This window comes from Pseudarthrobacter cremeus (assembly GCF_051857465.1).
In the GTDB taxonomy this organism is placed as follows: Bacteria; Actinomycetota; Actinomycetes; order Actinomycetales; family Micrococcaceae; genus Arthrobacter.
Genome location: NZ_JBPZHC010000009.1, coordinates 1 through 57,671 on the forward strand (window position 1 = coordinate 1; position 57,671 = coordinate 57,671).

Consider the following 57,671-nt stretch of genomic DNA (forward strand, 5'->3'; position numbering starts at 1 on the left):
TGAGCCGGATGACCTTCGACGCGGCCACCATCGCCTACGTCCAGAAACGCCAAGCCGAAGGACGCACAAAAAAGGAGATCCGCCGGTGCGTGAAACGCTACCTCGCCCGACGGATCTACCGAACACTCAACGACGCAAACCCAGGCCCCTGCCACGCTTGACAACCATAGAAGGATCCCCGCGTTGTCCTAGAGTTTGGCGATGATTCCGGCCAGCAGTTTCGAGATCCGCGGTCCGGCGGCATGGCCGGACTCGATGACTTCCTGATGGCTGAGCGGCATGGGGCTGATGCCGGCCGCCAGATTGGTCACCAGCGAAATGCCGAACACCTCCATGCCTGCGTGCCGGCCCGCGATAGCCTCCAGGGCGGTGGACATGCCCACCAGGTCAGCGCCGATCCGCTTGGCGTACTGGACTTCAGCCGGGGTTTCGTAATGCGGTCCGCTGAACTGGGCGTAGACGCCCTCGTCCAGTGAAGCGTCGACTTCCCGGGCCAGGGCACGGATGCGTGAGCTGTAGAGATCTGTCAGGTCAACAAAGGTTGCGCCTTCCAGCGGGGACGTGGCGGTGAGGTTGATGTGATCTTTGATGAGGACCGGCGTCCCCGGTGCCCAGCTCTCGTTCAGGCCACCGCAGCCGTTGGTGAGGACAAGGGTCCTGCACCCGGCGGCCGCCGCGGTCCTGATGCCGTGCACCACGGCGCGGACCCCTTTGCCTTCGTAGTAATGCGTCCGTGCGCCCAGAACCAGGGCGCGTTTGCCCTCCTTGGTCAGGACCGAGCGGATGGTGCCGACGTGTCCTTCCACAGCCGGTGCATGGAAGCCCGGGACTTCATCGGCGGCCAGGGTGGCGGTGGTGTCACCGATAAGGTCCGCTGCTTCGGCCCAGCCCGAGCCCAGGACCAGGGCGACGTCGTGGGCCGCCACGCCGGTCGCCTCGGCGATGTAGTCAGCCGCAGAGCGCGCGGCGAGGAAAGGGTCAGTGTCGGGGAGGTCTGTATTACTCACTGGTACAAGCTATCTTGCCGCCGCCGCTGTGCCCAGCCTCAGGTGGTGGTCCCGGTGCGGATGGGAGAGAATGGTTGATTGTGACTACGCATCCTGATTTCAGCTCACCCCGGATCGCAATCCTGGGAGGTGGCCCCGGCGGATACGAAGCCGCCATGGTGGCAGCCTCCCTGGGAGCGCAGGTCACCATCATCGAACGCGCCGGCCTCGGCGGCTCCGCGGTGCTCACCGACGTCGTACCTTCCAAAACCCTGATTGCGACGGCGGATCTGATGACCCGCGTCGGCGAGGCGGGGGAGCTGGGAGTGAAGTTCGACGTCGACGGCGGCGATTTCGTGCCGGTGATGCGCGCAGACCTGAAGCACATCAACGACAGGCTGCTGGGCCTGGCCCGCCAGCAGTCACGGGACATCTCCACCGGGCTGGAGCAGCACAACGTCCGCATCGTGATCGGTTCCGGCCGGCTGGTGGACACGCACACCATCGAAGTGATTACCGCGGACGGTACGGAAACGGTCGAAGCAGACACGATCCTGCTGGCCGTAGGCGCCCATCCGCGCGAACTCCCCACTGCCCGCCCGGACGGCGAACGCATCCTGAACTGGGCCCAGATCTACGATCTGGACGAACTCCCTGAGGAACTCATTGTGGTGGGCTCCGGTGTCACCGGCGCAGAATTCGCCTCCGCCTACAACGGCCTGGGCTCCAAGGTCACGCTGATCTCCAGCCGTGACAGGGTGCTGCCCGGCTCGGACACCGACGCCGCCGAGGTGCTGGAAGAAGTCTTCGAACGCCGCGGCGTCCGGGTTCTGTCCCGCGCCCGCGCGGAAACGGTCGAAAGGACGGACGACGGCGTGGTGGTCACGCTCGGCGACGGGTCCAAGGTCACCGGCAGCCACTGCCTGGTCTGCGTGGGCTCCATCCCCAACACCGCCGGCATCGGCCTGGAAGAGGCAGGGGTGGCGCTGACCGAGGCCGGCCACATCAAGGTCGACGGGGTTTCGCGCACCACCGCGCCGAACATCTACGCCGCCGGCGACTGCACCGGTGTGCTGGCGCTCGCGTCCGTGTCCGCAATGCAGGGCAGGATCGCCATTGCGCATTTCCTGGGCGACAGCGTCATGCCCATCAAGCTGCACCAGGTGGCCTCCAACATCTTCACCTCCCCGGAGATCGCCTCGGTGGGTGTATCCGAGGATGAAATCCACTCCGGCAAGTACCAGGGCGACGTGATCAAGCTGTCGCTCAAGAGCAACGCCCGCGCCAAGATGCGCAACCACAAGGACGGCTTCGTCAAGATCTTTGCACGCAAAGGCTCAGGCACCGTGATCGGCGGGGTGGTTGTGGGGCCGAACGCGTCAGAACTGATCTTCGCCATTTCGATCGCCGTGAAGCAGAAACTCCATGTTGACGACGTCGCCAGCACCTTCACCGTGTACCCGTCGCTCAGCGGCTCCATCTCAGAAGCTGCCCGGCGCCTGCACGTCCACATGTAGCACCGAAGGGCCGCATCGGCCCACTGCTACACTCTGCTCATGATCGGGCTTCCCTTCGCGGGAGATGGGCTGGTGCATGGCGGCCTTGTAGGGCTGGGAATCTTCGCAGCCCTGTTGTTTTATGCCTACGAGAAACGCCGCCGTGGCCTCACCGATCCCCGGCTTTGGCCCATTGCCGGGTTCGCAGTCGCCTTCGGTGCCATTGGTTCACGGTTGCTCACCTGGGACGTTTCCCGGCAGGTCTCGCTCGCGGACTGGTGGGGGAACGGGGACCGCAGCATCCTCGCGGGGCTGGTCGGCGCATGGTTCGGCGTCCATCTGGGTAAGCGGCTCACTGGTTACCGTCAGCCGACGGGCGATCTGCTGGCACCCGCCGTCGCCCTGGCGCTGGTCATCGGGCGGATCGGTTGCCTCCTGACGGAATTGCCGGGCACCCCGACCGGCGGAGCGTGGGGGATCGAACTCACCCCGGCGCAAGCCGCATTGCTCGGCGCACAGCCCGGAGTGGGCCTCCATCCGTCCTTTGCCTATGAGATCGTGTTCCACCTTGCGGCATTCGCCGTGATGTGGCGCTTTCGTGACCGGCTGCCCCATCCCGGCGATCTCTTCATCTGTTACGTGAGCTCCTACGCCCTGTTCCGGTTCGGAGTCGAGTTCGTCCGGGGCAATGAGGTGATCCTGCTGGGGATGAGCCGCCCCCAGTGGTTCCTTCTGGTGATTCTCCCCTTGCTGCTCTGGCGGATGCAGCGGGTATTCGGGAAACCTCTCCGCCCGCAGTTGGAAGGAACAGCGGCATGAGCGAGGACAAGCCCGACACCCCCTGGGAGCCCTTCAAACAGCCCCGGCAGGGTGAGCCGCCGACTGAACCCAGGGGCGGCTCCATGGCCGCCGGAATCCTCTTCGGCGCGCTGGCCCTCTACATTTTCTACGTGGGGGGAACAATGCTCGCCGGGGGGCCGTATGGATGGTCCCGCGGCATTCTGGGCGGGTTAGCCACATTCCTTCCGATCGTCGTCTATGTGGTGCTGGCCACCGTGCTTGCCGTCAGGCCCCCCACTTCCCGACTGGGTGCAGGCCTGCTGATTGGCCTGGGTATTTTCGCTCTGCTCGGCGGGGGACTTTGTGTAGGGTCCCTCGCCCAGCCCGGATTCTGAGAAGGGCCCGCTCCCATGACACGTACAGAGCAACCCGGCCCCGGCCAGCCGCTCCGCGGGGACCGGATCCACCGCTACGTCACAGCCTTCTGTCCCCGCTGCCACGAAGGGAACCCCCCGCTCGCGCAGGTTCGGCGGCTCTCCGGTGCGCTGCTGATCCGTGATGACCGGGTATGGCTCGAGCGCGGCTGCCCCGACCACGGCCTCGTCAGCACACTGTACGACGAGTCGCCCGAAATCCTGCGTTACCTGGAGAGGTGGCAGGCGCCCACCAAGCAGCACATCCCGGACCAGGCGGACAACTTCCGCCAGGTGCCGGAGGCTTACGCATACGGGCTGCCCGCCATGCAGACGCAGCACACGTGCATCCTCCTGCAGGACATCATCGAGCACTGCAACCTGCGCTGCCCCACGTGCTTCACGGCCTCCGGCCCCCAGCTGCAGGGGGTGGCCCCCCTGACCGAGGTTCTCGCAAACATCGACACCCGGCTTGCGCGCGAAAACGGCCGGCTGGACGTGCTGATGCTTTCCGGCGGTGAGCCGACACTTTACCCGCACCTCGCCGAACTACTGGATGAGCTCGTTGCCCGCCCGATCGTCCGGATCATGGTGAACACCAACGGCATGCTCCTGGCGACCGACGACGGGCTGCTGGCACTGCTGGCCAAGCACCGGGACCGGGTGGAGGTGTACCTCCAATACGACGGCGCGTCGAAGGAGGCATCCATCCATCACCGCGGCGGAGACCTCACCCGCTTCAAGGATGCGGCGATCTCGCGCCTGTCGGAGGCGGGTGTTTTCACCACCCTGACGATGACGGCGACACTGGGCGTCAACGACGGTGAGGTGGGCGCCGTCGTGATGAGGGCCTTGGAAACCCCGTTCGTGGGTGGTGTCGCGCTTCAACCGGTGTTCGGTTCCGGCCGGGGACACGGCATCGACCCCTTGGCCAGGCTCACGCACACCGGCGTCCTCGAACGGCTCGCGGAGCAGACCGGCGGGGTGGTCTCGTGGCACGACCTGACAGCACTCCCGTGCTCGCATCCGCACTGCGCTTCCGTGGGCTACATGCTGAAGGACGACTCGGGGGTCTGGCGTTCGCTGACCGCCCTCATCGGGCATGATCAGCTGCTGGCCTGGCTGGATCTCAATCCTGACAGCATCGCCAACCGCATCGCAGACAGCGCGATCCCGCTCGAACTGCGCAACCTCATGAAGTCCTCCCTGCTGGACCTGCTGAGCGAGCAGTCCTCGCTGTCCCACCCGCGCACCATGGATCTCTGGAAGAACATCTGCACCCAGTGCGACCTTGGGATCGGCACACTCACCACACTGGCGGCCGGCAAGCTCCCGGGCCAGCAACAACGGCTGCGCAGGCTCCTTGCTGAACGGGTCACCCGGATCATGGTCAAGCCATTCATGGACATTTCAACCATGATCGAGGAACGGCTCACGCAGTGCTGCGTCCACGTGGGGACAAAGAGCGACGACGGCGGGCACCAGTGCGCTCCGTTCTGCGCCGTCCAGGCATGGCCTGCCCTGGCCAGGCAACGGATGAGCACGGCCACGGGCACCCGGCTTCTCCCCGTCCGCCAGGTATGAGCCAGCCAGGTATGAGCCAGCCACAACGAGGAGGACTGATGAGTTCCGCTTCTGATGCCCGCCGTATCGCCGCAGGGCCATTGCCGTCGCAGCTGGTGCGCTCCAGGCACGCGGCCCGGCACGGGCACGTTCACGGGCACGGGCCGGACCCGGCAACGGATCCGCAGTCCGCACCGCCCTTCGACCCGCTGCGCCTTTGTATCTTCGCAACAGTCGCCCTGCTGGGCTGGATAGCCGGTCCGGTGGCACTCGCCGTGTTTGCTGCCATCGGGTTCGTTGGTTACTGGAAGGCGCGCCGGAGGGGCCTCACGAAGTCGAAATGCTACCTCCGCGACACGAGGCTGGTGCTGGCCTATCTGGGAATCCTGCTCGCGGCGGGGATGTGGGGGATCTACACCGTGGCAGCGCGCTGGGTGGGGTGATCCAACCGGCGGTGTCCGTCGAACCGGCCGCCGGGCCTTTCGACCTGCCGGTCATCAGCAGCTTTCCGGTAGCGTGGCGGCATGAGTACAGCACTGGAGCGGCCGCGCAACGGAAAAATCATCGGCGGCGTGTGCGCCGCGCTCTCCGCCCGCTTCGGGATTCCGAAGTTCCTGGTCAGGCTGGGATTTGTGATCTTCGGAGTGGTGGGGATCGGTGAGCTGGTCTACATCGCCCTATGGATCATGATTCCCAAAGCCCCGGCCTAGCGTCCGGCGGGCACCCCCGCTGTGACCAGCGCTGCTCCGGCAGCACCAGGACGGGGACGTTCGGCCCTACTTCAGCTGCCCCCTGCGCGCACACAGTGGAACATGGCCAACATCTACATCCCCTATGGCAGCGTTGAAGGGCAGACAGCCCGGATCGTGGAGTACATCGCCGACCTGGTCCGCGCCCACGGACACGAGGCGGAAACGGTGGACCTCAAGCACTCCGCCGCCGGCAGCATCCCCAGCGGCCAGGACGGGGTGATTGTCGCGGCCTCGATCCACATGGGCAAACACGAGGGCTTTGTGGCTGACTTTGTCCGGCAGAACCGCGCCGAGCTGGAGCGGCTCCCGTCCGCACTGATCTCGGTCAGCCTCGCCGCCCACGGCGACGAACAGAATGCTGAGGGCTACGTTGAGGAGTTCCAGGAACAGACCGGCTGGCACCCCGCGCATGTCGGAATCTTCGCCGGGGCCCTGCTTTACACCCAGTACAACTTCCTCAAACGCCAGATGATGAAGAAAATCGTGCGGGACAAGGGGTCCACGGACCTGGACACGTCCCGCGATTATGTCTACACCGAGTGGGACGGCGTGAAGCGCTTCACGGAGGATTTCCTGGCGGGAGTGCCTGCCGCATCAGGTCAGGAGCGGGCGTAGGCCGGAACCACATCCCCTGGCCCGAACGGTGTGAACCAGCGCTCGAAGCCAAGGCTGACGACGTCGTCATCCGGTCCGTCAGAATCATCTGAGTACAGCGCCAGGCTTTCCGCATCCTCCAACAGGACTTCCTCCACCAGTGCCCGCCAGTCTTCGGGCAGGTCCACTTCATAGATGTCCTCGGTAATTTCCGCCTGATCGAGCAGGCACCGGACCGCCAGCTCTGCTGCGATGCAGCCGGGGGCGGTCCAGCCGCGTCCCAGGGATGCTGCCACGTCCGAGGTGACCACAATGAACTTTTGGGTGAACTGCGCGTCATAGCTGGATGCAAACCGCGGCGGCAGCGAGGACAGCACCGAGGACCCGGCTATGTCGGACGGGGTGACGGCGTCCAGGCCGCTGAGGGTGCCGAGGTCGCGGAAGAGCTGGTCGAGAAGAACGCCGGACGAGTTCCACAGCAGTCCCGCCAGCAGGAGCGTCCGGCTCACAGCTTTTTGCCGGGCTTCTGGCGGAACGGCCGCCATTTCAGCCAGGTCTTCCGGATCGAACTGAAGCCGCTGCTCCGGAGTCATATCATCCGGGTGGGGATCAAGGCCCAGCAGCTCCAGGCTCAGCCCGGTCAGCTTCCCGGCGTCAGCCAGCAGTTCATCGGTGATGTCGTCGTCGTCGGCGCTCATGGCCCCGATGCCACCTGTCCGACGCTCCGGGCCCGATTCGCGTTACGCCGGCCCTGGCCGCCTGCTCCGGCCGTCCGCTCAGGCCGAAGCTGCCCGGAACTACACGGTTGCCGGGTGTGGCCGCGCAATCCGGACAGACGCGAGATAGATGATCCCGGCGATGAGGGGGACCACGCTCGCTGCTGCGAGTGAGAGGACCGGCCCGGATCGTCCGACGATCGTGATCAGGAGGGGGAGCACGCCCAGGGCGATGAGCAACCAGCCTGCCAGGGCGGTCCGCTTCAGTCCGAGTACGGCTGCGGGGAACGCCAGGGCGATGACACTGACAGCTACGACTGGTCCGAGCCCCCTGGTGAAACTCCGCACGTACTCCGGATCAACGGCGAACCATACGCATGCGGCCACCAAAGCAGACGTCAGTGAGATGAGCAGGGGAGCGGCAAAGGCCGGCCAAAACCAGGCAGCGGCCGCGAGGGCGAGCATGGGCACCACCCAGGCGAGGGTGACTGTGAGCCCGGCATTTCCCCCTGGATCCTCCATCGCGTAGCCCCCGATGAAGATTCCGCCGAACCCGGTGAACACCACCATGATGGCGACGCCGATCCGTGTCAGTGCCTCGGCACGACGTAGTGGATCCTTCTGCCGTACCAAAACAACAGCCATCGCGACCGCGACCACAACGATCGCGCCCAGGGCCAGGACGATGCCGACGATCATGAGTGCCTCCCATGGATGACAGGTTTCAGCATCTCATCCTGGCGGCCGGGCACAAGGGCAGGAAGACCCGGCAGGCAGGAAGGCCCGGCAGGCAGGAAGGCCAGCGGCTACTGGGCAACCCGGTACTTTTGCCTCTGTGCCCCAACCCCGGGGCGGCGCCAGACTGATGCCACAGACCGGGTGGGCTTCGTTCGCGCGGACAGGAAACACGCGGACAGGAAAAAGGAGTCCCATGCCCAGTCGCCAGTCCCCTCCGGTTCGGCCGGCTGTCACGCTCATGGCCATGCTCGTCCTGCTCCTCACCTCGTGCGCTGCGCCCGCGGGCCAAGGCGGACCGGCGCCGTCCGGTGCCTCCATCGGCACCACCAGCCCGGCCTGTGACCTCATTACCCCGGAGATCGCGGCCAAGACCGTACCCGGGGTCATACCTGTAGGCCAGAACACGCCTGACAGGCCGATGGGCAGCAAGGCGTACTCGTGCGGCTACATGAGCAAGTCCGATCAAGGCATGACGGACCTGTCGGTGGCCCTCACATCCCCTGCTTCGGACGCCGACATCGCCAAGGCGAAGTCGACGTCGGACTGCTCACCTGTCACGGGCATCGGCGACTTTGCCTGCCTGCAATGGACCGGCTACTTCCGGGGTGAGACAAGCGGCGCGTCCGCCAACACCGTGCTGACTGCGGTCCGGGGCAACGAGACCCTCGAGTTGATCTACCTGGCTTCACCACCCTCGGCGGGCGCCGGGATCCCGGACGGCGACGCGATGGCCCGCGCGCTTGCCCAGGCGGCGGTGGACGCCGGCTGGGGCACTGGCACGGCATTGAATATCCCCGCTGCCCCGACCGTGGGTGCACCGACAACAACGAACAATCCGGTCTGCGCCCTGTTTACTCCCGAGAAGGTGCGCCAGGCGTTCGGGGCGAAGGCTCCACCCCAGGTCCTCCCGCGCGAGGTCAGTTGCCGTTACACGTTCGGTGAGCTGGGCACACCGGGTCCGGATTCCATGATCTTCTCGATTGAACTCTTGAAGGGCGCAGCGTCAGCGCTGCCGGGCCCTGGGGTGCGGGGTGAGGCAGTGGATGGCATCGGGGACAGTGCGTCCTTCTCCATGACAACTGAACCCGCCGGACCGAAATCCCTCCGTCCGGCCGGCGACGTGCCAATCACCATCCTGTCCATTTCTGCTGTCAGGGGCCAGAACATCGCAACCTTCGTGGCTCAGGTCCTGATCTCCCCGGCCGGGCCCACAGCCGCGCAGACGAAGGATCAGCTCATCGCACTGCTGCGCGGCGTCGAGTTCTGACGCTCAACGGATGGGGGCCTGCCGGCGTCAGGACGGCTCAGGCGACCGCCCCCTGGAAGTGTTTTTCGATGAGCCCTCTGATGTCATCATGGCAGCCGCCGCACCCGGTCCCGGCGCGGGTGGCGCCCGAGACTTCGGCCACCGTCCCGCAACCGTCGGTCACCGCAGCGGCAATCTTCGTTCCGCTGACCCCCGCGCACCGGCACACTGTCCGTTCCGGGTCCACGGCCCCGGCCGAAACGGGCTGGTCCGGGCCATCCAGGCGCAGCAGCAGGGACCGGTCCGCCGGCAGCTCGGCGCTGCGTTCGAACAGTCCCACCAGCTCGGCGGCGGTTCGGGGCATGCCTACCGCCACCAGGCCTTCGAGCACCCCGCCCCGGGTGGTCATCTTGACGTAGCGGCCGTGTTCGGGATCAGCCCACTGTGCGATCTGGAGGCGGGGGCGGCCGTCCACAGCTCCGGCGGTCAGGGCTTCCTCATCCCAGGGTTCGGCAGCGTTGTCGCCGGCCACGGCCATGTTCAGGCCCCGGGCCTTGAGGACAATGACTCCGGCCTGTTCCTGCGGCAGCACGGCCAGGGCATCCGCGTTCTCCTGGGTGCCGGCAGCAAGCAGGGTGAGGTACTCGGCCAGCCATTCCGCCTGCCGCCAGCCGGGGCCTACCAGGCCGGACGGTCCCTTGGCGGAGCGGCACTCGGCGCAGGCGGGGTCCGGGCAGCGGACTTCCGCGCAGTCGCCGATGGCGAAGATGTGCGGCTCGTGGTGGGCACGGAGCCGGTGGTCCACGAGTATCCCGGTCCCGGTCGAGAGGCCGCAGCCTTCGGCGAGTTCGGTCCGCGGGCGGACGCCGCAGGAGAGGACCAGGAGGTCACCGTCGATCGCCGAACCGTCATCGAGCAGCAGGGCCGAGAATCCGCCGTCGGGGGCGTTGTGTTCCACACCGGTGGACCGGGCGTTCCCGGCCATCCGGACGCCGCACCGGCGCAGCCCGGCGGCAAGGACTGCTCCGCCGCCGCGGTCGATGTTGCGCCCCAGCGGGTGGGGGCCGTTGTGCACCACCGTGACAGTGGCGCCTTCCTCGGCCGCCGCCAAGGCTGTTTCCAGGCCGAGGACACCGCCGCCGAGCACCACCACGCGCTTGCCGCCGTCCACTGCCTGCCGGAGTACGGCGGCGTCGGCGAGGTCCCGCAGAGCCGTGACGCCGGCCGGGAGCACGGGGGAGGCGGGGTCCGGGTTGATGCCTGTGAGGTTGGGAATGACGGGCCGGGACCCGGTGGCAAAGACCAGCCGCTCATAGTGGGCGGAGCTGCCGTCCGTGAGGAGGACCTGCTGCCGGGCCCGGTCCACGCGGCGCACCCGCACCCCAAGCCGGACATCGACGCCTTCGGCTGCCAGTGCCGCCGCATCGGAAAGGGCCAATGCTTCCGCGGAGGTGCGTCCCACGCCGAGATCGGCCACGAGGACGCGGTTGTAGGCAGCCTCGGTCTCCTCGCCAACCACGGTCAGCTGTACGTGGCCATCGCGGACCGCGGGCAACAGCTCGTCGATCAGGCGGGCGGCCACCGGGCCGAAACCGACAATGACAACTTGCTCGCTCATGAGGCCTCCGTCAGGTGGGGAACGTTGTTCTGGAGCTGGGGCTGGAGCCTGGGCGATGCGGCCGCCCGGACCCACACCTTGTTGAACTTGAATTCGGGCATCCCGGAGATCGGGTCCGTAGCGGCTTCCGTCAGGCGGTTGGCGCTTTCAAGCTCCGCAAAATGGAAGGGCAGGAAGACTGTTTCCGGGCGGATGGCGGTGCTCAGCTCTGCGCGGCACACCACCTCCCCGCGTTCATTGGCCACCGAGACAAACGAACCCTCGGTGATGCCCATGCCGGCCGCGGCCGCCGGATGGATCTGCATTTTCGCCTCGGGCTGGGACGCGAGCAGTTCGGACACCCGCCGGGTCTGCGCGCCGGACTGGTAGTGCTCCAGCAGGCGCCCGGTGATGAGGGTCATGGTTTTGGCGGCGGGGTCAGGATTTGCGGCAGGCGTACGACGGCGGCGCGGCGTCACCGGGGTCATGACGGCTTTGCCGCCAGGGTGCGCGAACGCGTCCAGGAAGAGCCGCGGCGTCCCGGTACTGCCGGCGGGGTAGGGCCAGTAGGCTGCCTCTCCGCGGTCCAGCATGGCGTAATCGATGCCGGAGTAATCAGCATGTCCGCCGGCGGAAGCGAGACGCAGCTCCTCGAAGACCGTTTCCGGATCCTCGCTGTAGGTGGACGGCGCCTCGAGGGCTTCCGCCAGCCGCGCCATGATCCACAGCTCGCTGCGTGCACCGGCGGGCGGCTGCAGCGCACGGCGGCGGCGCAGGACCCGTCCTTCCAGGTTGGTCAGCGTGCCTTCCTCTTCGGCCCACTGGAGGACCGGCAGGATGAGATCGGCTTCGGCTGCAGTCTCGGACATAAAGAAGTCGCAGACCACCAGGAAGTCCAGGCTGCGCAGGCCCGCGATGACAGCGTTGGCATCGGGGGAGGCCACCGCGATATTGGAGGCGTGCACAAAAAGGCACCGGACGCCGTCGGGCTGTCCGAGAGACCTGAGCAGCTGGACGGCGGGGAGGCCGGGACCGGGGATGGTTTCCTCCGGGACGCCCCAGACACCGGCCATGTGGGCGCGGGCGGCGGGGTCGGTGATTTTGCGGTAGCCGGGCAGCTGATCGGCCTTCTGGCCGTGTTCGCGCCCGCCCTGGCCGTTGCCCTGGCCGGTGAGGGTGCCGTAGCCGCTGCGGAGTGAACCGGGCAGGCCCAGCAGCAGGCTCAGGTTGATGGCGGCTGTGGCTGTGTCGGTACCGTCCACGTGCTGCTCCACGCCGCGGCCGGTCAGGATGTAGCTGCCGCCCTTGCGTGCGCCGTCGGCCAGCCTGCGCGCGGTTTCCCGGATCAGTTCGGCCGGAACACCGGTGAGCGACTGGACGCGTTCGGGCCAGAAGGAGTTCACACTGCGGGCCACGGCGTCGTAGCCGGCTGTCCGCTCTGCAATGAAGGCCTGATCGGTGAGGCCCTCGTGGATTACCACGTGGGAGATGCCCAGCAGGAGCGTGAGGTCGGTGCCCGGCAGGGGCTGGAGGTGGAGGCCGCCGCCGTCGGACGTAAAGGCGGCTGTTGCGGAACGGCGGGGATCAACCACGATCAGGCCGCCGGCGTCGCGGGCGCCCTTGAGGTGCTGGACAAATGGGGGCATGGTTTCGGCGACGTTGGAGCCGAGCATCAAGATGGTGCCCGCGTTGTCCAGGTCCGCCAGCGGGAACGGGAGGCCGCGGTCCAGGCCGAATGCCCGCATCCCGGCGGCCGCGGCGGAGGACATGCAGAAACGGCCGTTGTAGTCGATCCGGGACGTGCCCAGGGCCAGGCGGGCGAACTTGCCCAGCATGTAGGCCTTTTCGTTGGTGAGGCCGCCGCCGCCGAAAACGCCGACGGCGTCCTTCCCGTAGCGGGACTGCGTGTCCCTGACGGCCGTGGTGACCACGGCCAGGGCCTGGTCCCAGCCGATGGGGCGGTGCACGCCGTCGGCTCCCTTCAGGAGCGGTTCGGTGACACGCCCGGGGTGGTTCAGCAGCGTGGCTGAGGTCCAGCCTTTCCGGCAGAGTCCGCCGCGGTTGGTGGGGAAGTCCCGGCCGCTGACCTCCAGGAGGGGAGCCGCCGGGGAGGCAAAGCCACCGGCCAGGGCAGCTGTTTCAGCTGTTTCAGCCGGCACGGGGACTGACCCCGGCTCGGAAGCCGGGGCCAGTCCCTTGGGAGACTTGAGCGTCATGGCGCACTGCAGGGCGCAGTAAGGGCAGTGCGTGTCGGCGCTTTTGGTCATGTTAGACGTGTCCCATCGCGTTTCGGTTGGCGTTGCGGATGTAGCAGAACCAGCAGACCGCCAGCATGAGGACGTAGGCCCCGACGAAACCGTAGAAGGCCGGTGTGTAGGACCCGCTGGCCGTGTTGGAGGCGTTCAGTACCTGCGGGATGACGAATCCGCCGTAGGCGCCGATGGCTGAGATGAGGCCCAGGGCCGAGGAGGCCAGCCGCTGGGTTGCCACGGTGCTGGCACCGGCCTTCGCTGCCCTGCTGGACGTAGCGAAGATGATGGGGATCATCCGGTAGGTTGCGCCGTTGCCGAAGCCGCTGGCGGTGAAAAGCATCAGGAAGAGGACCAGGAACAGCCAGAAGTTCTTCAGCGGCAGGGTCCAGATCATGGTGAGGGTGATGACGGCCATGGAGGCAAAGGCGGCCACGGTCATGCGGGCGCCGCCCATGCGGTCAGCCATGCGTCCGCCGTAGGGGCGGGCCAGTGAGCCGACCAGTGGACCAAGGAAGGCGAGGGACAGGGCCACCGTGCCGACCCCGATGGAGGAGAAGGCGGGGAAGTAGTCCTTGATGAGCTTGGGGAACACGCCGGCGAAGCCGATGAAGGAGCCGAAGGTGCCGATGTAGAGCAGTGCCATGATCCACAGGTGCGGTTCCTTGAGGGCTGCGACCGAGCCGGCCACGTCACCCTTGGCGCTGGTGAGGTTGTCCATGTACTTCCAGGCGCCGAACGCGGCGATCAGGATGAACGGGACCCACATCCAGCCGGCCAACGGCAGGTTGACGCTGCCCACGGCGAGCAGGGTGATCGCAATCGGGACGGCGAGCTGTGCGACGGCGGCACCCATGTTGCCGCCGGCGGCGTTCAGGCCCAGGGCCCAGCCCTTTTCGCGGGCCGGGTAGAAGAAGGTGATGTTGGCCATCGAGCTGGCGAAGTTGCCGCCGCCGAAGCCTGCAAGGGCTGCCACCAGGAGCATGACGCCGAACGGGGTTTCGGGGTTGGAGACGCAGAGTCCCAGGCCGATGGCGGGAATCAGGAGGAGGAGTGCGGACACGATGGTCCAGTTCCGGCCGCCGAAGCGGGGAACCATAAAGGTGTACGGGATGCGGAGCGTGGCGCCTACCAGGCTGGGCATCGAGATCAGCCAGAAGATTTCCGACGTGGTGAAGGTGAAGCCGGCCGCGGGGAGCTGGACCACCACGATGGACCAGAGCTGCCAGACCACGAAGCCGAGGAATTCGGCGAAGATGGACCAGTTCAGGTTGCGGCGGGCAATGGTGCGGCCGCCGGATTCCCACTGCTCTTTGTTCTCGGCGTTCCAGTTGGCGATCCAGCGGCCCGGGCGGAATTCCAGGGCGGGGGCGTCGGTTGTACGGGTGGAGCCGGGCTGTGCGCTGGCGGATGGGGACACGCCTTCGTGCAACGGGTCGGTGTCTATATCTACGGAATTGCCGGTGCCGGCATCTGCGCTGCGGTCAACAGTCACGGTGTACCTCCTCTTGGGGGATGTTGTTCTTCCAAGGTAGAGAAGGTGCGTTTCGCGGACAGTCGCGGTTTGTTAACGGGCTGTGACATTTGCCTATCGGCAGCAAAAAAGCGGCGTGAGGCGATGTGAGACCATCAAGTGAGACAAATCACCCAGGTCCAGATGGTGGACTATTTGTCCATTGACTGGACGCCGGGAACTAATATTGAACTCTAACTACTGCACGCCGGGGTCTCACGTTGCCCGGCCGGTCCTCAGGAAGTGTTTCTATGTCATCCATCAAAACCACCGCGGAGCCAGGATCCCCCAAGGCGGTGAACTCGCGCGGCCGCGTGATTGTCGCCAGCCTGATCGGCACCACCGTGGAGTTCTACGACTTCTACGTCTACGCCACCGCTGCTGTGCTGGTCTTCCCCTCGCTGTTCTTTCCCAACCAGAACGAGACCACCCAGCTGCTCAGCTCGTTCGCCGTGTTCGGTGTGGCATTCGTCGCCCGCCCGCTCGGATCAATCGTCTTTGGCCACTTCGGTGACAAGTTCGGCCGCAAGGGCACGCTGGTGGCCTCGCTGCTGACCATGGGTATTGCCACCTTCCTGATCGGCTGCCTGCCCACCGCACTGGTGCCGGGCTGGCAGTTCTGGGCCCCGGCAATGCTCGTGGTGATGCGGTTCGCCCAGGGCCTGGCCCTCGGCGGCGAATGGAGCGGTGCCGCCCTGCTCGCCACGGAGAACGCCCCCGCCAACAAGCGCGCAATCTATGGCACGTTCCCGCAGCTGGGCGCCCCCATTGGCTTCATCATCGCCAACGTGATCTTCCTGGTTGCCAGCTATGCCCTGACACCTGCCGACTTCCTTGCCTGGGGCTGGCGCGTGCCGTTCCTGCTTAGCGCCGTCATGGTGATCATCGGCCTGTACGTGCGCCTGAAGCTGATCGAAACCCCCGCCTTCACCAAGGTGCTCGAATCCAACGAAGTGGCCAAACTGCCGCTGGCCCGGGTCTTCAAGACCAGCTGGCGCCCGCTGATCCTGGGCACGTTCATCATGCTCGCCACCTACGTGCTCTTCTACCTGATGACCACGTTCACGCTGACCTACGGCACCCGGGCTTCCAGCCTGGACGCTGCCCGGGCCGCGGCCGAGAAGGCCGGCAAGCCGATGACCGAAGCCGCCGCGGCGGCGTTCGTCCCGGGGCTCGGCTTCACCCGCAACGACTTCCTCTGGATGCTGATTGCCGGCGTCGTGTTCTTCGGCATCTTCACCCTGGTCTCCGGACCGCTCGCCGAGAAGTTTGGCCGCCGCAAGATGCTGCTGGCCGTCACCGGAGGCATCTTCGTCTTCGGCCTGCTGTTCGTGCCGCTGTTCAGCGGCGGCTTTGTGGGCACCATGGCCCTGCTCATCATCGGCTTCTCGCTGATGGGACTCACGTTCGGTCCCATGGGTGCGCTGCTGCCGGAACTCTTCCCCACCAACGTGCGGTACACGGGCTCCGCCGTGAGCTACAACGTGTCCAGCATCCTGGGCGCTGCAGTGGCCCCGTTCATCGCCGTGGCGCTGTGGGAACTGGCTGACGGCAGCCCCGTGCTGGTAGGTGTCTACCTCACCGCCATGTCGGTGCTGACGCTCATCGCACTCTTTGTGAGCAAGGAAACCCGCGACCTGGATTACGAGAACAACGTAGCCTGACGCGCCGTCGTCGTATGCTCCACCCCGGTTGCTGACCTCAAAGCCCGGCCCGTTCCCTGATTTCCCGGGGAACGGGCCGGGCTTTGCTGTGTCCGGCCCCCACCAACCGGGCGGGAACGCACGACGTCGGGACTCCAGTCTGCCGGGCAGGCGTCAGCCGGCGTAGCGGGCCACGAAGTTGCGGAGGATCTTCATCGGCTCCGTGGCGGTGTACCGCCGCGCGTCAGCCATGAGCTCCTCGGCGGACTCCGGGGGGAAGTAGCCGGCATGACGGTAGATGTCGATCCTGGTGACCAGCCCTTCCGCGTCCAGTTCCGGGTGGAACTGTGTGGCGTACAGGTTTTGCTTGATGCGGAACATGTGGACGGGGCAGGCCCGGGAGGAAGCCAGCAGCACCGCGTGGGAGGGCAGCGTGGTGCAAGCCTCCTTGTGCCCGGTAAAGGCCGTGAAACGCCGCGGCATCCCGTGCAGGAGCGGATCCGAGAGGCCGTCCTCCGTCAGCTCGATCTCCACCCCGCCCAGCTGTTCGCCAAACGTCCGGTCGATCACGGCGCCCTGGTGCCTGCCCAGGGTCCCCACGCCGTAGCAGGCGCCGAGGAAGGGGAAGTCGAGGTCCACTATCCGGTCGAGCAGCCCGGCCAGTTCCCGCTCCACCCTGTGCTGGGTGTCGCTCTTCCGGTCCGGCGGGTCGCTGGAGGTGAAGGGGCTGCCGCCCACGATGACGCCCGAGTATTCGTCCAGGTCAAGCTCCGGAAGGGGAGCTGCCTCAAGCCGGATGCGGCGCAGCTGTTCCGGAGCCAGCTGCCCGTACCTCAGGTAGGCGGCGTACTCGTCCTCGGCGGCGGCATCTTCGGCCCGGGAGGCCAGGAGCAGGAAAGGCTTCACACGCTAAGTGTGCCCCGGGCCGGTTTCCCAATGCCAGCGCAGCGCAGATTAGCGTGCGGCGGCGCAGCGCGGACAGCTGAGCCACGGCGCGGACAGCTGAGCCGCGGCGCCCGCGCTCAGTTGCCGGCGGTGTGTGACAGTGAATGCCGGGACTGCGGCTGAGCGGCGGGGTCCGCATGCCGGTGGACCAGCTTCCAGAAGCCCTCTTCACGCCGGAAGATGCTCGTGACCCGGAGCGCGAATTCCTCAGGGGCCGGGGCGCCCTCAACCCGGGCCTTGAAATGCTCAGTCTCCACCAGGTACGCGGTGTTCAGGGCTTTGTATGAGGTGACGGTGTCGAAGCCGAGCATCTCGCCGTCGTGGAAATAGCGCGCAGCCTGGTCCAGCCGGGCCTCCACCTGCGCCCAGCCGCGCGCGATGCCGCCGAACGGGTTGGCAAGCGTGACGTCGTCGAGCCTGGAATACAGGTCCTTCACCGGCCCCGGGTTTCCGCGCGTGATCTCCGGGACGGCAAGGTGGTAACGGTCTACTTCTTCTTCAAAACTTGGTGCGAGCATGGTGTGCCTCCGGCAGGGTCTAGTCTTCGATCGTGGCGATGATGGCGCCGGCCGAAACCGTCTCACCGGCGCCGGCAACCAGGCCAACGATGATCCCGGAGCGGTGCGCGGTAAGGGGCTGTTCCATCTTCATCGCTTCGAGCACCACCACGAGGTCACCCTCGGCCACGGCATCGCCGTTGGAAACGGCCACCTTGACGATGGTGCCCTGCATCGGAGAGGTGAGGGCGTTGCCGGTTGCGGCCGCAGCCTGCCCGCCGGAACGGAGACGCTTCTTGGACTTGCCAGGCTTCCCGCCGGCGCCCGGGCCGGTCCCGATCGAGCCCAGCGACGCCGGCAGGACAACCTCCAGCCGTTTGCCGCCGACTTCAACCACCACGCGCTGCCGTCCGCCGGCGTCGTCAGCGGCCTCCGTGGTTCCGTCCGGCGTCCAGGCAGGCAGGTTATTGACGAATTCAGTTTCGATCCACCGGGTGTGGATGCTGAACGGCCCTTCCGCGGGCGCGAAGGCGGGGTTGCTGACAACGGCCAGGTCGAAGGGAATGACGGTGGGAATGCCTTCCACCACCATTTCCTCCAGGGCCCGGCGGGAACGCTGCAGCGCCTGGGCGCGGGTGGCTCCGGTGACGATCAGTTTGGAGAGCATCGAGTCGAAGTTGCCGCTGATGACATCGCCCTGCTCCACGCCGGAGTCAATCCGGATGCCGGGACCCGTGGGGTTCTTCAGGGTGGTGATGGTGCCGGGCGCAGGCATGAAGTTCCGGCCCGGGTCCTCACCGGTGATGCGGAACTCGATGGAGTGGCCGCGGACCTCGGGGTCCCCGTAGCCGAGCGCTTCGCCGCGGGCCAGCCGGAACTGCTCGCGGACCAGGTCAATGCCGGTGACCTCTTCGGAGACGCAGTGCTCCACCTGGAGGCGGGTGTTGACCTCGAGGAACGAAATGGTGCCGTCCTGGCCCACCAGGAATTCGCACGTCCCCGCGCCGAGGTAGCCGGCTTCCTTCAGGATCGCCTTGGAGGATTCGTAGAGGCGCCGGTTCTGCTCTTCAGTGAGGAACGGTGCCGGGGCTTCCTCCACCAGCTTCTGGTTGCGGCGCTGCAGGGAGCAGTCACGGGTGGAGACCACCACCACGTTGCCGTGGGCATCGGCGAGGCACTGGGTTTCGACGTGGCGTGGCGCGTCGAGGAACCGCTCGATGAAGCATTCGCCGCGGCCGAAAGCGGCAGTGGCTTCGCGCACGGCGGATTCGAACAGTTCGGGGATTTCCTCACGGGTGCGGGCCACCTTGATGCCACGGCCGCCGCCGCCAAAAGCGGCTTTGATGGCTACCGGCAGGCCGAACTTGTCCACGAAGTCGAGGATTTCCTCGGCGGATTCGACTGGGTCAGCCGTGCCCGGGACCTGGGGTGCGCCCACTTTTTCGGCGATGTGACGGGCCTGGACCTTGTCGCCAAGGGCGGAGATCGCGGCAGGTGAGGGGCCGATCCAGGTGATGCCGGCATCGATCACTTTCGATGCGAACTCGGCGTTTTCGGCCAGGAACCCGTACCCGGGGTGGATGGCGTCGGCGCCGGATTTCCGGGCGGCGTCGATGATCTTGTCCATTACCAGATAGGACTCGGCTGCGGTGTTTCCGCCCAGGGAGTAGGCCTCGTCGGCGAGCCGGGCATGCAGCGCATCGCGGTCAGGATCCGCGTAGACAGCCACGGAGGCAATGCCTTCGTCGCGGGCCGCCCGGATGATCCGGACTGCGATTTCACCACGGTTGGCTATCAGCACCTTGGTGAGGTTCGACTGCACGGGCTTTGCGGACTGCTCCAAATTTGCTGACAAGGCGTCTCCTTCTTTCCTTCAGGGAGCCTAGCGCGATTTTGTGGGTTCCGCCGATATTACTTGCTGATTCCGCGGGTAAACGGGCAGGGCTTTGTAGGGAACCTACAAAGCCCTGCCTAATTGCTTCCCTTTAGTGCGCCATCCACAGCTCGGTGATGCGCACGTTCGCCTGTCCGAGGAGGTTCCGGAGCGTGGAAATGGACAGTCCGACGACGGCGTGCGGGTCGCCGTCGACCTTCCGGATGAAGGCGCCGCCGAGGCCGTCGATGGTGAATGAACCGGCACAATTCAGCGGCTCGCCGGTGGCGATATACGCCTCGATTTCCTCCGGTTCCATCTCCATGAAGTGGACCTCCGCCGAGGCGACCGCCCCGAGGGTGGCACCGGACCCCGGAGCCGACCCGGCGTCGTCGGACGTTTCATCCTCAGCCTCACCGCCGGACGCGTAGCTCCCGGCGGCCGTGGCGCGGCAGTCCACCAGCCAGTGGCCGGTGTGGAGGACGCCGCTGCGCCCGCTCATCCGGAGCATCCGTTCACGGGCGACGGCGGCAGTGTACGGCTTGCCGTGCGACTCGCCGTCGAACTCGAAGACGGAGTCACAGCCGATGACCAGCGCTCCCTCGGCCTCCGGCAATGCGGCAACCGCCTCCGCTTTGGCCCGGGCAAGCAGCAGCGCGGTATCGTACGGGTCCGTGACGCCGTAGCGGGCCTGGACCGCGTCCTCGTCCACATCGGACACCAGCACCGTGTGCCGGATGCCCGCCTCGGCGAGGAGTTTGGTGCGGGCGGGGGACTGGGAGGCGAGGATCAGGCGGGTCACAGTTTCAGCCTAATGGACCCGCTCGCTGACTGTGTTCCGGCCGCTCGCCAGGCGCTCAAGCTTGGCGCCTTCCACGTCCACGTCCGGCAGGATCCGGTCCAGCCACTTCGGCAGCCACCAGGTCCTCTCGCCGAGCAGGTACATGAGCGCCGGGACGATGGTCATGCGCACCACGAAGGCATCGAGCAGCACGCCGAACGCCATGGCGAAGCCCAGCGGCCGGACCATGGTCAGGTGGCTGAAGATGAAGCCGGCGAAGACGCTGACCATGATGATCGCGGCGGCAGTGACCACGGCCGCTGCGTGGCTGAATCCGATCCGGACGGCCTTCCTGGCCGGGGCGCCATGCATGTAGGACTCGCGCATTCCGGAGGCGATGAACACCTGGTAGTCCATGGCCAGGCCGAACAGCACCCCAATCAGGATGATCGGCAGGAAGCTCAGCACCGCGCCGGGATTGGCCACATCGAACACGCCGCCCAGCCAGCCCCACTGGTAGACAGCCACCACGAGGCCGAAGGCCGCTGCCAAGGACAACAGGAACCCGCCGGTGGCCAGGAGGGGAACCACAATGGACCGGAACACCAGCAGCAACAGGAGAAGGGAAAGCCCGACGACGATCGCCAGGTACGGCGGGAGGGCGTCACCGAGTTTCGTGGAGACATCGATGTTGCCGGCGGTCTGGCCGGTCAGGCCGATGGTCACCCCGGTCTCAGCCTGGATCTGCGCGCCCCGTTCGCGGAGCTCGCGCACCACCTGGACAGTGCCTGCCTTGGCCGGTCCCTCTTCGGGGATGACCTGGAAGACCGCGGTGCGGCGGTCTTCGCTCAGGGCAACCGGGACGGCGGCCACCACGTGGTCCACACCCCGGATCAGGTCCGCGACGTCGTACTGCTTCTCCTGGGCCTGGGCAGCATTGAGCCCGGCGGGGAACTCGCCCACGACAACGATCGGGCCCGTGACGCCTTCGCCGAAGCTGCGGGCAGTCACCTCGTAGGCCTGGTAGGCCTCGGAGTCGACCGGTTCCGAACCGCCGTCGGGCAGGGCCAGCTGAAGCTGCGCGGCCGGAAGTGCCAGCGTGCCGAGCAGGAGCACACCTGCCACGAGCGCCACGACCGGGTGGCGTGTCACCAGGCCGCCCCAGCCGCGGGTGCTTCTCTCCTCGTCCCGGGCCTCATCGGCCACTTCGTGGCCGGTCTCGGCGTTGTGGGCCTTGGCCTTCGCCCAGGCGCGCCTGGAGATGATCCGGCGCCCGATCAGGGAAAGCATGGCCGGGGTCAGGGAAAGCGCCACCAGGACGGCCACGGCCACGGTGCCCGCTGCTGCGAGCCCCATCACGCTCAGGAACGGCAGCCCCGGAACCACCAGGGCGGCCAGGGCAATAATGACAGTCAGGCCGGCGAAGAGCACCGCGTTGCCGGAGGTTCCCGTGGCGCGCGCCACGGACTCTTCCGGATCCATCCCGGCCAGCAGCTGGGTCCGGTGCCGGTTGACGATGAACAGCGAATAGTCGATGCCGACCGCCAGGCCGAGCATCAGGGCGAGCATGGGGGAGATCGAGCTCATGTCGAACGCACCGGACAAGGCGAAGGTGATGCCCACTCCGACCCCGACGCCGATAATGGCCATGAGCAGAGGCAGCCCGGCGGCGACCAGGGTGCCGAGCATCAGGATCAGGACCAGGGCGGCCACGGCAACGCCGATGATTTCCGCTGCACCGAAGAGCTCTGAGATATCCTCGGTGATTTCCTTGCTGGCCAGTGCCGTTACGCCGGCAGCAGAGGTCTCATGGGCTATCTCCTGCACCTGGTCGCGGACGGCCGGGGTGAGGCCATTGATGGAGGTGTTGAACTGCACCTGCGCCACGGCGGCCTGTCCGTCCTCGGAGACGAAGCGGACGCCTTCTGACGCCTCGGCCTGGCGTATGCCCAGCTCCAGCTTGGCTTTGGCGGCCTCGAGTTCCTGGGTTCCCGCCTCGAGCTGGGCCTGGCCCTGCGCCATGGCGGCCTTCTGCTGTCCCAGCTGGGCTTCGATCAGGGCGGCCGGGGCGCCGGCGGACGCAAGCTGCTGCTCCGCGGCGGAAAGCTGGGCCTTGCCGGCGTCGAGCTGCGCGCGCGCAGCGTCCAGCCGGGCCTGGCCCGAAGAGAGTTGCTGCTCGCCCTCGGTGATGGCCGTCGATGCCTTGTCCAGTTGGGCCTGGGTGGCGAACGGATCCACAGTGCCCTTGACCTCGGGCAGGTCTCCGAGCTTGTTCAGCGCACCTGTGACGGCTGCCCGGCCCGCATCCGTGAACCCGCCCGGGGGCGCTTCGAAGACGATGGTGGCAGAGCCGCCGGAGGCCGACGGAAGTTCCTGCCGCAGCTTGTCCGCGATCCGCTGGGTCTCGGTGCCCGGAATCTGGAAGTTGTTGGACAGCGTGCCATGGAAGGCTGCGGCGGATCCGCCGACAGCCACCAGGACCGCGAGCCACAGGGAGATGACAAGCCAGCGGTGGCGGTAGGAGAACTTGCCGAGCCGGTAGAGCAACAGGGCCATGTCAGAGCCGTTCTTTGAGGAGGGAGGTGGAGGTTGCGTTGCCCGGAGCGGGGCTGCTGAAGCCGGCGCCGAGGTGGCCCATGGCGTCGATGAGCAGTTGGCGAAGGATGGACAGGGATCCGGGGGAGAGGTCGGCGCCGCAGCGCGCGAACCACACGTCCATGGCCGCCTTGCCGCAGGAGATGACGGATCCGGCGAGGGAACGGAGGTAAAGCTCATCCACTGCCGCGCCTGGCGTCGCCGCGAAGCGTTCCCGTGCTGCGTTGATGATTTGTTCGGTGCAGTGATCCCACGCCTCAAGTTCAGAGCGGGACAGCAGCGCGTTCTCGTGCGTGAGGCTGAACAGTTCGGCGAGGGGTGCCACTGTCATCGGATCCGCGAGCTGCATCAGGGCGGCCCGCGCGGATTCGAGGATGGGCTCGTTCGCCGGACGCTGGCGGAACTGCTGCAGTGCGGTGTCCAGGAAGCCGTGGGTCATCGAGGCCAAGGCGGCTTCGGTGCTGCTGAAGTAGTTGAAGAAGGTGCGGCGCGAAATCCCCGCTGTGTCGGCAATGTCCTCGACGGTGAAGTTTCCCGGGCCTTTTCCCCGCAAGAGTGTCAGGGCCGCGTCGGTGATGGCCTGCCGGGTGGCAGCTTTGTTGAGTTCGCGGCGCGAGAGCAGTTCAGACATGAAATTACACTACGTGCAAGTTTGCACGACGCGCAACTTGATTCACAGGAAGATGAAAGGTTCCGAACAGCTGCCACAGATCCTGGGGCCGGAGACTGAAAGAGTCCCGAAAGGTACACCATGACCAGCCGTCACCGGACGGCAGATCCAGGAGACACGAATGGTACGCACAAAGAGAATTACGCTCGGCCTCACGGCCACAGCCCTGGCCCTTGGCGCCGGTATCGGGGTGGCCGGGATGGCATCGGCAACCACCACCCCGACCCCCACCCCCAGCGCCAGCTCGAGCACCAAGGCGGACGGCAGCACCGCTGCTCCGACTGAGGGCAAGGGCGGGCGCGGTGGCCACGGCCATGGTGGTTTCCGGGGCATGGACGCCGCCGAACTTGCCACCAAGCTGGGCGTCGACGAGGCCAAGGTCACCGAGGCCCTGCAGGCATTCCGTGAAGCCAACAAGCCCACCACCCCGCCCGCAGAAGGTGAAAAGCCGGATGCGGCAACCCGGGACGCGGCCCTCGCCAAGTCCTTGGCGGCGTCACTCGGCATCGACGAGGCCAAGGTCACCGCGGCCCTGGACGAACTCCGCGCCGCTGAGCAGGCCGAACATGCCGCGGCACTGAAGACCCGGCTGGACAAGGCCGTTACCGACGGCAAGCTGACCCAGGCCGAGGCGGACGCGGTCACCAAGGCCGTCCAAGCCGGAGTGATCGGCGGCGGCGGGCGCTAGCGGAAGGTCCAACGCAGAAAAGCAGTCCCCGGGAGAACTCCCGGGGACTGCTTTTTCGCTGACGAAACAGGCGTCAGGCCTTGGCTTCAGCCAGCTCCCGGCCTGCATCGGCTGAACCGGGACCTCCGGCGGTGGCGACGGAACCCGGAGCGGTGGTGTCGGCGTCGTCGTCCACGAACGGCGTGCCGTTGCGCGGGGCGTTGTACAGCGTCTCGTCCAGGATGCCTTGGCGCTTGGACACGATGGTGGGGACCAGGGCCTGGCCGGCTACGTTGACCGCGGTGCGGCCCATGTCCAGGATCGGGTCAATCGCGAGCAGGAGGCCGACGCCGGCCAGCGGCAGTCCCAGCGTGGAGAGCGTCAGGGTGAGCATCACCACGGCGCCGGTAGTGCCGGCCGTTGCGGCTGAGCCGAGGACGGAGACCAGGGCGATGAGCAGGTACTGGGTGAAGTCGAGCTGGATGCCGAAGAACTGGGCGACGAAGATGGCCGAGATGGCCGGGTAGATCGCTGCGCAGCCGTCCATCTTGGTGGTGGCGCCCAGGGGCACGGCAAAGGAGGCGTAGCTGCGCGGAACGCCCAGGCTGCGTTCGGTGACCCGCTGCGTCAGCGGCAGGGTACCGATCGACGAGCGGGAGACAAAGGCCAGCTGCACAGCGGGCCACACGCCGGAGAAGTACTGCTTCACGGACAGGCCGTGGGTGCGGATCAGGACCGGGTAGACCACAAACAGGACCAAGGCCAGGCCAACGTAGATGGCGAAGGTGAACTTACCGAGCGAGCCGATGGTGTCCCAGCCGTAGACGGCCACGGCGTTGCCGATCAGGCCCACAGTGCCGAGCGGGGCGATCCGGATGATCCACCACAGGACCTTCTGGATCACTGCGAGGGCGGAAGCATTGAGGTTCAGGAAAAGCTCGGCTGCTTTGCCAACCTTGAGCGCGGCCACGCCGACCGCGATGGCGATGACCAGGATCTGGAGCACGTTGAAGCTGACGGAGGTGCTGACGCTGGTGGCCGCGTTGGCGCTTTCGGTCACAGTGGAGCTTGCACCGAGTCCCAGGAAGTTCTTGGGGAACAGGCCGATCAGGAAGGACCACCAGTCGCCGGACTTCCCGGAGTACTTGGCCTCCTGAGTGATGCCGGTGTTGGCGCCGGGCTGCAGGAGCACCCCGAGCCCGATGCCGATCAGTACGGCGATGAGCGAGGTGATGGCGAACCAGAGCAGCGTGTTCCAGGCCAGCTTGGCGGCGTTGGAGACCTGGCGCAGGTTCGAGATGGAGCTGACCACAGCCGTGAAGATCAGCGGCACCACGGCCGTCTGGAGCAGCGAAACATAGCTGGAGCCAATGGTCTGCAGCGTGGCGCCCAGGCCGTTGGGCTCTGCCTTGGTGCTGCCGGTGTACTTGGCCAGCAGGCCGAGGCCCAGCCCCACTATGAGGGCGGCGATGATCTGGAAGCCGAACGAGCCAGCCCATTTGGGCAGCTGGAAGCCGGTCTTTCCTGCGGATTCGGGGGTGCGGGTTTGAGTGCTCACCCGAACACGCTAGGGCGGGTCTGCTTAGCACAGCGAACGAACGTTGAGAAATGTTACGCGGACTCCGCGCGTAACGGGACCGGAAACACCCGGAATTCCGCCGTCATACCGGACATTTGTGAAGTTATTCCCGCTCCCGCTGTGGCGAACCTCTCCTGCAACGCGGGGTCACTTGATGCCCAATACCGCCGCCGGATTGGGCATCAAGTGACCCCGCGTTGCTTTATGAGGGGCATGTCGGACCCGTCACCCGAGCAGCGCGCGCCTGAGCGTATCGAGGCCAACGGAGCCGATGTTGAGGGCGCGGGTGTGGAACTCCTTCAGGTCGAAGCCGGGCCGGGCCTCGAGTTCGGCGCGGATCTGTTCCCAGAGCCGCTGGCCCACTTTGTAGGAGGGCGCCTGGCCCGGCCAGCCAAGGTAGCGGGTGAATTCGAATTTGAGCTGGCCCTCGCTGATGGGCAGGTTCTCTTTCAGGAAGGCGTAGCCTTTGTCCGGCGTCCAGGCTCCGGTGCCCCAGCGTTCGGGGACGGGCATTTCCAGGTGGACGCCGATGTCGAACACCACGCGGGCGGCCCGCATCCGCTGCATGTCCAGCATGCCCATATGGTCGCCGGGGTCGGTGAGGTACCCGAGCTCCTGCATCAGGTTCTCCGCATACAGAGCCCAGCCTTCACCATGGCCCGAGGTCCAGCAGACGTTCCGCCGCCACTTGTTGAGCAGTTCCCGGCGGTAAACGGCGGTGGCTACCTGCAGGTGGTGGCCGGGAACGCCCTCGTGGAACACAGTGGTGGTCTCGGCCCAGGTGGTGAAGGTGTCCTCGCCTGCCGGAACGGACCACCACATCCGGCCGGGACGGCTGAAGTCATCGGAGGGGCCGGTGTAGTAAATGCCGCCCTCGTCGGTGGGGGCGATCAGGCATTCAAGCTTTTTCATCACCTCGGGGATCTCGAAGTGCACTCCGGCGAGGTCTGCAACGGCCTTGTCCGAGAGTTCCTGCATCCACGACTTAAGGGCTTCAGTGCCCTTGAGTTGGCGCGCAGGGTCATTGTTGAGGATGTCTTTTGCCTCGGCGATTCCGGCCCCGGGCTTGATGGTGGCCGCCACCTTCTCCTGCGCGGCGATCAGGCGGTCCAGCTCCTGGACACCCCACGCGTAGGTCTCCTCGAGGTCGACGGCGGCGCCCAGGAAGGAGCGTGAGGCGAGGGAGTAGCGTTCCCGGCCGACCGCGTCCTTCGGCGGGGCGGCGGGAAGCAGTTCCGTGCGCAGGAATCGGGCCAGTTCCGTATAGGCGCCGCGCGCGGCGGCAGCACCGGCGTCGAGCCTTTCCTGGATAGTCCCCGGCAGGGGACCTGAAGCGGAACGGGCACCAGCTGCGAGCTTGGCGAAGAAGCCGTCCTCCGCAGCGTATTTGTTGGCCTGTTCGACGACGACGGAGACCTGCCGTGCGGCCGCCACTCTCCCAGCGTCCCTGGCCGCGCGCAGGGCATCGATGTAGCCAAGGACGGCGCCGGGAACGTTCAGGGCACGGCCGGCAATATGCGCCCACTGCTCCGCGGTCTCCGTGGGCATGAGGTCAAAGACCGCCCGGATGTCCTGGGCCGGCGACGCGATGTTGTTAAGGTTCGCTTCGTCCCAGCCTGACTCGTGGATTTCCAGCTGGAGGCCCAGCCGCTCACGCATCGCATCCAGCGTGACGGCGTCAACGTCGTCCTGCGGTACGAGGCCTGCCAGGGCAGCGAGCGCCTTCCGGGCTTCCGCCGCGAAGGCGGCGATGCCGGCGGGGGAGTAGTCGGGGTACTCGGTCTCGTGGCCTGGGATGCCCAGCGTGGTGGCAAACGAAGGATCCATCCGGATCAGCGTGTCCGTGTAGTCATCCGCCACGGCATCAATGGGGGTGTGGGGACGGGTGGCGGGGGCGGTTTCGGTAGTCACCCCACGAGCCTAACCCCGGCTGCGCTTCCAGGCGCCGGGTCCCGGCGTGGGGGCGAGCCGCAGCTGCTGGCGGCGAACCCAGTGCCGGACTGTGGGCTTGCCCGCATCAGAGGCTTCGGTGCCGCTGAGGGAAAGGACGACGGCGGTCAGCGCCGCCAGCTCCTCGGCGGACGGGTGCCCCTTGACAACGGAGAAAAGGGCCGCGGCGGGCTCTTCCGCGGGAATGTCTGCGGGGATCACAGCGGGATGTTTCCGTGCTTCTTGGCAGGCAGGCTGGCCCGTTTCTCACGCAGTGCCCGCAGGCCCCGGATGATCTGGGACCTGGTTTCGGAAGGTGCGATAACGGCGTCGACGTAACCAAGCTGGGCGGCCTGGTAAGGATTCAGCAGTTCCTCTTCATACTGCCGGATGACCTCGGCACGCCGGGCCTCAACGTCCCCGCCGGCGTCGGCAACCGACGCCAGCTCGCGGCGGTAAAGAATATTGACTGCGCCCTGGGCGCCCATGACACCGATCTGCGCTGTTGGCCACGCCAGGTTGAGGTCCGCGCCGAGCTTTTTGGAGCCCATGACGATGTACGCGCCGCCATAGGCCTTGCGGGTGATGACTGTCAGCTTGGGGACGGTCGCCTCGGCGTAGGCGTAGAGCAGTTTGGCGCCGCGGCGGATGATTCCCTGGAACTCCTGGTCCTTGCCGGGCAGGAAGCCGGGAACATCCACCAGGGTGATGATGGGGATGTTGAAGGCGTCGCAGTGGCGGACAAACCGGGCGGCCTTTTCCGACGCGGCAATGTCCAGCGTGCCGGCGAACTGCAACGGCTGGTTGGCCACGATCCCTACGGTGTGGCCTTCGACGCGGCCGTAGCCGATGATCACGTTGGGGGCGTAGAGGGACTGCATCTCCAGGAAGTGGGCGTCGTCGACGATCTGGCCGATGACAGTGCGCATGTCGTACGGCTGGTTCGCCGAGTCCGGGATGAGCGCATCCAGGGCGAGGTCGTCGTCGTCGACTTCCAGATCCTGCTGATGCTCCAGCACGGGTGCCTCGGCGAGGTTGTTGGACGGCAGGAAGTCCAGCAGTTCCCGGACGAACTCGATGGCATCGGCCTCGTCGGAGGCCAGGTAGGTTGAGGTGCCGGTCGTGGCGTTGTGCTGCCGCGCCCCGCCAAGGGTTTCCATGTCCACATCTTCGCCGGTGACGGTCTTGATGACGTCCGGTCCGGTGATGAACATGTGCGAGGTTTTGTCCACCATCACCACGTAGTCCGTCAGGGCGGGGGAGTAGGCCGCTCCGCCGGCGGACGGGCCCATGATGAGCGAAATCTGCGGGACCACACCCGAAGCATGCACGTTGTTGCGGAAGATGTCCGCGAACATGGCCAGCGAGGCGACGCCTTCCTGGATGCGGGCTCCGCCGCCGTCGAGGATGCCCACCACGGGGCAGCCGTTGCGCAGGGCAAACTCCTGGACCTTGACGATCTTCTCGCCATTGACCTGGCTGAGCGATCCGCCGAACACCGAAAAGTCCTGGCTGTAGACCGCCACCGGCCGCCCGTCCACGGTGCCGTAGCCGGAGACGAGGCCATCGCCGGGCACCTTCTTTTTTTCCATGCCGAAGGCGGTGGAGCGGTGCACGGCAAGGGCGTCAAACTCCACAAACGAGCCTTCGTCCAACAGGAGGGCTACGCGCTCGCGGGCGGTGTTCTTGCCGCGGGCGTGCTGCTTTTCGATCGCTTCGGGGCCGGAGGGCTGTTCTGCACGGGCCTGGCGGTCGCGGAAATCGGCGATCTTTCCCGCTGTCGTTGTCAGATCGTGGCTCATTCAGTGTCTCCGGCTCTGTAGCAGATTGGTGCTGTCACAATGTAGTGCGTCGTGCGGTGGTGAAGGGCCCGGCTGGCTGCGCGTTTTAGGTAGATTCCACACAAAAAATCGGCCCTGCTCGCTAGTCTAATGACGCTCTTGGCCGCAGCGGCTGTAGAAAACCTACAATTTTCGCGCCACTTCTGGCGCGCGTCACTTATGTTACTGGCCAGTAACATAAGTCGGCTACAGTGGATCCATGACTTCGAGCAACGACGCACGGGCCGCCGCGTCGCCTTACCAGGCCTCCCGTTCCCTCCAGGGCCGCACCATCCTGATGTCCGGTGGAAGCCGCGGCATCGGGCTTGCCATCGCCCTCCGGGCCGCGCAGGACGGTGCCAATATTGTCCTGCTGGCCAAGACCGGCCAGCCCCATGCCAGGCTTGCCGGAACGGTCCACACCGCCGCCGGGGAAATCGAACGCGCCGGCGGACAGGCGTTGCCCCTGGTGGGTGATGTCCGCAGCGATGAGGATGTCGCAAACGCGGTGGCAGCCGCCGTCGAGCGCTTCGGCGGGATAGACATCGTGCTCAACAATGCGTCCGCGATCGATCTGTCCACCACCGACCACATCGACATGAAGCGCTATGACCTGATGCAGGACATCAACGTCCGCGGAACGTTCCTGCTGTCCAAGCTGGCCCTGCCTGCCCTGCGCAAATCGACGCAGGGCCACATCCTGACGCTCTCGCCGCCCCTGAACCTTGACCCCAAGTGGGCAGGCAGGCATCTCGCCTACACCATGGCCAAGTACGGTATGAGCCTGACCACCCTGGGCCTCGCCGAGGAGCTCAAGGCCGACGGCATCCACGTGAACTCCCTCTGGCCATGCACCCTGATCGATACCGCCGCCATCCGGAACATGCCGGGCGGCGAGGCGATGGTGCACGCTGCCCGCGGCCCGCAGATCATGGCCGATGCGGCCCACGCGGTCCTGTCCGGCAGCAACCTGGACGCCGGCGGAACGGCCAGCGGCAACTTTTACACCGACGAACAGGTGCTCACGGCGGCAGGTGTTACCGACTTCCGCCCCTATAGCCTGGGAGCCGCGGAAGAACAGTTGGTTCCGGACATCTTCCTCTGAGTCGCCGTCCGGTCATGTTGGACCGGCCCGGCAGCCGACGGGGGCGCGTGAGTCGATAGGATTCAACCATGGATGACTCACACGCCCCAGGCAGTCCGTTGAACCGCGGAGCCCTGGCAGACCAGGATTTTCTGGCGGCCACCGGCATCGCCAAGGTGGTGGTGGTGGACTCCACCGGCTCCACCAATGCGGACCTCCTGCGCTCTGTGACGGTGGAGCCCGCAGAATGGCCAGATCTCTCCGTGCTGACTGCCGAATACCAGAGCGCCGCCCGCGGCCGCCTGGACCGCCGCTGGGAGTCGCCCCCGCTGAGCTCGCTGTCCGTTTCCCTGGTTCTGCGGCCCGCCAACGCCCAGGGGCGGCCGCTTCCCACCCACACGTACTCGTGGCTGTCACTGCTGGGCGCACTGGCGCTCCGGGAGACACTGCTGGAGACGGCAGGCATACCGGCTGAGCTCAAATGGCCCAACGACATCCTTGTCCGGGGCCGCAAGATCGCCGGGATCCTCGCCCAGCTGGGGCCCATGGGTGACGGATCAGTTCCGCCGGTCATTCTGGGAACCGGCCTGAATGTCACTCTGACAGAGAAGGAACTGCCGGTGCCGACGGCCACTTCGGTTGCACTGGAACAGCCCCTCACGGTTGACCGGACCCTTCTCCTGAAGAGCTACCTTTCGCACTTTGCCAATCTCTACCGGGGATTCTGCAATGCCGACGGCGATCCTGCCGCCGGCATTGCAGGTGGCCCGTCACTGCACAAGCGGGTTGAGTCCGTGATGGTGACCCTCGGCAAGCAGGTACGGGCGCAACTGCCCGGTGACCACGAGATCATCGGGCACGCTACCAGGCTTGATGACTACGGTTCGCTGCTCGTGGTGGACAAGGATGCACGGGAGCATGTGGTGACGGCCGGCGACGTGGTTCATCTGCGCCCGTGGACCCCGCCGGGCCAGGGCACCGAAGGCGGATATGCGTAGAGACCTCGTTCCGGGCGAGCAGGTCATCACGACCACCCGCCCGCAGCCGAGGAAACTGGCAGGTCCGGCCGCAGCGTTTATTGCATCCCCTGCCGCAGGGGCCTTTGTCAGTGCGTGGGCAACGCGTGGAGAAGCCACGCGTCTGATGCCGGCGGTTTCTGCCGGCTGGACCCCTTGGATTCTGCTTGGCTGCATCCTTGCTGTGGCGTGGATATGGTTGGCATATTGCCTGCCGCCGCTGATGCGGTGGCAGGGAACCCGGTTTACGCTGACAAACCGGCGCATTGTTGCCCGCTATGGCATGATGCGGCGCCGGGATGTGCAGGTGAATCTGGCGTCGATCCGGAACGTGACGGTCCATCAGACGGTGCTGCAGCGCATATTGCGCTCAGGGAATATATCCTTGGAAACCGGGTATCAGGGCGTGGTGACAATTCAGGACGTCCCGGAAGCCGCCAGATTCCGGGATTTTGTCCTGGATGCCATGGACGAGCTCCCCGAGGGGACCGATCCGGGGGCTGACGGGACGGTGGGCCATACCGGAATGTCGGACCACACAGAGCCGGCGATGCCGTGGGAGTTGAGAGAAGGTGGACACGATGAACGATGAGGACCAGCAGGACCTGCAGGCTCCCACAGCGCCTGGAGGCACCCACCCGGCTACAGGCACTCTCTCCGCCGAACGGATCGCGGCCAAAGCACTCGAAACCAGGCTGCTGGGCGGCGAGCGGAAACTCCGCCGCCGTGAGGTCGCCGCCGGTGCGGGGCTCTCCCTCCTTTCGGCCCGGAAGCTGTGGCGTGCTTTGGGCTTCCCGAATTTCGGCGACGAAGACGTGGCCTTCACAGAACGCGACCAGGCAGCGCTCTCCACCGTGGTGGACCTGGTCCGTTCCGGGGTACTCACCGAAGAGGCGGCCATTTCGGTGACCCGGGCAATCGGGCAGATGACGGACAGGATGGTGGTCTGGCAGATCGAGGCCCTGGTGGAGGACATGGTCCACGAGCAGGGTGTCACGGACGCAGTGGCCCGCAAGCGGCTGGTCAACGAACTGCCGATGCTGGTGGATGCACTCGAAGAGATGCTGGTCTACTCCTGGCGGCGGCAGCTCAACGCCGGAGTCCAGAGGCTGGGCGTGCGCGCAGAAGCCGGCCTGCAGGCCAGCGAAGAGGGCCGCGAGGGCGACGAAGACGACGCACCGCTGCCACTGGCGCGAGCGGTCGGCTTTGCCGACCTGGTTTCCTACACCAGCCTGTCCCGGCGGATGAACGAAAAGACCCTTGCCCGCCTGGTCCAGCGCTTTGAGAACAAATGCGCCGAGATTATTTCTGTCGGCGGCGGCCGGCTGGTCAAGACGGTTGGTGATGAAGTGCTCTACGTCGCCGAGACCCCTGCCGCGGGAGCGGAAATATCGCTCGCCCTCGCCCAGGCGTTTACCGAGGACGAAATCCTTCCCGAAGCACGGGTGGCAATGGTCTGGGGCCGGATCCTGTCCCGGCTCGGAGACATCTACGGCCCCACGGTGAACCTCGCCGCGCGCCTGACCAGCCTGGCTGATCCCGGAACAGTGTTGATCGACTCCATGACAGCCTCTGCCTTGGACCAGGACGAACGCTTCATCCTGCTGCCCCAGCCCGCGGAAAACGTCCGCGGTTTCGGCGAAATCCACCCCGTCCTGCTGAAGCGCGGCGAGGGCAAGGGGCTGGTTCTGGACTAGCGTTTCCCGGTGGCATTTTCGGGGCGTCACGAATTTATCCACTTGATGGCGAATCGGCTATAGTCGGGTTGGCCGGCTGCTGCGTGGGGAGTAGTGCCCATCACAGCCGGCTCACAGCCTTCAGGTCAATCGGTAGGCTGTCATCGGAAGTGCCGGCCTTGTCTCGGGCCGGCCCGGGGGGAATCAAAGTCTTGAAGGAAATCTGACGCCGTGACATCACTGCTGGGGAAGCTTGGTCTCAAGAAGCGGCACAACAAACTCGTTTCCTGTACGGCTTTTGCCATGGCCGGTGTTGCGTTGGTGGCCGGTGCCATCATTTATCCGGGGTTTAAGACCACCGAGGTGGAGCTGAACGACGGCGGCGTGTGGGTTGTCTCGAAGTCCAAGAATGCTGTGGGGCGGCTGAACTACCCGTCGCGGGTCCTTGATGGTGCGGTGACTCCGGCCAGCACCACTTTCGACATCCTCCAGGATGCCGGGAACGTCTTTGTCGATGACAACTCCGGGTCCACCCTGAACCAGGTATCACCGGCGAACATGCGCCTGGGCGGGGACAAGAAGCTCCCGGGCCCGGCAAACGTGAGCTTCGGCGCAAACGTCATCGCCGTGACGGACGGGGCCAACGGCAAGGTCTGGGCGCTTTCGCCCTCAACCCTCAGCGGATTCGATGAGGAGAATACGGAGCCGGTGCTGACAGGCTCGGCGGGAACGGTCTCCGCTGTTGGTGCCGATGACCGGATCTACAGCGTGGATCCGGAATCGGGCCAGGTCACGCAAACCACCGTCAACTCCGCGGGCGAACGCATGGACGCCAAGTCCAGCACCTGGGCCGGCCTCAAAGGCGCGGGCGAGTTGCAGGTGGCTGTGGTGGGGGACCAGCCGGTAGTGCTGGACACGGGCAGGGGCAAGCTGTTCCTGGCCGGCGGGCGTGAACTTGCGCTGGCGGATGCACGGGACGCGAAGCTGCAGCAGTCCGGTCCGGCCGCGGATTCCGTTGCCATTGCGACGCCGAAGGCGTTGCTGAAGCAGCCGTTGGACGGTTCGACGGCGAAGACTGTGACGTTCGACGGCGCGGGGGTGCCGGCTGCCCCGGTGCAGCTGGGCGGGTGTGTCCATGCGGCCTGGTCCGGGGCCAACAAGTATGTCCGTGACTGCGTGAATGATGCTGATGACAAGAACGTGGACGTGCCCAAGGCGAGTGCGTCGCCGTCGTACGTTTTCCGGGTCAACCGGGACCTGGTGGTCCTCAACGACGTGAACTCCGGGAATGTGTGGCTGGTGAACCAGAACATGCAGCTGGTGAACAACTGGGACGACGTCATCCCGCCGCAACAGACTTCGGATGACGCTGACAAGGATTCCGCCGACGAGGTCCAGCAGACGGTGCTTCCGGACCGGACCAAACCCAACAACCCGCCGGCCGCAAAGCCGGATACGTTCGGTGTGCGCGCCGGCAAGACCACCATCCTGCCCGTGCTGGACAACGACACCGACCCCGACGGCGACATCCTGACCGTCCGCACCCCTGACCCGCTCAAATCCGGGCTGCTGGCTCCCATCTACGGCGCCACCGGGTTCCAGGCCGGCATCGGGGCGGACAAGACCGGCTCGGAGACGTTCAAGTACACGGTCGACGACGGGCGCGGACTTTCTGCCGCCGCCGACGTCACGCTGAACATCGTCCCGCCCGGAGAGAACTCCGCTCCGCGGCAGAAGCCCAACCGCAGCACCACGCTCGTGGTCCAGTCCGGCAAAGTGGTCAGCCAGAACATCCTTCCGGACTGGATCGACCCCGACGGCGACGACCTGTTTGTTGTCGGTGCCGCCGGCAGCGACCCCCGCGACCAGGTCAAGGTCCGTCCCGACGGACTCCTCAGCTTCCAGGACGCCGGCACGGAACCGGGGCGCAAGACCGTCACCGTGACCGTCTCGGACGGACGATCCTCCGCCGAAGGCAAGGTCACCGTGGACGTCCGCGCCCCCGGGGCCCTGCCGCCGATCGCCAACGCTGACCACCTCGTCGCCGTCGCCGGTGTGGACACCGTCATCGCCCCGCTGAAAAACGACTCCGACCCGCAAGGCGGTGCGCTCAGGCTCGCCCAGGTCAGCCCGGACGGCAATTCAACTACCACCCTGGGTGCGGACCAGCAGACCTTCACGTTCAACTCCACCGCCCAGGGCGCGCACTATGTCACCTACCTCGTCACGAACGGTCCGGCCAGCGCCCAGCAGCTGGTCCGCGTCGACGTCGTCCCCGGCGGTGGCGACGGCGCCCCGGTGGCAGTCCGCGACACCGCGCTGCTGCCCAGCGGCGGCAGCGTGTTGGTGGATGTCCTCGGCAACGACTCGGATCCCTCCGGCGGCGTGCTCGTGGTGCAGTCGGTGACTGCGGCTGACGGTCTGCCGGTGAGCGTCTCCGTGCTGGACCACTCCGTCGTCAGGATCACCGACCTCAGGGCCGAGGGCCAGCTCAGCGTGAAGTACACGATTTCCAACGGCAAGTCCTCCGCGAGCGGGGAGATTGCCGTCCTGGTGGTCCCCGCACCCTCAAAACTCCAGGCGCCGCAGGCCAAACCCGACGAGGCCACCGTGCGCGCCGGGGACGTCGTCGCCATCCCGGTCCTCGAGAACGACACAGACCCCAACGGCGGCAAGCTCACCCTCGAACCTGCACTGGCCCAGCAGCCGGACGCCGCCGACGGCCGCATCTTCACCTCCGGAGGAGTGCTGCGCTTCATCGCGGGCGGGATCCCGAAGACCGTGTATGCGATTTACAAGGTCACCAACGCGTCCGGCCAGTCGGACTCCCAACAGGTCACCATCCGCATCCGGGCGCGCGACGACGAGCGCAACACCCGACCCGAACCCAGGAACCTCACGGCCCGCGTGGTGGCCGGCATGACAGTCCGGATCCCTGTTCCGCTGGACGGCGTAGACACCGACGGCGACTCGGTCCAGCTGACCGGGGTCGACAAAGCCCCCGCCATGGGAACGGCCGTGGTCAAGGACGGCTACCTCGAATTCACCGCCGCCGGCAACGCTGCGGGAACGGACACCTTCAGCTACCGCGTCCGGGACCGGATCGGGGCCGAAAACACCGGCACTGTGATCATCGGCATCGCACCGCAGGAAACGAACAACCAGAAGCCCATCGCCATCGACGACGCCGTGGACGTCCGTCCCGGCCGCAAGATCGCCGTCGACGCCCTGACCAATGACTCGGATCCGGACGGCGACCCGATCAGCCTCGTTTCCAACGGCTTCGAATCCCGCCCGGAACTCGCCGTGGAGGCAGCCGACGGCGGGAAGGTACTCCTCACCGCGCCGGGCACTGCCGGAAACGAGAGCGTGGCCTACAAGATCCAGGACGACAAAAAAGCCCAGGGCAGTGCCGTGATCCGTGTCCGCGTGAGCCCGGACGCCGCCCTCAAGCTGCCCGTTGCCAAAGACGATGTTGTCACCCCCGCCGAAACGCTCGGAAAATCAGCCGTGGACGTCCCGGTCCTGAAGAACGATGCCGATCCCGACGGCGTGGCCGCCGAGCTCAGGATCAGCCTGCCGGACGGCAACCCGAACGCCCGTACCGGTGACGACGGAAACGTTGTGGTCACCCTCGCCCCGAACGACCAGCTGGTCCCGTACACCGTCACGGACATCGACGGCCAAAGCGCGACGGCGGTCATCTGGGTCCCCGGCCAGGGCGAACAGCATCCCACCCTGGCCAGCTCCGAGGTTGTCGAAGTGATGGCAGGCAAAGAGATCACCCTGGACCTGAACGAATACGTCCGCGTCCGGGAAGGCCGCACGCCGCGGATCACCCAGGTGGACAAGGTCCGCGTCCAGGGCGCCGACCCGCAGAACGTGGTGCCGGGCAACGGCAGCGGCACCGGGTTGCGTTACGCGGCGCTGAAGGACTACGTGGGCCCGGGCTCGGTCACGTTCGAAGTGACCGACGGTTCCGGCCCCGAGGATCCGCAGGGCCTCAAGTCCACGCTCAGCATCATCACGAAGGTCATCCCGGATCCGAACGCCAATCACGCGCCGGTGTTCAGCGGTAGCGCCCTGGACGTGCCCAAGGCTGAGTCCGCCACCCTGGACCTGGGCAACCTGGCCAAGGACGTGGACTCAGGGGACCAGGAAAAACTCAGGTTTGAGCTGGACGGCACGCTCCCGGAAGGCTTCCAGGCAACGCTGGACGGCGCCTCGCTCAAAGTCACTGCGGACTCCAGCCGGGGTGCGGGCTGGAAGGGCAGCATTCCGCTCAAGGTCACAGACGGCCGCTCCGAGCCCGCCAGGGCAACCGTCACTGCAACGGTCGTGGCATCCAGCCGGCCCATGCCTGTCGCGAATGAGGACGTGATCGAGAAGGCCAACGCCGGCAAGACCGAGTCCATCAACGTCCTCGCCAACGACTTCAATCCTTTCAGCGAAACTCCGCTGCGGATCGTCGCCGCGACGGTGGAAACCGGCTCCGCCGCCGGCCAGCCCGTGGTGGCAGGCGACTCCATCACCGTCACCCCGGCCAACGGCTTCAAGGGCGTCATGGTGGTCCGCTATACCGTGATGGACAAGACCGACGACGTCTCGCGGCAGACCGACGGCCGCGTGCGCATCACGGTCCGGGACAAGCCTGATGCCCCGTCGGCACCCACCGCGACGGACGTGCGCAGCCGCACTGCCGTGCTCAAATGGACGCCGCCCTCGGACAACGGCGCCACCATCAGCAAGTACACGGTGCGCTCCAGCGGGTTCAGCCAGGACTGCGCCACCACAACGTGCACGCTCAACGGACTGACGAACGACGTGAAGTACGTTTTCACGGTCACTGCCACCAACGAAGTCGGGGAGTCCGCCCCGTCGCAGTCCTCCAACGAAATCAGGCCGGATGAGAAGCCTTCCCCGCCGGAGGCCCCCACGGTCAAGGCCGGGGACAAGGACATGGTGATCAACTGGGCTGCGGCCAAGACCGAGGGCTCCGCGGTAAAGAACTACAACCTGGAGATCTCGCCGCCGCCGGCCGGGGGGATCGCCGTGAAGAACGGCGTGACCGGACTGACCTATACCTGGCCAGGCCTGACAAACGGCGTGCGGTACAAGGTCCGGGCCCAGGCTGTCAATGAACTGGGGCCCTCCGAGTGGGGCCTGTACTCGGCCGAGGACAACCCGGCCGGAGTGCCGGCCGCCCCCGCCGCCCCGACAACATCGGTTGCGTCATCGGTCGGAACGTCAAACCAGCTGAAGGTCAACTGGACCGAGCCGAACACCAACGGCGATGCGATCAAGACCTACTACGTCACCATGAGCGGCGGCGGCGGGGCCGCGCAGACCCAGCAGGTAGCCGGTACCGTCCGGACGGCGAACTTCACGGCCAACAACTCAGAGGCCTCCTATACCTTCACCGTCCAGGCCGAAAACAAAGCCGGGAAGGGTGCCGTCAGCGCACCTTCCGCGCCGCGCCGTGCCACCGGAAAGCTCAGCCAGGTGTCCGGAGTCAGCGTCACCGAGGCCAACACCGGCGGCGCCGGCCGGCAGGTGACCATCACCTTCAAGGAACTCACGGCGGCCGAGCGCAACGGTTCGGCCTATGGCGAGGTCAGCTACACCTACTACGCCACCACCGGCCAGTCCGGGCCCGTCAGCCCGGGGGACACCAAGGGAGGCTTCACCAACGGGGCCGCCACCACCATCACCGTCACCGCCCACTCCAGCGTGGCGCCGAGTTCAGACTCCAGCGCCGGTTCCGGTGCGAATCCGTACGGCGCACCCGGAACGCCGTCCGCCTCGGGGCAGAACGGTGCAGAGAACCAAAAGAACCTCAGCTTCAGCTGGAACTCCCCATCCACCTCAACCAACGACGTGGCGTACACCCAGATCAACATCGACGGCGGAGGCTGGGAACGCGTCGCCGCCTCCGGCAGCCGGACGGTCAACACCGGTGGTTTCAGCGAACCGCACTCGATCCAGGTCCAGACAGTCAACTCCCGCGGCACCGGCGGTCCGGTGGCATCCGCCTCGGCGCAGTCCGGCCCCGCGAAGACACGATGGACCACGCGGCTCAATGCCGGGATGTACCGCAGCTGCACGGACCTGCCCGGCGCCACCTCCTATGACAACAGCCAGCCCGGGAACTTTACCTGCGACGGACAGAGCGGCACCGACCGCCCCTGGATGGGCGCCGCCGATGTCTTCGACGTCATGTGCTGGAAGCCGCACGGCACTTACTACAGCGGTGACGGCCAGTGGTATTACATCATGCGGGGTTCGCCGAACGCGACCCGCTGGATCAATTCCACACACACCTCCATCGGCGCTCCCGGACAGAGCGGCGTCCCGCTCTGCACCTTCCCGGTGGGGGCGACACCATAGCCGGCCACGCCCCGAAGGCGGGCAGTACTCCCCATCGCCCGCTCCGGGCACACTCGGTAGGCTGTCTCGGGTGCTGGCCCTGTCTCATGCCCGCCGGGGGACAACGAAATCTTGAAGGAATCTGACGCCGTGAAATCACTGCTGGGGAAGCTCGGTCTCAAGAAGCGCCATAACAGGCTCATAAGCGGTACGGCCTTTGCTGTGGCCGGTGTGGCGTTGGTGGCCGGTGCCATCATTTATCCGGGGTTCAAGACTACTGAGGTGGAGCTGAACGACGGCGGTGTGTGGGTTGTTTCGAAGTCCAAGAATGCTGTGGGGCGGCTGAACTACCCGTCACGTGTTCTGGATGGTGCCGTGACACCCGCCAGCACCACGTTTGACATCCTGCAGAGCGCCGGCGACGTGTTTGTTGATGATGAGACGGGTTCGACGTTGAACCAGGTCTCCCCGGCGAACATGCGCCTGGGTGGGGATAAGCAGCTGCCCGGTTCGGCTGAGGTGAGTTTCGGTGCCGGGGTGATTTCGGTGACGGATCCGGCGTCGGGCAAGGTGTGGGCGGTGTCGCCGTCGACGGTCAATGGTTTTGACCAGGAAGCGTCGGAGCCGGTGTTGGTGGGTTCCGAGGGTCTGGTCTCGGCGGTGGGGGCAGACGACCGGATTTATTCGGCTGATCCGAAGTCCGGTGCGGTCACGGTCATTGAGGTTGACGTCAATGGTGTGGTGGTGTCAACGGCTTCGAGCACCTGGGGTGAGTTGAAGGGCGCCGGTGACCTGCAGATCACGGTGGTGGGGGACAAACCGGTGGTGCTGGACGCTGCTGCGGGGAACCTGTTCCTTCCTGGCGGTAAGCGACTGCAGCTCGATGCGGCGCGGGAGGCCAGGTTGCAGCAGGGCGGGCCGGCTGCGGATTCCGTTGCCATTGCGACGCCGAAGGCGTTGCTGAAGCAACCGTTGGACGGTTCAACGGCGAAGACTGTGACGTTCGACGGCACGGGGGTGCCGGCTGCCCCGGTGCAGCTGGGCGGGTGTGTCCATGCGGCCTGGTCCGGGGCCAACAAGTATGTCCGTGACTGCGTGAATGATGCTGATGACAAGAACGTGGACGTGCCCAAGGCGAGTGCGTCGCCGTCGTACGTTTTCCGGGTCAACCGGGACCTGGTGGTCCTTAACGACGTGAATTCCGGGAATGTGTGGCTGGTGAACCAGAACATGCAGCTGGTGAACAACTGGGACGACGTTGTGCCGCCGAAGAACGAATCCGACGAACAGGACCAGGAATCGGCGGACAACAACACCATCAACGTCCTCCCTGACCGCACTAAACCCAACCGGCCGCCGGAAACCAAACCGGACAGTGTCGGGGTCCGCCCGGGCCGAACCACCATTCTCAGCGTCCTGGACAACGACTCCGATCCGGACGGCGACGTTCTGACGGCCGCCGTCGGCGATTCCGGGCCCAAAGCCGGAACGCTGGAAAAAATCTACGGCGGCACCGCGTTCCAGATCTCGGTCCCCGCAGACACCAGGCCCGGCAACGAAACCTTCAGCTACAACGCTGCCGACGGCAGGGGCCTGTCGGCCAGCGGCCAGGTGGCACTGACCGTGGTTGGACCGGACGAAAACAAGCCGCCGCTCTTCAAGCGCGGCGGCGACTCCACCACCATGTTGGTGGAACAGGGCAAGACGGTGAGCCAGAACATCCTCACCGACTGGATGGACCCCGACGGCGACGACCTGGTGCTGATGGATGCCAAGGCGGACAACGACCAGGACCAGGTCAAAGTGCGGCGTGACGGGCTGCTCACCTACCAGGATTCCGGGGCAACGGCCGGCAAGAAGAACGTCAGCGTGACCATCTGGGACGGCCGCGACACGGTCACCGGCAAGGTGGTGGTGAACGTCCAGCCGCCCGGCGCCCTGGCGCCCGTGGTGAATGCCGACCACGTCACTGCGGTGATGGGCCAGGACCTCGTGATCGCACCGCTGAAGAACGATGTTGATCCCAACGGCGGGGCGCTTCGCCTGGCACAGGTGGAGGCGAACGGACCCGCTGAGCTGGGTCCGGTCACTGACGGCGGCACCTTTACCTTCCGCAGCACCACCCCCGGCCCCGTGTACCTGACCTACATCGCCAGCAACGGCCCGCAAAGCAGCCAGGGCCTCATCCGTGTCGACGTGGAGTCCGGCAAGGACGCCGGCGATCCTGTGGCGGTGCACGACGTTGCGCTGATGCCCACCGGCGGCAGCGTGCTGCTGGACCCGCTGGCCAACGACTCCGATCCCTCCGGCGGTGTCCTGGTGCTGCAGTCCGTCAAGCTCCCGGAAAACACCACGGCTTCGGTCAGCGTGATCGACCACAGCGTCCTGCGCATCACGGATGTCCTGGGCACCAAGGACCCGTTCATTTTCGAATACACCATGTCCAACGGCAGGAAGTCAGCCACCGGCAGTGTCTCCGTGGTCCCTGTCCCGGCGCCCGCCGTCGTCGAAGCGCCCCAGCCCAAGCCTGACGAGGTCAACGTCCGCGTCGGCGATGTGGTGACCATCCCGGTGCTGCAGAACGATACGCACCCCCAGGGCCTGGAACTGAGCGTTGACCCCGTCCTGCCGCAGGCAGTGGACGAACTAGAGGGCAAGAGCTTTGTCTCCGAGAACACCCTTCGCTTCATCGCCGGGCCCCAGCCCAAGACCGTGCGTGCCATCTACAACGCAGTGGATCCGCAGGGGCAAAAGAGCGCAGCCGCGGTGACCATCCACATCCTCCCCCTCGAAGGTGCCCAGAACTCCCGCCCGCAGCCGCCGAACCTGACGGCCCGTGTGGTGGCCGCCGGAACGGTCCGTATCCCGGTTCCGCTGGACGGCATTGATCCTGATGGCGATTCAGTGCAGTTGACCGGTATCGACAGCACCCCTGCCATGGGAACGGCCACAGTGGGCAGCAACTTCATCGACTTCACCGCGGCCGGTGACGGCGCCGGAACCGATACATTCCGGTACAAAGTGGTGGACCGCCAGGGCGCCGTCAATACCGGCACCGTGACGGTCGGCATCGCCCCGCGCGGCGAAACGAACCAGAATCCCACGCCCGTGGATGACGAGGTCAGGGTCCGTCCGGGCCGCCAGATCGCGGTGGACGCCACGGGAAATGACACCGACCCCGACGGCGACCAGATCCGCATCCTCACCGACGGTATTGAGGCCGACGCTGCCCTGCAGGCGACCGTCAGCCAGACCAGCGGACGCATCATCCTGCAGGCCCCCGGCGCCGCCGGGACCGTCAACGTCCGCTACACGATTGCGGATGACCGCGGCGCTGCCGCCCAGGCCGCCATCCGCGTGGTGGTGGACAACGACGTACCGCTCAAGGCCCCGATTGCCCGGGACGACCGTGTGACCTCTGCCCAGACGATGGGCAAGACCGCCGTGGATGTTCCGGTCCTGAAGAACGACGAAGACCCCGACGGCGTAGGTGAGAACCTTAAGATCAGCACCGAGGCCACCACGGCCCGGCCCGGCGCGGACGGCACCATGATCGTGGACCTCGCCGAGCAGCCGCAGCTCATCCCGTACGCCGTCGAGGACGTGGACGGGCAGAAGTCCACCGCGATCATCTGGGTGCCGGGCATCGGGCAGCAGGTTCCCACCTTGGCCAAGGATGAAGTCATCGAGGTGATCTCCGGCCAGTCCGTCACTGTTGACCTGAGCGAGTGGGTCAAAGTCCGGGAAGGGCGCTCTCCGCGGATCACCCAGACTGACCGGATCAAGCTCATCGGGGCCGACGGCGGTGACCCCACCGGAGGCAGCGCGACCTCGCTCAAGTACACCGCGGGCGCCGACTACGTGGGGCCCGGCTCGCTCAGCTTCGAAGTCACTGACGGCTCCGGGCCGGATGACCCCGCCGGCCTGAAATCAACCCTCAGCATCCGCACCAAGGTCCTGCCGGATCCAAACCGCAACAACGCTCCCACCCTTCTGGGCGCAAACGTTGAGGTGCCAAAGGGCGAGTCCGCAGACCTGGACCTCAGCCGGCTGACGTCGGACCCGGACAGGGACGACCTCGAGAACATGAAGTACGAACTTGCAGGTGGGAGCCCGGCCGGCTTCAATGCCAGGATCGAGGGAAAAACCCTGAAAACGTCTGTTGACGGGTCAATGTCCACCGGAACGTCGGGTGCCGTCCAGATCAGGGCGAAGGACTCGCGCGGCCTCGAAGCCACTGCCACCTACCAGCTCGCAGTGACAGCCTCCAACCGGCCCAAACCGGTGGCCAACGATGACCTGGAGCCGAGCGCGGCGGCCGGGAAACCGGTCACCGTGAAGGCCCTGGCCAACGACTCCAACCCGTTTCCCGAGACGGCTCTGAAGATCATCTCGGCAGCGACCGAAACCGGCAGCGGCAACGTGGAGGTATCGGGCGACTCCATCGTGGTGACACCGGCCCCGGGATTCTCCGGGTCCATGGTGGTGTCCTACACGGTGGCGGACAAAACCGGGGAAGCGTCACGGCAGGCAACGGCCCGCATCCGCCTCACCGTCAAGGACGAGCCGCTGGCGCCTACCACACCGCAGGCACAGAGCGTGGGGGACCAGACGGCCCTGCTCAACTGGTCGGCACCGGCAGACCGCGGCTCACCCATCACCAAGTACACGGTGTACGGCGAATCCGGTTTCCGGCAGGACTGCCCCGCCAACACCTGCACGCTGAACGGGCTGGTCAACAACACCAAGTACCACTTCGAGGTGACGGCCACCAACGAGTTCGGCGAATCTGACCGTTCGCCCGCATCGGCGGAAATCAGGCCCGACGTCAAGCCGGACACCCCGCTGCCGCCGGCGCTGAAGTTCGGCGATAAGGAGCTCTCCGTGACCTGGGTGGCACCGGCCAGCAAGGGCTCCCCGGTCAAGTCCTACGACCTGGAAATTTCGCCGCCGCCCGCCGGCCAGAACGCGCAAATCCAGAACCTGACTGCGGTCAGCTACGTCTGGAAGGGCCTCCAGAACGGGGTGTCCTACAAGGTCCGTGTCCTGGCCCGCAACGACGCCAAAGAACCATCCGAATGGAGCGCATATTCGGCAGCAGAAGTTCCGGCAGGCATTCCTGTCACGCCCGCTGCCCCTACTGCCTCGCAGGCCGGATCCGTAGGAACGCAGACCCAGCTCAAGGTCAGCTGGACCGCTCCGAACAACAACGGGGATGCCGTCTCGGCCTACACCCTGACCACATTGCGGGGCGGTGCTGCGGTGGCCACCCAGCAGGTCGCCGGAACCACCCAGAACGTCACGGTGGACAACTCCGAAGCGGGTTATACCTTCACGGTTTCGGCCACCAACAAGGCGGGCACCTCCGGGACCAGTGCGCAATCCGCGGCCATCAGGGCGGTGGGCAAACCGGGCATGGTGAGCCAGCCGGCCGCAACCCTGGTCGACACGGACAACAACGGCGGGAAGATCGATGTGCGGTTCGCCGCCTTGACCGACGCCCAGCGCAACGGATCAGCCCCCGGCGAGATCTCCTACATGTACCGGCTGACCTCCGGCGGGGGCAGTGGAAGCATCCCTGCCGGCGGCGCTGTGGTGGCTGCAGCCAACGGCACCGATACCGCCGTGGTGGTCTGGGCCGTTTCCTCCCGCAGTTCCACTGCCGGGGACGCGAGTCCTGCTTCCAATACAGTGAACCCCTATGGGCTGGCCTTCGCCCCAACAGTGACGGGCAGCAACAGCAGCGGGGTGGGGGACAGGACCGTTTCCTGGACGTGGAACCAGCCCAACGGCAACGGGCGTCCCGTCACGGGCTACCAGTACAGCGTGGACGGCGGCGGCTGGCAGAACACCGATCAGCGGTCGTTCTCAAAGACCGTAGGCTACAGCCAGACGGTCCAGTTGCGGGTCCGGGCCATCAGCGCCAACCAGCCAGGCCGGATCGGACAGGACACCTCACGCAGCGGGGCAGAACCGCCGCCGCCGGTCCCGACGTCGTGGAATGTCAGTGCACCCGTCCGCACATGCACGGAGCCACGGTACGGCACCGACAGCTACAGAAACACGAATCCGGACCAGTGCATCAGTCCGGGCATCTGGTTCAATTCAGGCTACACGGCCCAGACCGACTTCTACGTCGTTTGGTACAAGACCTCGGCTAATCCGTCGGGAGTCTGGTACCACCTGACCAGCGGTGGCGCGTCAGGGAACTACGCCAGGTGCGACACCGTTTCCCTGGGCTGCAACCCGCCCGGGGGAATGCCACAACGATGACCACTCAGAACCGAAGAAAAGGACTTACTCCATGACCATGACCACCGAGCAGGCCGAATGGTTTGCAGGCACTTTCGAGAAACTCGTCGCCAACGTGGGCCAGGCGGTGCTGGGCAAGGACCACGTCATCCGGCTGACCTTCACCGCGATGCTGGCCGAAGGGCACGTGCTTTTCGAGGACGCTCCCGGCACCGGCAAGACCATGCTGGCGCGGGCGATGGCAGCCACCGTCCAGGGCTCCAACAACCGCATCCAGTTCACCCCTGACCTCCTGCCCTCGGACGTCACCGGCGTCACCATCTACGACCAGAAGACGCAGAAGTTCGAGTTCCACAAGGGCCCGATCTTCAACAACATCGTCCTGGCCGATGAAATCAACCGCGCCTCGCCCAAGACGCAGTCGGCGCTGCTGGAGGTCATGGAGGAGTCCCGGGTCACCGTGGACGGCGTCACCTACGAGGCCGGTCGGCCGTTCATGGTGATGGCAACCCAGAACCCCATTGAGCAGGCAGGCACCTACCGGCTGCCTGAAGCGCAGCTGGACCGCTTCCTGATCAAGACCTCCATCGGCTATCCGGACCACGCCTCCACGGTCCGGCTGCTGGGCGGCACGAACCTGAAGGACCGCTCCAAGGAACTTTCCGCGGTGATCACCACCCAGGCCGTGGCGGACATGGCTGACCTGGCCGCGACGGTGCACGTGGACACCGCGGTGCTCGAATACATCTCCCGGCTCTGCGAGGAGACGCGCAACGCGCCCGAGTCCCGCCTGGGCGTCTCGGTGCGGGGCGCCATCGCCATGGTCCGCGCCGCCAAGGTGTGGGCCGCGGGCCAGGGCCGGAACTTCGTCCTGCCGGATGACGTCAAGGAACTCGCGCCGGTCGTCTGGACCCACCGCTTTGTGATGGACCCGGAAGCCGAATTCTCCGGCGCCACCCCGGAGGCTGTCCTTGCCCGGGTCCTCTCCGACGTCGCCGCACCGCAGCAGCGCGCCAACGCCTGAGGGTCCCTGCGGACCTGAGAACAACCACCGACCAGCGCGAACAAAGGCACCTTTATGTCCAGCAGCACACCGTTGACCCGGCTTGCTGACCTGCTTCGGCAGCCCTTCCACCGGGACGGCCGGCCAACGCGGCTGCACCCCTCGGCCGTCTGGGCCGAGGCCACAAGCACCGCAGCACTCGCCCTGACTCCGGCGTGGCTCAAAACCCGCGGCCTGTGGCTTCGCTACGTGTGGCCCGTCGTCTCGGTGGTCAGCGTCCTGGGCTGGTCGGTCCTCGCCGCGTCCATCCTGCTGTGGAGCTTCGGCCAGGCCTTCGGCTGGCAGGAAGCGAAGGCCGCGGCCATCGCCGCGTTTGTCCTCATCCTTATCGCCATCGGGTTCATCATGGGCCGCTCCTCGTACGGTGTGATCCTGGACCTGGCCCGGACCCGGGTGGCCGTGGGTGACAGCGCGGTGGGCAGTATTTCCGTTTCCAACACCTCGACCCGCCCGCTCCTGCCGGCCGCGCTGGAACTGCCGGTGGGCAACGCCACCGCGATCTTCCACCTGCCCAGGATGAAGCCCCGGCAGGTGCATGAGGACCTCTTCACCATCCCCACCGCCCGCCGTGCCGTCATCGTGGTGGGCCCGGTCCGCTCCGTCCGGGCAGACCCGCTGCACCTGCTCCGCCGCCAGGTGATGTGGACCGAGCCGGAAGACCTCTTTGTCCACCCGCGCACCGTTGCCCTGGCCGGCTCCGCCGCCGGCTTCATCCGCGACCTTGAAGGCATGCCCACGACTGACCTCTCCAGCGCCGACGTTTCCTTCCACGCCCTGCGCGACTACGTACCGGGCGATGACCGGCGGCACATCCACTGGAAGACCACCGCACGGACCAACAAGCTGATGGTTCGCCAGTTCGAGGAAACCCGACGCGCGCACCTGGCCATCTCGCTGTCCATCAACACCGACGAATACGCGTCAGAGCAGGAATTCGAAATGGCCATCTCTGCCGCCGCCTCGATCGGACGGCAGGCCATCCGCGAACAGCGCGAGCTGGACGTCCTCACCCAGAAGGGGCCGCTCCGCTGTGAAACCGGCCGGAACATGCTGGACGACATGACACGGATCGCCGGCGCACCCATGCGCCGGACCGCCGTCGACCTCGCCCGCACGCTGGCCGATACGGTTCCCAACGCGTCGGTGGTCTTTTTCGTGGTGGGCAGCAATGTCACCCCCGCCCAGCTCAGGTCGGCTGCGGCATCCGTGCCGCCGGGAGTCCGCAGCCTGGCTGTCCGCCTCCAGATGGGGGCCGCACCCACGCGCGCCAACATCGCGGACCTCACGGTACTGACTCTCGGCGACCTGGCCGACCTCGCCATTGTCCTCAGAAAGGCCGCCGCATGAGCGTCCAACCGGGCCTCCGGCCTCGACCGCAGCAGCGGCAGACTGAATCCGCGTTCGCCGACGGCCAGCCTCTCTGGCATTTTGTACTCGACGCCGGCGCCCTCACGCTCCTGCTGGGGCTGGGCCTGCTGGGCTTCAGCCTGAGCTTCGGCGGGGACCCCTACTACCTGGTCTCAGGCTTCGGCGGCATTGTCCTGGGGCTCGGCATCGCTGCCGCGAACGCACACCTGCGCCTCGGGCTGCTGATCACCGCGGCGACCGCCCTCGGCGCCTACCTGGTGTTCGGCACTGTGCTGGCCGTTCCGGACGCGGCAGTGGCTGGATTCGTGCCGAGCCTGGAATCCCTTCGGACCCTGCTTCTGGGCGTCGTGTTCGCCTGGAAAGACATGCTGACAGTGGGCGTCCCGGTGGGATCAGCCGGGGGCGTGCTGATTGTGCCGTTCCTCAGCTCCCTGCTGACCGCCCTGGTGGCGGGCCTCCTCACCTGGCGGCTCAAGAGCCCCTACTGGCCGTTGCTTCCCGTGCTGGCCCTGTTTGTCACCGGCATAGCGTTCAGCACCAACGCCGCCTTCCTGACGGTGGAGCGCGGCATCGGGCTGACCGTTATTGCTATCGCCTGGGCCACCTTCCGGCGCGACGCGCTGCGCCGGAGCGACACACGGAAAGTCTCCGTCAACCGCCCCGAGACTGACACCGCCACGGCCAGGAAGGCCCGGCTCCGCAGGCTCGGAACTGCTGCGGCTGTCATAGCTGCCAGCGTGTTCATCACCTCCCTCGCCGCGCCCCTGGTCACCGCCGGTTCCGACCGCAAGGTCCTGCGCAATGTGGTGGTCCCGCCGTTTGATCCCAAGGCCTACATCACGCCCCTGGCTAGTTTCAGGACGTTCGTCAAGGACAAAAAAGACGACACCCTGTTCGTGGTCAAAGGCCTTCCGCGCGATGCCCGTGTCCGGCTGGGCGCCCTGGATACGTTCAACGGCACCAACTACAACATGGACCCCAACGGCTCCGGAAGCTTCAGCAAGGTCGGCGACACGGAGTCCATCAACACCCTTGCCGACACTTCAAGCGTGGTCCCCACCAACGACTACTCGATCGACATCATCATCGAGGACTACCAGGGGTATTTCGTTCCGGGCGGCCGGAAGACCACAGGCCTGAGCTTTGACCAGAGTGCCTCTACTGCGGCCTCGGGCCTGTACTTCAACGCGGGCACGGACACCGCTGTGACCACCAAGGGTCTTTCCAAGGGTGATTCCTACAGTGTCCAGGTCTCGGACCCTGTCAAGCTCGAGCACGGGCAGCTTACCCAGTACGACTTCGCCAAGATCACCCTGCCGGACGCTGTGGAGGTTCCGCCGGTGGTGGGATCCCAGGCCAATGACCTCTCCGCCGATGCCCCCACCGCGATTGACCGGGTGCGCCAGATCGAGGCGCATTTCCAAAAGACCGGCGCCTTCAGCAACGGGCTGGTCACCGAGGGACAGCTGCCCAGCGTCTCCGGCCACAGCTCCTCACGGATCCGGAACCTGCTCACCGCCAAGCAGATGCTTGGCGACGACGAACAGTATGCGGTGTCCATGTCGCTGATGCTCCGCCACCTCGGGATACCGTCACGGGTGGTGATGGGGTTCTACCCCGAACCCACGAGCCCCGAGAACGGCGCCGGCGAGGTGAAGATCACGGGCAAGGACGTCCACGCCTGGGTGGAAGTGGCGTTCGACCGGGTGGGCTGGGTGACCTTCGACCCCACGCCCCCCAAGGACAACATCCCCATCCCGCCGGACCCCGAAAACAAGTCCAAGCCGAAGCCCCAGGTGCTTCAGCCACCGCCTCCGCCGCAGGAACCGGCGGACCTGCCGCCGGATTCCTCCCCGGATGCGCTGGACGCCGACCAAAAGAAGAACAACCCCTGGCTGTTCTGGGGTGCATTGCTGGGGGCGCTGGGCGTTGCCCTCATTCCGATCGCCATCCTGGCGCTTCCGCTCCTCCTGATCGCACTGCTTAAGTCGCGAAGACGGAAGGCGCGTTTCACAGAAGGGCACCCGGCGCAGCGTGTGGGCGGCGGCTGGAATGAAGTACTCAGCCTGGCCACGGACATGGGTGCGGGAATCGACACGCGTTCAACCCGGCGCGAGAGCGCTGCCGTGGTGGCCGACGCCTTCCCCGCAACGGGGCAGACCACCACCATGCTCGCGCACCGGGCCGATGCCTCCATCTTCGGCTCGGGCCAGCCAAGCGAGGAAGAAGTGCGGGAGTACTGGAACATCGTGGACGGTTCGCTGAAGGAAATGACCGGGACCGTGGGTTTTTGGCGCCGCCAGCAGGCAAGGTTCTCGCCCCGTTCGTTGCTGGCCGACGGCCGCAACGCCCTGAAACTGCGCGGTGGCCGGCTCGGGCTGGGCCCGCTGGCACCGTCCCGGCAGGGCTCCAAGGCACAACCCAACACCACCGGTAGGGTGGAGACCGGCCCGGACGCCTCCGGCAGCCCGGCTCCGGCAGTACAGCAAAGCGGAACCCGGACGACGGCGGCCGCCCCCGAGGCTGATGAGTCCACCGTTCTCCGGAACCCTGGCAGAAAGAAACACACTGAATCATGACCTACGAGGCCGAGCGCTGCCAGCGGTGCCAGCAACTGATCCGCGGCGGCGCCACGTTCTGCACGGCCTGCGGGGCTCCGCTGCCGAACAGGTCTGCCCGCAGCGGGCGGAATGTGGATCACGCCCAGCGGGCGCTGATGGATCGCGCGGCGGAGCAGCAGTTCCCGATACCCGGTACTATCCCGGTAGTACAAACGTCTCCAGGGGGAGGAACGGGAATGGCAGCCAATCTTGAGCTTGTGCCGGCCACGGCCGGGAAGCGGCTTGGCGCCGCGGTGCTCGACTGGCTGGCGCCGGTGGCAGTGCTGGTGCTGACTTTCGCCATCGGCTTCGCGGGAGTCACGCGTACCCAAAGGGGCGGCTTCATCATCTATGACACCGCTTCGCTGGTCCTGTTCGGCAGCATCGGACTGGGGCTGACCCTTGGTTATCTGCTGGTGCAGATGAGCCTGGAAGGCCGCACGGGCAACACGGTCGGCAACCGGGCCATGGGGATCCGCAGCGCTGACAAGGATGGCTACGCACCCGGGGCAGGGGGAGTCGCGCTCCGTGGTGTCGTTACCGGCGCGGGCATCATCCTTACCCTCCTGGCGGCCTTGGCCGTGATCATCTTCCAGTGGTTCGACATTGCCACGTTCATCCTTGGCCCGATGCTTCTGGCCGGTGCCGCCTGGGCTGTCCTGGTGGTGGTTTCGAACGCCTGGGACCGTCCCGACAGGCTCCGCGGCTGGCACGATGCCGTAGCGAAAACCCTGATGTTCGACGTGAAGGCCGGCCGTAACCCCATCACCTCCGGCGGGATCCAGGGCCCCTACAGCTTCGCCCCCCTTGATCTGCCCCCCGTCCAGCAGGTTGCCTCGCCCGTGGCCGGTGCCGCGCGGCCGCCCGGCCACCAGGCGCCGGAAAACCAGCAGCAGCCGCCGTTGCAGCCGGCAGCAGTCCAGCAGCCCGCGGCCGTGCAGCCCTACGCACCCATCATGCCGGCGACGCACGCACACCCTGCGACCCAGCCGTACGCAGCTACGCAGCCGTACGGTGCGCCGCCGTCGCCGTTCACCCCGCCGTCGGCCCCTGCCCAGCAGGCTCCGCCCCAAGCCGTCCCGGCCCACCCTTTCCCCTCCCACCCGGCCCCCTCCCACCCGGACGATGACCATGACCGCACCCAGATGCGCAGCGGCGCGCCTTATTCGGTTCCGATGGCAGTTCTCCGGATCAAGCTCGACGACGGCCGGGACTTCCAGCTCGACCGCAACGTCCTGGTGGGCAGGAACCCGGTGGGCCAGACAGGGGAGCAGCAGTCCCAAATCCTGGCAATCGATGACCCAGGCCGTTCGATCTCCAAGACGCACCTACACCTGCTGACCGACGGCACGGGTATCTGGGTCACTGACCGGAACTCCACCAACGGCAGCGCCGTGACCACCCCGGATGGCCTGCGCACGCCGCTGCAGCCGGGTGTACCCGCCTTTGTCAGCCCGGGATCCACTGTCCATTTTGGTGACCGTTCCTTCCACCTAGGACAGGCATGAATTCACAGCCGGACAGTGTCTCCACTGACGATGACCACGCATCGGGCCTCAGCCTGAGTTACGGCTACGGGACGGACCGCGGGCTGCGGCGGGAGCTCAACGAAGACTCCTTCATCGCCTCCGATCCGGTCTTCGCAGTGGCGGACGGCATGGGCGGGCACGAGGCAGGGGAGATCGCCAGCGGGATGTGCGTCAGGGCCCTGGCCGCCATGCCGCAGCTCGCCACCGGGGAGCGGTCCGTCACGGCCTCCGTGCTCCAGCAGTACCTGGTTCGCGCCGACAGCTCCATCAGGGAGGTGACCGGTGCCCGCGCCGGGACCACCCTCACCGGAGCCGTTGTGGTCGAACAGATGGGAATGCCGTACTGGCTGGTGATGAACATCGGCGATTCGCGCACGTACCGCCTGAGCCAAGGCAACTTCGCCCAGGTCAGTGTGGACCACTCAGAGGTCCAGGAACTCGTGGATGCCGGCGAAATCACACCGGAACAAGCCGCCGTACACCCCCGCCGCCACGTGGTAACGAGGGCTCTGGGAACCGGCGACGAGACCGAGGCCGATTACTGGCTGCTGCCTGTTGAGGAAGGCGACCGGATCCTCGTCTGCTCCGACGGACTGAATGCCGAACTGACGGACGAGCACATTTTCCGCATCCTCAGCACTGTCGGGCACCCGCAGGACGCAGTGGATGCCCTGATCCAGGCTGCTCTCCGCAACGGTGGCCGGGACAACGTGACTGTCATTGTGGTTGATGCCAAGAACGTGATGAACGACGGCGGCATCGCCATTACCGCGCCCCGCCGCACCGCTGATGCCGAACAGGAAGTCACGCTGCCGCGTGCACAGATCGTCGACGCCAGCCGCCCGGCGGTCCGGGAAGACGAGAAGGGGGAGCACTGAGATGGCTGCCGCCAACTACACTTCGGGTATCTGGCTTGGCGTGATCCGGTCCGGCACAGTTGTTGTGCTCGGACCGGGGTCCTCGCCGGAGCTCGCCCGGTCTTTGTGGGAGCTGCTGGGGAAGACCCCGGAAGTCCACGAAGTGTTTCATGCCGTGACCAGCGGATTCGGAGTTTCCCTGGCGCAGATTCCTTCCTTCGGAATCGTGGATTTCCGTGACTCCCTCAGGGTTTTCCTCCGCGGTGACCTTGATCTGACTGTTCAGCTGCCGGAAGGCTCCGTTGAGTTGAACGGGCGGGATGTCACCACCTGGACCGAGCGCCGCCTCGCTGCTCCCGAGCGCTACGTCCTGGCCGTCTCCGGCGACAGCCAGCCAGGGGCCCTTCTCCCGCTCGGCGAGGGTGTGGTCCTGCTTCAGTCACTGACCGTGGCATTTGACGGGCCGGCTGCAGAAACAGCGGCGCCGGATCCGGCTTCCGCTGCAGGTGTGTCCGGGCCCCCTGTTATGGAGCCCGCGGCTGCCTCAGGGCTCTTCGAAGCCGACTCTGAGCCGGAGTTCGGACCGGTGCCTGACGCAAAACTGGCGCCTGACGCAGAACTTTCCCCTGACGTTGCACCCGGCCCTGAAACTCCGATTGAGGCCGAATCCAGCCTGGAGCCTGATTCGGAGCCTGAACCACACAGCACCGGCACCATGAATGCGGACCGTGAGGTCTCGGCCGAAACGGTGATGGGCGTGATGGACGAGGACTCCCACTATGCCGCGGACAACCCGGAGCCTGTGCAGCCTGAAGCTCCCGTAACCTTTCCCGACCAGGTGCCTGCCCACGAACTGACGGGCAGCTACGACCACCTCTGGGAGAAAACGGTCGTCCGCCGCATCGAGGACGCCGCCGTCCGCGACGAACCGGAGGAAGAAGACCCGGCATACGCGGCGGGTCGGACAGCAGAAAACGAGTCAGCCGAAAACCTGTCGGCAGAAAACCAGTCAGCACAAAATCTGCATCGGGATCTGCCGGCAGGCGGGTCCGGGCAAGGAGACTCCGGGCCCGAAGAGTCCGCAGCCACCGGATCGGAGTCAGGCCGGCCAGCGGCCCAGGTCTTCAGCGGCTTCGCCATTGCCCCGCCCGCGTCCGATCAGCCAGGCCCACCGCCGGTACCGCAATCAGTGCCGGCACCGCCCGTTGCGCCTGTAACCGGCCTTGGCGGCGGACTGATCGATTCGGTCCCGTGGCGGACCGGCGGGACCAGCGCCTCCGGTGTCCAGGCGCCGGCGTCGTTCAACCTTCCGCCCGCACCCGCACTGGCAGCGCCTGCATCTGCGCCAATTTCAACGTCAATTCCGGGAACTGCACACGCTTCCGGGCAGGCCGCTGCTACTGACGACTTCGACCCGGACCACGACGGCCAGACCATCATGAAGGGCGACCTCGCCGGAATGTCCGCGCGTCCCGCGCCGGTGCGGGCGCCCGATGCCGCCGTCGGACCCCTGGTGCTGGCCCGTGTCTGCGAACGAGGGCACGCCAACCCGCCCACGCACGCGCAGTGCGCGCTCTGCCTCTCGCCGCTGCCTGCCGACGCCGTGCAGGTGGCGCGGCCGCGGCTGGGCAGGATGAGGGTATCCACCGGGGAACTGGTGGATCTCGACCAGTCCCTGGTGATCGGGCGCCAGCCTTCCGTTTCCCGGGTCCAGGGCGGCGGGATGCCACGCCTGGTCCAGGTGGCCAGCCCGAGCGGTGACATTTCGCGGTCGCACGTTGAAGTCAGGCTTGAGGGCTGGCATGTGATGCTCTGTGATCTCAAGGCCACGAACGGGACAGTCCTGGTCCGCGAAGGTCAGCAGCCCCGCCGCCTTGCCCAGAACGAAATGGCCATCCTGCTGGACGGCGACATCGCCGAACTGGGGGACGACATCTCGTTGCGTTTTGAGGAGATTCTTTGAGTTCGAAACGGCCCATTGCGCCGCCGCCCCCTATTCCGGGGTTCACGTACATCAGCCTGCTGGGCTCGGGCGGGTTTTCCGATGTCTACCTCTATGAACAGGACCGGCCGCGGCGGAAAGTCGCGGTTAAGGTCCTGCTGTCCGACCTCAAGACCGAGGGTGCCCGGCGCAGGTTCGAGTCCGAAGCGAACCTGATGGCCCAGCTGTCCTCCCACCCTTACATCGTGACGATCTACGAGGCCGAGGTAACCGCGGCCGGACACTCCTATCTGGCCATGGAATACTGCTCGCGGCCCAGCCTTGACGTCCGCTACCGCCGGCAGCGCTTCAGCGTCGATGAGGTCCTTGCCGTAGGGATCCAGGTGGCTTCCGCGGTGGAAACCGCGCACCGCGCCGGCATCGCCCACCGCGACATCAAGCCTGCGAACATCCTGGTCACGGACTACAACAGGCCCGCCCTGACGGACTTTGGCATTTCGGGAACCCTGGGCGACACCGCCGACGAGGACACCGGGATGTCCATTCCTTGGTCGCCGCCGGAGCAGTTTGCTGACGGCCCGGTGGACGGAATCATGGTGGACGTCTGGGCCCTGGGTGCCACGCTGTACACCTTGCTGGCCGGCAGGTCCCCGTTTGTCATGCCGGGCACAGATAATTCCCAGAGGGAACTGATTGCACGGATCACGAACTCGCCCCTGCCACGGCTGGGCCGGGCCGACGTCCCGGATTCGCTCGAACGCGCGCTGTCGACGGCGATGGCTAAGTCTCCGGCGTCCCGGTACTCCTCGGCGCACGCGTTCGCCCTTGCCCTGCAACGGATCCAGGCCGAACTGAACCTTTCGGTCACACCCTTCGAGGTCCTCGAAGAGCCGCACCTGGAAGACAGCCATCCGGACGACGGCTTCGAGGAAACCCGCGTCCGGAGCATCGCGGCCATCGACCCCGAGCGCACCGGCAGCGCGCCGACGTTCCCGGCACGCACCAGGCCGCAGGGCCCCGGCGCCGGCGCGTCACCGTCAGCCGCGCCGCCGTCGGGCTTTCCGCCGTCGGCGGTGCAACCTGCAGTGCCCCAGCCGCAGGTACCCGGCAACCTTTTCGCCGGCGAGCAGTCCGGCGGCGGGCAGTCCGCCGGGAACCCGGCCGGTGAGTGGGCCCATGCCACCATGCTGCGGGGCAGTGCGCCCGCCGCCACGGAGTACGGCACGCGCCAGGACCCGACCGTGCAGCGGCCGGGACTCCTGTCCTCGCCGGCAGGACACGGACAGGCAGGGCCGTCCCGCCGGTCCGGCGCGGCAGAACCCGCGATCGACGCGACGGTCAGCCGTCCCGCCCCAGTCAGGGAAACCGTCCCCGAAGCCCCGACTGACCACGGCAAACGGAATCTGTGGCTCGCCATCGCCGGCGGGACCCTGCTTGTCCTCGCCGTCATCGTGGGAATCGTGCTGGCCAGCTCCGCGCCCGCGCCGAAGGTCGCCCCTACAGCCGAGGTCAGCAAACCTCCGGCGGACCCCCTGGATAACGGCACCGTCCCCGACGTCGAAGGACTCAGCGGGACGGTTGCCACCGACGGCGATGCTTACTTCTACTGGAACAATCCGCAGCCCAAACCCGGTGACAAATACAAGTGGCGGGTCTACTCCATTGGAGGCAGCGGCGAATACCAGGCCATTGATCAGGCACCCGTCCGGATGAAGCCCAATCCGTCGGGTGAGACCTGCATCCAGGTGATGCTCGTCAGGAGCGACGGATCGTTCTCGCCCCTGGAAAAGGATTCGATAGCCTGCGCCCGCCCGTGAGGCGGGCCGGGAAAGTTTAAGAAACGTGGGCACAGCCCAATCGAGGAGGCACGGAAAATGGGGGATCTAGCAATAGATTTCTGTGGTGAATGGTACGAACCGTCCGATGAGGAAATCTTCAATATCGGCCGCGAAGGCGATCTCGAGGTGGACGACAACCCTTACCTTCACCGTCAGTTCCTGCAGGTAGCCCGCTACGACGGGATCTGGTGGCTCAGCAACGTGGGAAGGATGCTCTCCGCCACCATCGCCGACGGCTCCGGGGGCATGCAGGCCTGGCTGTCGCCGGGTGCCCGCATACCGTTGGTGTTCAGCCACACCAACGTCATCTTCACCGCGGGCCCCACTACCTATGAGTTCGCCGTGCACCTCAAGACCCCGTCCTTCCGCCAGGAATCACGCGAGGACGACAGCAACGGCGACACCACGATCGGCCCCGTGGTTTTCACCGATTCGCAG

At 66.3% G+C, this 57,671-nt stretch carries 40 protein-coding genes and 1 pseudogene (1 of these 41 running past the window's edge); 25 read left to right on the top strand and 16 right to left on the bottom strand.

The features are described 5' to 3' along the window. Positions 1-161 (top strand): annotated as a pseudogene (locus ACS5PJ_RS16145) (IS110 family transposase); the annotation flags it as partial. A 27-nt stretch (positions 162-188) separates the two neighbouring features. Here the strand turns inward: ACS5PJ_RS16145 and ACS5PJ_RS16150 are convergent. After that, the gene (locus ACS5PJ_RS16150) at positions 189-1,007 is read right to left on the bottom strand and encodes a purine-nucleoside phosphorylase (protein ID WP_439435886.1); all 819 of its coding nucleotides are present in this window, start codon (positions 1,005-1,007) and stop codon (positions 189-191) included. A gap of 80 nt (positions 1,008-1,087) precedes the next feature. On the opposite strand from ACS5PJ_RS16150, the gene ACS5PJ_RS16155 reads away from it, so the two are divergent. The 7 genes from ACS5PJ_RS16155 to ACS5PJ_RS16185 all read left to right on the top strand — a co-directional run bounded on the left by ACS5PJ_RS16155 (position 1,088) and on the right by ACS5PJ_RS16185 (position 6,605). Beyond that, on the top strand, positions 1,088-2,503 hold the full coding sequence (locus ACS5PJ_RS16155; protein WP_439435887.1) for an NAD(P)H-quinone dehydrogenase: 1,416 nt from the start codon (positions 1,088-1,090) through the stop codon (positions 2,501-2,503). A gap of 39 nt (positions 2,504-2,542) precedes the next feature. Then, positions 2,543-3,301, top strand: a complete 759-nt coding sequence (locus ACS5PJ_RS16160) for a prolipoprotein diacylglyceryl transferase (protein WP_439435888.1) — start codon at positions 2,543-2,545, stop codon at positions 3,299-3,301. Continuing rightward, positions 3,298-3,657 carry a hypothetical protein gene (locus ACS5PJ_RS16165; RefSeq protein WP_439435889.1) on the top strand — a complete coding sequence of 120 codons (360 nt, stop codon included), beginning with the start codon at positions 3,298-3,300 and terminating at the stop codon, positions 3,655-3,657. The genes ACS5PJ_RS16160 and ACS5PJ_RS16165 overlap by 4 nt, the downstream gene beginning before the upstream one ends. 15 nt (positions 3,658-3,672) lie before the next feature. Then, complete coding sequence (locus ACS5PJ_RS16170; RefSeq protein WP_439435890.1) at positions 3,673-5,259, top strand: radical SAM protein; 1,587 nt, start codon at positions 3,673-3,675, stop codon at positions 5,257-5,259. Positions 5,260-5,297: 38 nt separating this feature from the next. Next, positions 5,298-5,681, top strand: a complete 384-nt coding sequence (locus tag ACS5PJ_RS16175) for a hypothetical protein (RefSeq protein ID WP_439435891.1) — start codon at positions 5,298-5,300, stop codon at positions 5,679-5,681. A gap of 81 nt (positions 5,682-5,762) precedes the next feature. Next, entirely contained in the window at positions 5,763-5,948 is a 186-nt protein-coding gene (locus ACS5PJ_RS16180; protein ID WP_439435892.1) for a PspC domain-containing protein, read from the top strand. 102 nt (positions 5,949-6,050) lie between these two features. After that, positions 6,051-6,605, top strand: a complete 555-nt coding sequence (locus ACS5PJ_RS16185; RefSeq protein WP_439435893.1) for a flavodoxin domain-containing protein — start codon at positions 6,051-6,053, stop codon at positions 6,603-6,605. Here the strand turns inward: ACS5PJ_RS16185 and ACS5PJ_RS16190 are convergent. Further along, entirely contained in the window at positions 6,590-7,282 is a 693-nt protein-coding gene (locus ACS5PJ_RS16190) for a hypothetical protein (RefSeq protein WP_439435894.1), read from the bottom strand. The two genes, ACS5PJ_RS16185 and ACS5PJ_RS16190, sit on opposite strands and share 16 nt — an antisense overlap. A gap of 99 nt (positions 7,283-7,381) precedes the next feature. Beyond that, positions 7,382-7,999, bottom strand: coding sequence for a hypothetical protein (locus ACS5PJ_RS16195; protein ID WP_439435895.1), 618 nt, complete (start codon positions 7,997-7,999; stop codon positions 7,382-7,384). 232 nt (positions 8,000-8,231) lie between these two features. On the opposite strand from ACS5PJ_RS16195, the gene ACS5PJ_RS16200 reads away from it, so the two are divergent. After that, positions 8,232-9,305: a hypothetical protein gene (locus ACS5PJ_RS16200; protein WP_439435896.1), complete on the top strand. Its 1,074-nt coding sequence runs from the start codon at positions 8,232-8,234 to the stop codon at positions 9,303-9,305. A 37-nt stretch (positions 9,306-9,342) separates the two neighbouring features. On the opposite strand, the gene ACS5PJ_RS16205 is transcribed toward ACS5PJ_RS16200, so the two are convergent. From ACS5PJ_RS16205 to ACS5PJ_RS16215, 3 genes are read right to left on the bottom strand one after another with little or no spacing between them, the layout of a single operon-like run. Next, positions 9,343-10,902, bottom strand: a complete 1,560-nt coding sequence (locus ACS5PJ_RS16205; RefSeq protein ID WP_439435897.1) for an FAD-dependent oxidoreductase — start codon at positions 10,900-10,902, stop codon at positions 9,343-9,345. Next, on the bottom strand, positions 10,899-13,148 hold the full coding sequence (locus ACS5PJ_RS16210; protein WP_439435898.1) for a molybdopterin oxidoreductase family protein: 2,250 nt from the start codon (positions 13,146-13,148) through the stop codon (positions 10,899-10,901). The genes ACS5PJ_RS16205 and ACS5PJ_RS16210 overlap by 4 nt, the downstream gene beginning before the upstream one ends. Before the next feature lies 1 nt (position 13,149). Then, a complete protein-coding gene (locus ACS5PJ_RS16215; RefSeq protein ID WP_439435899.1) occupies positions 13,150-14,625 on the bottom strand; it encodes an MFS transporter in 1,476 nt (491 codons plus the stop codon). Positions 14,626-14,894: 269 nt separating this feature from the next. Here ACS5PJ_RS16215 and ACS5PJ_RS16220 point away from each other — a divergent pair, with 269 nt between their 5' ends. Continuing rightward, positions 14,895-16,307 (top strand): MFS transporter, encoded by a 1,413-nt coding sequence (locus ACS5PJ_RS16220; protein WP_439435900.1) that lies wholly within the window; start codon positions 14,895-14,897, stop codon positions 16,305-16,307. Positions 16,308-16,460: 153 nt separating this feature from the next. Here the strand turns inward: ACS5PJ_RS16220 and ACS5PJ_RS16225 are convergent, their stop codons facing one another. The 6 genes from ACS5PJ_RS16225 to ACS5PJ_RS16250 form a co-directional block, all read right to left on the bottom strand. After that, positions 16,461-17,192, bottom strand: a complete 732-nt coding sequence (locus ACS5PJ_RS16225) for a glutamine amidotransferase (RefSeq protein ID WP_439435901.1) — start codon at positions 17,190-17,192, stop codon at positions 16,461-16,463. Between the two features lie 116 nt (positions 17,193-17,308). Continuing rightward, positions 17,309-17,749 (bottom strand): YybH family protein, encoded by a 441-nt coding sequence (locus ACS5PJ_RS16230; protein ID WP_439435902.1) that lies wholly within the window; start codon positions 17,747-17,749, stop codon positions 17,309-17,311. Between the two features lie 19 nt (positions 17,750-17,768). Continuing rightward, a complete protein-coding gene (locus tag ACS5PJ_RS16235) occupies positions 17,769-19,583 on the bottom strand; it encodes an acetyl/propionyl/methylcrotonyl-CoA carboxylase subunit alpha (protein WP_439435903.1) in 1,815 nt (604 codons plus the stop codon). A gap of 130 nt (positions 19,584-19,713) precedes the next feature. Further along, on the bottom strand, positions 19,714-20,403 hold the full coding sequence (locus ACS5PJ_RS16240) for a Maf family protein (RefSeq protein ID WP_439435904.1): 690 nt from the start codon (positions 20,401-20,403) through the stop codon (positions 19,714-19,716). A gap of 9 nt (positions 20,404-20,412) precedes the next feature. Continuing rightward, positions 20,413-22,938, bottom strand: a complete 2,526-nt coding sequence (locus ACS5PJ_RS16245; protein WP_439435905.1) for an MMPL family transporter — start codon at positions 22,936-22,938, stop codon at positions 20,413-20,415. A gap of 1 nt (position 22,939) precedes the next feature. Continuing rightward, positions 22,940-23,608, bottom strand: a complete 669-nt coding sequence (locus tag ACS5PJ_RS16250) for a TetR/AcrR family transcriptional regulator (protein WP_439435906.1) — start codon at positions 23,606-23,608, stop codon at positions 22,940-22,942. Between the two features lie 160 nt (positions 23,609-23,768). Between ACS5PJ_RS16250 and ACS5PJ_RS16255 the strand changes: the two genes are divergently transcribed. After that, entirely contained in the window at positions 23,769-24,335 is a 567-nt protein-coding gene (locus ACS5PJ_RS16255; RefSeq protein WP_439435907.1) for a hypothetical protein, read from the top strand. Positions 24,336-24,408: 73 nt separating this feature from the next. Here the strand turns inward: ACS5PJ_RS16255 and ACS5PJ_RS16260 are convergent, their stop codons facing one another. The 4 genes from ACS5PJ_RS16260 to ACS5PJ_RS16275 all read right to left on the bottom strand — a co-directional run bounded on the left by ACS5PJ_RS16260 (position 24,409) and on the right by ACS5PJ_RS16275 (position 29,624). Next, positions 24,409-25,872 (bottom strand): dicarboxylate/amino acid:cation symporter, encoded by a 1,464-nt coding sequence (locus ACS5PJ_RS16260; RefSeq protein WP_439435908.1) that lies wholly within the window; start codon positions 25,870-25,872, stop codon positions 24,409-24,411. Between the two features lie 246 nt (positions 25,873-26,118). Further along, on the bottom strand, positions 26,119-27,804 hold the full coding sequence (locus ACS5PJ_RS16265) for a DUF885 domain-containing protein (protein ID WP_439435909.1): 1,686 nt from the start codon (positions 27,802-27,804) through the stop codon (positions 26,119-26,121). A gap of 9 nt (positions 27,805-27,813) precedes the next feature. Then, positions 27,814-28,044: an acyl-CoA carboxylase subunit epsilon gene (locus ACS5PJ_RS16270; RefSeq protein WP_439435910.1), complete on the bottom strand. Its 231-nt coding sequence runs from the start codon at positions 28,042-28,044 to the stop codon at positions 27,814-27,816. Next, on the bottom strand, positions 28,041-29,624 hold the full coding sequence (locus tag ACS5PJ_RS16275; RefSeq protein ID WP_439435911.1) for an acyl-CoA carboxylase subunit beta: 1,584 nt from the start codon (positions 29,622-29,624) through the stop codon (positions 28,041-28,043). The genes ACS5PJ_RS16270 and ACS5PJ_RS16275 overlap by 4 nt, the downstream gene beginning before the upstream one ends. A 238-nt stretch (positions 29,625-29,862) precedes the next feature. On the opposite strand from ACS5PJ_RS16275, the gene ACS5PJ_RS16280 reads away from it, so the two are divergent. The 14 genes from ACS5PJ_RS16280 to ACS5PJ_RS16345 form a co-directional block, all read left to right on the top strand. Next, positions 29,863-30,747, top strand: coding sequence for an SDR family oxidoreductase (locus tag ACS5PJ_RS16280; protein ID WP_439435912.1), 885 nt, complete (start codon positions 29,863-29,865; stop codon positions 30,745-30,747). 68 nt (positions 30,748-30,815) lie between these two features. Beyond that, entirely contained in the window at positions 30,816-31,724 is a 909-nt protein-coding gene (locus ACS5PJ_RS16285; RefSeq protein WP_439435913.1) for a biotin--[acetyl-CoA-carboxylase] ligase, read from the top strand. Continuing rightward, entirely contained in the window at positions 31,717-32,334 is a 618-nt protein-coding gene (locus ACS5PJ_RS16290) for a PH domain-containing protein (RefSeq protein WP_439435914.1), read from the top strand. The genes ACS5PJ_RS16285 and ACS5PJ_RS16290 overlap by 8 nt, the downstream gene beginning before the upstream one ends. Further along, positions 32,324-33,439, top strand: a complete 1,116-nt coding sequence (locus tag ACS5PJ_RS16295; protein WP_439435915.1) for an adenylate/guanylate cyclase domain-containing protein — start codon at positions 32,324-32,326, stop codon at positions 33,437-33,439. The genes ACS5PJ_RS16290 and ACS5PJ_RS16295 overlap by 11 nt, the downstream gene beginning before the upstream one ends. A 210-nt stretch (positions 33,440-33,649) precedes the next feature. After that, positions 33,650-39,805: an Ig-like domain-containing protein gene (locus ACS5PJ_RS16300; protein ID WP_439435916.1), complete on the top strand. Its 6,156-nt coding sequence runs from the start codon at positions 33,650-33,652 to the stop codon at positions 39,803-39,805. 129 nt (positions 39,806-39,934) lie between these two features. Further along, the gene (locus ACS5PJ_RS16305) at positions 39,935-46,057 is read left to right on the top strand and encodes an Ig-like domain-containing protein (RefSeq protein WP_439435917.1); all 6,123 of its coding nucleotides are present in this window, start codon (positions 39,935-39,937) and stop codon (positions 46,055-46,057) included. A gap of 31 nt (positions 46,058-46,088) precedes the next feature. Continuing rightward, positions 46,089-47,060 (top strand): AAA family ATPase, encoded by a 972-nt coding sequence (locus tag ACS5PJ_RS16310; protein WP_439435918.1) that lies wholly within the window; start codon positions 46,089-46,091, stop codon positions 47,058-47,060. Between the two features lie 54 nt (positions 47,061-47,114). Beyond that, complete coding sequence (locus ACS5PJ_RS16315) at positions 47,115-48,446, top strand: DUF58 domain-containing protein (RefSeq protein ID WP_439435919.1); 1,332 nt, start codon at positions 47,115-47,117, stop codon at positions 48,444-48,446. Continuing rightward, positions 48,443-51,046, top strand: coding sequence for a transglutaminase TgpA family protein (locus ACS5PJ_RS16320; protein WP_439435920.1), 2,604 nt, complete (start codon positions 48,443-48,445; stop codon positions 51,044-51,046). Before ACS5PJ_RS16315 ends, ACS5PJ_RS16320 begins: the two co-directional genes overlap by 4 nt. A 218-nt stretch (positions 51,047-51,264) precedes the next feature. Beyond that, on the top strand, positions 51,265-52,575 hold the full coding sequence (locus ACS5PJ_RS16325; protein WP_439435921.1) for an RDD family protein: 1,311 nt from the start codon (positions 51,265-51,267) through the stop codon (positions 52,573-52,575). After that, positions 52,572-53,474: a PP2C family protein-serine/threonine phosphatase gene (locus ACS5PJ_RS16330; RefSeq protein WP_439435922.1), complete on the top strand. Its 903-nt coding sequence runs from the start codon at positions 52,572-52,574 to the stop codon at positions 53,472-53,474. Before ACS5PJ_RS16325 ends, ACS5PJ_RS16330 begins: the two co-directional genes overlap by 4 nt. Position 53,475: 1 nt before the next feature. Beyond that, complete coding sequence (locus ACS5PJ_RS16335; protein ID WP_439435923.1) at positions 53,476-55,416, top strand: FHA domain-containing protein; 1,941 nt, start codon at positions 53,476-53,478, stop codon at positions 55,414-55,416. Next, positions 55,413-57,212, top strand: coding sequence for a serine/threonine-protein kinase (locus ACS5PJ_RS16340; RefSeq protein WP_439435924.1), 1,800 nt, complete (start codon positions 55,413-55,415; stop codon positions 57,210-57,212). Before ACS5PJ_RS16335 ends, ACS5PJ_RS16340 begins: the two co-directional genes overlap by 4 nt. 57 nt (positions 57,213-57,269) lie before the next feature. After that, a protein-coding gene (locus ACS5PJ_RS16345; protein ID WP_439435925.1) for a hypothetical protein crosses the window boundary here: on the top strand, positions 57,270-57,671 show its 5' portion. Its footprint extends 303 nt past the window's final position; 402 of the gene's 705 nt are visible here — the first part of the coding sequence; it begins with the start codon at positions 57,270-57,272; its stop codon lies beyond the right edge, outside the window.

Excerpts from the sequence above, each read along its gene's own strand:
- ACS5PJ_RS16320 (WP_439435920.1), top strand. The coding sequence starts at position 48,443 with ATGAGCGTCCAACCGGGCCTCCGGCCTCGACCGCAGCAGCGGCAGACT.
- ACS5PJ_RS16285 (WP_439435913.1), top strand. The coding sequence starts at position 30,816 with ATGGATGACTCACACGCCCCAGGCAGTCCGTTGAACCGCGGAGCCCTG.
- ACS5PJ_RS16330 (WP_439435922.1), top strand. The coding sequence starts at position 52,572 with ATGAATTCACAGCCGGACAGTGTCTCCACTGACGATGACCACGCATCG.
- ACS5PJ_RS16275 (WP_439435911.1), bottom strand. The coding sequence starts at position 29,624 with ATGAGCCACGATCTGACAACGACAGCGGGAAAGATCGCCGATTTCCGC.
- ACS5PJ_RS16245 (WP_439435905.1), bottom strand. The coding sequence starts at position 22,938 with ATGGCCCTGTTGCTCTACCGGCTCGGCAAGTTCTCCTACCGCCACCGC.
- ACS5PJ_RS16295 (WP_439435915.1), top strand. The coding sequence starts at position 32,324 with ATGAACGATGAGGACCAGCAGGACCTGCAGGCTCCCACAGCGCCTGGA.
- ACS5PJ_RS16290 (WP_439435914.1), top strand. The coding sequence starts at position 31,717 with ATGCGTAGAGACCTCGTTCCGGGCGAGCAGGTCATCACGACCACCCGC.
- ACS5PJ_RS16335 (WP_439435923.1), top strand. The coding sequence starts at position 53,476 with ATGGCTGCCGCCAACTACACTTCGGGTATCTGGCTTGGCGTGATCCGG.
- ACS5PJ_RS16165 (WP_439435889.1), top strand. The coding sequence starts at position 3,298 with ATGAGCGAGGACAAGCCCGACACCCCCTGGGAGCCCTTCAAACAGCCC.
- ACS5PJ_RS16205 (WP_439435897.1), bottom strand. The coding sequence starts at position 10,902 with ATGAGCGAGCAAGTTGTCATTGTCGGTTTCGGCCCGGTGGCCGCCCGC.
- ACS5PJ_RS16170 (WP_439435890.1), top strand. The coding sequence starts at position 3,673 with ATGACACGTACAGAGCAACCCGGCCCCGGCCAGCCGCTCCGCGGGGAC.
- ACS5PJ_RS16185 (WP_439435893.1), top strand. The coding sequence starts at position 6,051 with ATGGCCAACATCTACATCCCCTATGGCAGCGTTGAAGGGCAGACAGCC.
- ACS5PJ_RS16310 (WP_439435918.1), top strand. The coding sequence starts at position 46,089 with ATGACCATGACCACCGAGCAGGCCGAATGGTTTGCAGGCACTTTCGAG.
- ACS5PJ_RS16250 (WP_439435906.1), bottom strand. The coding sequence starts at position 23,608 with ATGTCTGAACTGCTCTCGCGCCGCGAACTCAACAAAGCTGCCACCCGG.
- ACS5PJ_RS16210 (WP_439435898.1), bottom strand. The coding sequence starts at position 13,148 with ATGACCAAAAGCGCCGACACGCACTGCCCTTACTGCGCCCTGCAGTGC.
- ACS5PJ_RS16325 (WP_439435921.1), top strand. The coding sequence starts at position 51,265 with ATGGCAGCCAATCTTGAGCTTGTGCCGGCCACGGCCGGGAAGCGGCTT.
- ACS5PJ_RS16255 (WP_439435907.1), top strand. The coding sequence starts at position 23,769 with ATGGTACGCACAAAGAGAATTACGCTCGGCCTCACGGCCACAGCCCTG.
- ACS5PJ_RS16180 (WP_439435892.1), top strand. The coding sequence starts at position 5,763 with ATGAGTACAGCACTGGAGCGGCCGCGCAACGGAAAAATCATCGGCGGC.
- ACS5PJ_RS16230 (WP_439435902.1), bottom strand. The coding sequence starts at position 17,749 with ATGCTCGCACCAAGTTTTGAAGAAGAAGTAGACCGTTACCACCTTGCC.
- ACS5PJ_RS16220 (WP_439435900.1), top strand. The coding sequence starts at position 14,895 with ATGTCATCCATCAAAACCACCGCGGAGCCAGGATCCCCCAAGGCGGTG.
- ACS5PJ_RS16315 (WP_439435919.1), top strand. The coding sequence starts at position 47,115 with ATGTCCAGCAGCACACCGTTGACCCGGCTTGCTGACCTGCTTCGGCAG.
- ACS5PJ_RS16175 (WP_439435891.1), top strand. The coding sequence starts at position 5,298 with ATGAGTTCCGCTTCTGATGCCCGCCGTATCGCCGCAGGGCCATTGCCG.
- ACS5PJ_RS16160 (WP_439435888.1), top strand. The coding sequence starts at position 2,543 with ATGATCGGGCTTCCCTTCGCGGGAGATGGGCTGGTGCATGGCGGCCTT.
- ACS5PJ_RS16195 (WP_439435895.1), bottom strand. The coding sequence starts at position 7,999 with ATGATCGTCGGCATCGTCCTGGCCCTGGGCGCGATCGTTGTGGTCGCG.
- ACS5PJ_RS16190 (WP_439435894.1), bottom strand. The coding sequence starts at position 7,282 with ATGAGCGCCGACGACGACGACATCACCGATGAACTGCTGGCTGACGCC.
- ACS5PJ_RS16200 (WP_439435896.1), top strand. The coding sequence starts at position 8,232 with ATGCCCAGTCGCCAGTCCCCTCCGGTTCGGCCGGCTGTCACGCTCATG.
- ACS5PJ_RS16280 (WP_439435912.1), top strand. The coding sequence starts at position 29,863 with ATGACTTCGAGCAACGACGCACGGGCCGCCGCGTCGCCTTACCAGGCC.